The sequence below is a fragment of the Chryseolinea lacunae genome, assembly GCF_016735595.1.
In the GTDB taxonomy this organism is placed as follows: Bacteria; Bacteroidota; Bacteroidia; order Cytophagales; family Cyclobacteriaceae; genus Chryseolinea; species Chryseolinea lacunae.
This window is the reverse complement of sequence record NZ_JAERRB010000004.1, coordinates 114,500-172,170: the sequence shown is the minus strand read 5'-3', so window position 1 is coordinate 172,170 and position 57,671 is coordinate 114,500. Positions and strand designations below refer to the sequence as shown.

Annotated in this window: 49 protein-coding genes (2 of these 49 running past the window's edge); 15 read left to right on the top strand and 34 right to left on the bottom strand. The window is 49.7% G+C overall.

Annotated elements, in window-relative coordinates:
* A protein-coding gene (locus tag JI741_RS13550) for a free L-methionine (R)-S-oxide reductase MsrC (protein WP_202010295.1) crosses the window boundary here: on the top strand, positions 1 to 317 show its 3' portion. 166 nt of this gene lie to the left of the window's left edge; only the last 317 of its 483 coding nucleotides appear in the window; its start codon lies off the left edge, out of view; its stop codon occupies positions 315 to 317.
* A gap of 44 nt (positions 318 to 361) precedes the next feature.
* Positions 362 to 2,149, top strand: coding sequence for a MutS-related protein (locus JI741_RS13545; protein WP_202010293.1), 1,788 nt, complete (start codon positions 362 to 364; stop codon positions 2,147 to 2,149).
* Positions 2,150 to 2,221: 72 nt separating this feature from the next.
* Here JI741_RS13545 and JI741_RS13540 read toward each other — a convergent pair whose 3' ends face one another.
* From JI741_RS13540 to glmM, 4 genes are all read right to left on the bottom strand, one after another.
* Positions 2,222 to 3,091, bottom strand: coding sequence for a hypothetical protein (locus JI741_RS13540; protein WP_202010291.1), 870 nt, complete (start codon positions 3,089 to 3,091; stop codon positions 2,222 to 2,224).
* Positions 3,092 to 3,237: 146 nt separating this feature from the next.
* Positions 3,238 to 3,669 (bottom strand): hypothetical protein, encoded by a 432-nt coding sequence (locus tag JI741_RS13535; RefSeq protein WP_202010288.1) that lies wholly within the window; start codon positions 3,667 to 3,669, stop codon positions 3,238 to 3,240.
* Positions 3,670 to 3,872: 203 nt separating this feature from the next.
* Positions 3,873 to 5,012 carry a cysteine desulfurase family protein gene (locus JI741_RS13530; RefSeq protein WP_202010286.1) on the bottom strand — a complete coding sequence of 380 codons (1,140 nt, stop codon included), beginning with the start codon at positions 5,010 to 5,012 and terminating at the stop codon, positions 3,873 to 3,875.
* Positions 5,013 to 5,043: 31 nt separating this feature from the next.
* Positions 5,044 to 6,447 carry a phosphoglucosamine mutase gene (glmM, locus tag JI741_RS13525; protein WP_202010284.1) on the bottom strand — a complete coding sequence of 468 codons (1,404 nt, stop codon included), beginning with the start codon at positions 6,445 to 6,447 and terminating at the stop codon, positions 5,044 to 5,046.
* A 427-nt stretch (positions 6,448 to 6,874) separates the two neighbouring features.
* Here glmM and mazG point away from each other — a divergent pair, with 427 nt between their 5' ends.
* Positions 6,875 to 7,687 (top strand): nucleoside triphosphate pyrophosphohydrolase, encoded by an 813-nt coding sequence (mazG, locus tag JI741_RS13520; RefSeq protein ID WP_202010281.1) that lies wholly within the window; start codon positions 6,875 to 6,877, stop codon positions 7,685 to 7,687.
* A gap of 18 nt (positions 7,688 to 7,705) precedes the next feature.
* On the opposite strand, the gene JI741_RS13515 is transcribed toward mazG, so the two are convergent.
* The 3 genes from JI741_RS13515 to JI741_RS13505 all read right to left on the bottom strand — a co-directional run bounded on the left by JI741_RS13515 (position 7,706) and on the right by JI741_RS13505 (position 10,451).
* Positions 7,706 to 8,284, bottom strand: coding sequence for a hypothetical protein (locus JI741_RS13515; RefSeq protein WP_202010279.1), 579 nt, complete (start codon positions 8,282 to 8,284; stop codon positions 7,706 to 7,708).
* Positions 8,285 to 8,353: 69 nt separating this feature from the next.
* Positions 8,354 to 9,601: a cation:proton antiporter gene (locus tag JI741_RS13510; RefSeq protein WP_202010277.1), complete on the bottom strand. Its 1,248-nt coding sequence runs from the start codon at positions 9,599 to 9,601 to the stop codon at positions 8,354 to 8,356.
* Positions 9,594 to 10,451 carry a universal stress protein gene (locus JI741_RS13505; RefSeq protein ID WP_236676056.1) on the bottom strand — a complete coding sequence of 286 codons (858 nt, stop codon included), beginning with the start codon at positions 10,449 to 10,451 and terminating at the stop codon, positions 9,594 to 9,596. Before JI741_RS13505 ends, JI741_RS13510 begins: the two co-directional genes overlap by 8 nt.
* Before the next feature lie 268 nt (positions 10,452 to 10,719).
* Between JI741_RS13505 and JI741_RS13500 the strand changes: the two genes are divergently transcribed.
* The 9 genes from JI741_RS13500 (at position 10,720) to JI741_RS13460 (ending at position 26,071) form a co-directional block, all read left to right on the top strand.
* Complete coding sequence (locus tag JI741_RS13500) at positions 10,720 to 11,997, top strand: sensor histidine kinase (protein WP_202010275.1); 1,278 nt, start codon at positions 10,720 to 10,722, stop codon at positions 11,995 to 11,997.
* A 149-nt stretch (positions 11,998 to 12,146) separates the two neighbouring features.
* On the top strand, positions 12,147 to 13,691 hold the full coding sequence (locus JI741_RS13495) for a glycine--tRNA ligase (protein ID WP_202010273.1): 1,545 nt from the start codon (positions 12,147 to 12,149) through the stop codon (positions 13,689 to 13,691).
* A 4-nt stretch (positions 13,692 to 13,695) separates the two neighbouring features.
* Positions 13,696 to 14,502, top strand: coding sequence for a zinc-dependent peptidase (locus JI741_RS13490; protein WP_202010271.1), 807 nt, complete (start codon positions 13,696 to 13,698; stop codon positions 14,500 to 14,502).
* A 96-nt stretch (positions 14,503 to 14,598) separates the two neighbouring features.
* A complete protein-coding gene (locus tag JI741_RS13485; RefSeq protein WP_202010269.1) occupies positions 14,599 to 15,189 on the top strand; it encodes an LURP-one-related family protein in 591 nt (196 codons plus the stop codon).
* A 233-nt stretch (positions 15,190 to 15,422) separates the two neighbouring features.
* On the top strand, positions 15,423 to 16,748 hold the full coding sequence (locus tag JI741_RS13480; protein ID WP_202010268.1) for a deoxyguanosinetriphosphate triphosphohydrolase: 1,326 nt from the start codon (positions 15,423 to 15,425) through the stop codon (positions 16,746 to 16,748).
* 132 nt (positions 16,749 to 16,880) lie between these two features.
* Positions 16,881 to 19,316 (top strand): efflux RND transporter permease subunit, encoded by a 2,436-nt coding sequence (locus JI741_RS13475; protein WP_202010266.1) that lies wholly within the window; start codon positions 16,881 to 16,883, stop codon positions 19,314 to 19,316.
* 990 nt (positions 19,317 to 20,306) lie between these two features.
* Complete coding sequence (gene ileS / locus JI741_RS13470) at positions 20,307 to 23,732, top strand: isoleucine--tRNA ligase (RefSeq protein ID WP_202010264.1); 3,426 nt, start codon at positions 20,307 to 20,309, stop codon at positions 23,730 to 23,732.
* Between the two features lie 53 nt (positions 23,733 to 23,785).
* Positions 23,786 to 24,478, top strand: a complete 693-nt coding sequence (locus JI741_RS13465; protein WP_202010262.1) for a lipoprotein signal peptidase — start codon at positions 23,786 to 23,788, stop codon at positions 24,476 to 24,478.
* A gap of 150 nt (positions 24,479 to 24,628) precedes the next feature.
* On the top strand, positions 24,629 to 26,071 hold the full coding sequence (locus tag JI741_RS13460) for an amino acid permease (protein WP_202010261.1): 1,443 nt from the start codon (positions 24,629 to 24,631) through the stop codon (positions 26,069 to 26,071).
* Positions 26,072 to 26,141: 70 nt separating this feature from the next.
* Here the strand turns inward: JI741_RS13460 and JI741_RS13455 are convergent, their stop codons facing one another.
* Both JI741_RS13455 and JI741_RS33055 read right to left on the bottom strand, forming a co-directional pair.
* The gene (locus JI741_RS13455) at positions 26,142 to 26,828 is read right to left on the bottom strand and encodes a response regulator transcription factor (RefSeq protein ID WP_202010259.1); all 687 of its coding nucleotides are present in this window, start codon (positions 26,826 to 26,828) and stop codon (positions 26,142 to 26,144) included.
* A gap of 10 nt (positions 26,829 to 26,838) precedes the next feature.
* Positions 26,839 to 28,104 (bottom strand): sensor histidine kinase, encoded by a 1,266-nt coding sequence (locus tag JI741_RS33055; protein WP_202010257.1) that lies wholly within the window; start codon positions 28,102 to 28,104, stop codon positions 26,839 to 26,841.
* Positions 28,105 to 28,331: 227 nt separating this feature from the next.
* Between JI741_RS33055 and JI741_RS13445 the strand changes: the two genes are divergently transcribed.
* The gene (locus JI741_RS13445) at positions 28,332 to 28,748 is read left to right on the top strand and encodes a DUF1573 domain-containing protein (RefSeq protein WP_202010255.1); all 417 of its coding nucleotides are present in this window, start codon (positions 28,332 to 28,334) and stop codon (positions 28,746 to 28,748) included.
* Between the two features lie 261 nt (positions 28,749 to 29,009).
* Positions 29,010 to 31,577 (top strand): phosphoenolpyruvate carboxylase, encoded by a 2,568-nt coding sequence (locus JI741_RS13440; RefSeq protein ID WP_202010253.1) that lies wholly within the window; start codon positions 29,010 to 29,012, stop codon positions 31,575 to 31,577.
* Between the two features lie 25 nt (positions 31,578 to 31,602).
* On the opposite strand, the gene JI741_RS13435 is transcribed toward JI741_RS13440, so the two are convergent.
* The 17 genes from JI741_RS13435 to JI741_RS13355 form a co-directional block, all read right to left on the bottom strand.
* A complete protein-coding gene (locus tag JI741_RS13435) occupies positions 31,603 to 32,067 on the bottom strand; it encodes a Rieske (2Fe-2S) protein (protein ID WP_202010251.1) in 465 nt (154 codons plus the stop codon).
* Positions 32,042 to 32,908: a 3-hydroxyacyl-CoA dehydrogenase NAD-binding domain-containing protein gene (locus JI741_RS13430; RefSeq protein ID WP_202010249.1), complete on the bottom strand. Its 867-nt coding sequence runs from the start codon at positions 32,906 to 32,908 to the stop codon at positions 32,042 to 32,044. The genes JI741_RS13435 and JI741_RS13430 overlap by 26 nt, the downstream gene beginning before the upstream one ends.
* An 18-nt stretch (positions 32,909 to 32,926) precedes the next feature.
* Entirely contained in the window at positions 32,927 to 33,961 is a 1,035-nt protein-coding gene (pheS, locus tag JI741_RS13425) for a phenylalanine--tRNA ligase subunit alpha (protein WP_202010247.1), read from the bottom strand.
* A 77-nt stretch (positions 33,962 to 34,038) separates the two neighbouring features.
* The gene (locus JI741_RS13420) at positions 34,039 to 35,088 is read right to left on the bottom strand and encodes a glycosyltransferase family 4 protein (RefSeq protein ID WP_202010245.1); all 1,050 of its coding nucleotides are present in this window, start codon (positions 35,086 to 35,088) and stop codon (positions 34,039 to 34,041) included.
* 94 nt (positions 35,089 to 35,182) lie between these two features.
* Positions 35,183 to 35,989: a glycosyltransferase family 2 protein gene (locus JI741_RS13415; protein ID WP_202010243.1), complete on the bottom strand. Its 807-nt coding sequence runs from the start codon at positions 35,987 to 35,989 to the stop codon at positions 35,183 to 35,185.
* Complete coding sequence (locus JI741_RS13410; protein WP_202010241.1) at positions 35,986 to 37,248, bottom strand: O-antigen ligase family protein; 1,263 nt, start codon at positions 37,246 to 37,248, stop codon at positions 35,986 to 35,988. The genes JI741_RS13415 and JI741_RS13410 overlap by 4 nt, the downstream gene beginning before the upstream one ends.
* 2 nt (positions 37,249 to 37,250) lie before the next feature.
* Positions 37,251 to 37,940, bottom strand: coding sequence for a glycosyltransferase (locus JI741_RS13405; RefSeq protein WP_202010239.1), 690 nt, complete (start codon positions 37,938 to 37,940; stop codon positions 37,251 to 37,253).
* A gap of 84 nt (positions 37,941 to 38,024) precedes the next feature.
* Entirely contained in the window at positions 38,025 to 39,221 is a 1,197-nt protein-coding gene (locus tag JI741_RS13400) for a hypothetical protein (protein ID WP_202010237.1), read from the bottom strand.
* Between the two features lie 38 nt (positions 39,222 to 39,259).
* Entirely contained in the window at positions 39,260 to 40,114 is an 855-nt protein-coding gene (locus tag JI741_RS13395; RefSeq protein WP_202010234.1) for a glycosyltransferase family 2 protein, read from the bottom strand.
* Positions 40,115 to 40,138: 24 nt separating this feature from the next.
* Positions 40,139 to 40,828 (bottom strand): glycosyltransferase family 2 protein, encoded by a 690-nt coding sequence (locus JI741_RS13390; RefSeq protein WP_202010232.1) that lies wholly within the window; start codon positions 40,826 to 40,828, stop codon positions 40,139 to 40,141.
* Positions 40,829 to 40,853: 25 nt separating this feature from the next.
* Positions 40,854 to 41,555 carry a methyltransferase domain-containing protein gene (locus JI741_RS13385; protein WP_202010230.1) on the bottom strand — a complete coding sequence of 234 codons (702 nt, stop codon included), beginning with the start codon at positions 41,553 to 41,555 and terminating at the stop codon, positions 40,854 to 40,856.
* Positions 41,552 to 42,325 carry a polysaccharide deacetylase family protein gene (locus tag JI741_RS13380; protein ID WP_202010229.1) on the bottom strand — a complete coding sequence of 258 codons (774 nt, stop codon included), beginning with the start codon at positions 42,323 to 42,325 and terminating at the stop codon, positions 41,552 to 41,554. Before JI741_RS13380 ends, JI741_RS13385 begins: the two co-directional genes overlap by 4 nt.
* 63 nt (positions 42,326 to 42,388) lie before the next feature.
* Positions 42,389 to 43,537 carry a glycosyltransferase gene (locus tag JI741_RS13375; protein ID WP_236676088.1) on the bottom strand — a complete coding sequence of 383 codons (1,149 nt, stop codon included), beginning with the start codon at positions 43,535 to 43,537 and terminating at the stop codon, positions 42,389 to 42,391.
* A gap of 38 nt (positions 43,538 to 43,575) precedes the next feature.
* The gene (locus JI741_RS13370) at positions 43,576 to 44,199 is read right to left on the bottom strand and encodes a class I SAM-dependent methyltransferase (RefSeq protein WP_202010225.1); all 624 of its coding nucleotides are present in this window, start codon (positions 44,197 to 44,199) and stop codon (positions 43,576 to 43,578) included.
* A gap of 42 nt (positions 44,200 to 44,241) precedes the next feature.
* On the bottom strand, positions 44,242 to 45,519 hold the full coding sequence (locus JI741_RS13365) for a flippase (protein ID WP_202010223.1): 1,278 nt from the start codon (positions 45,517 to 45,519) through the stop codon (positions 44,242 to 44,244).
* A gap of 101 nt (positions 45,520 to 45,620) precedes the next feature.
* A complete protein-coding gene (locus tag JI741_RS13360) occupies positions 45,621 to 46,397 on the bottom strand; it encodes a nucleotide-diphospho-sugar transferase (protein WP_202010221.1) in 777 nt (258 codons plus the stop codon).
* A 340-nt stretch (positions 46,398 to 46,737) separates the two neighbouring features.
* Positions 46,738 to 48,747, bottom strand: a complete 2,010-nt coding sequence (locus JI741_RS13355; RefSeq protein WP_202010219.1) for a hypothetical protein — start codon at positions 48,745 to 48,747, stop codon at positions 46,738 to 46,740.
* A gap of 378 nt (positions 48,748 to 49,125) precedes the next feature.
* Here JI741_RS13355 and JI741_RS13350 point away from each other — a divergent pair, with 378 nt between their 5' ends.
* Positions 49,126 to 49,905: a glycosyltransferase family 2 protein gene (locus JI741_RS13350; protein WP_202010217.1), complete on the top strand. Its 780-nt coding sequence runs from the start codon at positions 49,126 to 49,128 to the stop codon at positions 49,903 to 49,905.
* Position 49,906: 1 nt separating this feature from the next.
* Here the strand turns inward: JI741_RS13350 and JI741_RS13345 are convergent, their stop codons facing one another.
* The 8 genes in view from JI741_RS13345 to JI741_RS13310 are tightly spaced (at most 57 nt apart) and all read right to left on the bottom strand, a layout consistent with a single transcriptional unit that may run on beyond the window.
* Entirely contained in the window at positions 49,907 to 51,904 is a 1,998-nt protein-coding gene (locus tag JI741_RS13345; RefSeq protein WP_202010215.1) for a hypothetical protein, read from the bottom strand.
* Positions 51,905 to 51,913: 9 nt separating this feature from the next.
* Positions 51,914 to 52,975 carry an NAD-dependent epimerase/dehydratase family protein gene (locus JI741_RS13340; protein ID WP_202010213.1) on the bottom strand — a complete coding sequence of 354 codons (1,062 nt, stop codon included), beginning with the start codon at positions 52,973 to 52,975 and terminating at the stop codon, positions 51,914 to 51,916.
* A 32-nt stretch (positions 52,976 to 53,007) separates the two neighbouring features.
* A complete protein-coding gene (locus JI741_RS13335; protein ID WP_202010211.1) occupies positions 53,008 to 54,075 on the bottom strand; it encodes an NAD-dependent epimerase/dehydratase family protein in 1,068 nt (355 codons plus the stop codon).
* Between the two features lie 22 nt (positions 54,076 to 54,097).
* Positions 54,098 to 54,520, bottom strand: coding sequence for a GtrA family protein (locus tag JI741_RS13330; protein ID WP_255534552.1), 423 nt, complete (start codon positions 54,518 to 54,520; stop codon positions 54,098 to 54,100).
* 48 nt (positions 54,521 to 54,568) lie between these two features.
* Positions 54,569 to 55,435, bottom strand: a complete 867-nt coding sequence (gene rfbD / locus JI741_RS13325; RefSeq protein ID WP_202010207.1) for a dTDP-4-dehydrorhamnose reductase — start codon at positions 55,433 to 55,435, stop codon at positions 54,569 to 54,571.
* Between the two features lie 57 nt (positions 55,436 to 55,492).
* Positions 55,493 to 56,404 carry a Gfo/Idh/MocA family protein gene (locus tag JI741_RS13320; protein WP_202010205.1) on the bottom strand — a complete coding sequence of 304 codons (912 nt, stop codon included), beginning with the start codon at positions 56,402 to 56,404 and terminating at the stop codon, positions 55,493 to 55,495.
* Positions 56,401 to 56,985 (bottom strand): acyltransferase, encoded by a 585-nt coding sequence (locus JI741_RS13315; RefSeq protein WP_202010203.1) that lies wholly within the window; start codon positions 56,983 to 56,985, stop codon positions 56,401 to 56,403. The genes JI741_RS13320 and JI741_RS13315 overlap by 4 nt, the downstream gene beginning before the upstream one ends.
* A protein-coding gene (locus JI741_RS13310) for a DegT/DnrJ/EryC1/StrS family aminotransferase (protein ID WP_369411778.1) crosses the window boundary here: on the bottom strand, positions 56,982 to 57,671 show its 3' portion. 441 nt of this gene lie beyond the right edge of the window; only the last 690 of its 1,131 coding nucleotides appear in the window; the start codon falls outside the window, past its right edge — the gene reads right to left on this strand; it ends in the stop codon at positions 56,982 to 56,984. Before JI741_RS13310 ends, JI741_RS13315 begins: the two co-directional genes overlap by 4 nt.

Here is a 57,671-nt window from a genome sequence, read left to right as displayed (position 1 = left end):
TTTATATCGTGAAAAACGATCAACTGGTGCTCGGCCCTTTTCAGGGACCCATCGCCTGCACACGCATCAACTTTGGCAAGGGCGTGTGTGGCACGTCGTGGAAGGAACAGAAAACCATTCTTGTTCCCGACGTGGAAGCATTCCCCGGCCACATTGCGTGCAGCTCGGCATCCAAATCAGAAATTGTGTTGCCCGCATTCAAAGGCGGCAACGTGGCGCTGGTGCTGGATGTGGACAGCGACGTGCTGAACGACTTCGACGAAACCGATCAACGCGAGCTTGAAAAAGTGATGCGCCTCATCGAAACACTGCTTTAAGTTTTATTGCTTCTTTTTTCTGCCACCTACGCTAGCCTCTCTACATGACCCTGGACGAATGTTCTGCCATCTATCAAAACCGAATTGTTGAATTCAGTGCGTCGCTGACGCAGAAAAAGAAAACCATAAACATTATCTCGAACCTCCGGCTTGTTGTGGCGGTGTTGTTTCTGGGCGCGGTTTATCTCACGTTCTCAACCACACCGTTCATCTATGCCGCGGCGTTGTTGCTTGTTGCCTTTGTGATTCTGGTGCAACGCCACGCCAAACTCTTTGCAGAAAAAGTACACCTCGAAAATTTAGTAACCATCAACCAACTTGAAGTCCGTGCATTGAAGGGCGACATTGCCGGGTTTGATGCGGGATTAAAGTTTGTGGATGGCAGTCACGCCTATTCGCACGACCTCGACATTTTTGGTGACGGCTCTTTGTTTCAGGCTATCAACCGCAGCAACACACTGGATGGAAAAAACACGATGGCCCAGCGCCTAACGTCGCCGTTGCCGTCGGCCGAAGCCATTACCGAACATCAGGAAGCCACGAAAGAGCTGGCTGCGAACATCAACTTCCGCCAGCATTTTCAAGCCGCCGGAAAAGAGATTGACGAACAGCCCCTCGACCGCCAGGAGTTGCTCGAGTGGTTGCAACAACCGTCTATCCTCTTCGACAAATCTTACTTCCGCCTACTGCTCATTGCCTTGCCCGCGCTCACGCTCGCGGCCATTGCCGGAGCATTCTTTATAACATCGCTAAAATCTGTGGCGGTGTTGCTGGCCCTCACGCAGTGGGCTTTTCTCGGAACGTATGTGAAGCGCGTCAACGCGTTTCATGAATACATCAGCAGGAAGAAAAACATTCTCGAAAAATACGCGCACCTGCTGCATTATCTTCAACAGGAAACATTTCAAACGCCGGTGCTGAAAAAACTTTCCGCACAGGCTGCCGATGCCGGTGTGAATGTGAAAGCGTTGGCGTCGTTGGTAAGTTCATTGAATGCGCGCTCCAATGCCATGACCACACTGGTGATGAACAGCTTGCTCATGTATGACCTGCAGTGTGTTTACCGTCTCGAAAAATGGAAACACGTGCACGCCGCCCACCTCAAGGTCTGGCTCGATGCCATCAGCGAAACAGAAGTGCTGTGCAGCGTGGGCACGTTTGCCTTCAACCATCCGGGCTTCGCGTATCCTATCATCGACAAACCGCTTTCCATTGTCGCTGTGGGCATGGGCCACCCGTTGATTCTCGAAAACGAATGTGTGCCCAACGACATCACCCTCGGCACAGAACCTTCCATACTTATTGTTACCGGCGCCAACATGGCGGGCAAGAGCACGTTTCTTCGCACCATCGGTGTCAACCTTGTGCTGGCACTTAGCGGTGCGCCTGTGTGTGCCCGTTCGTTTCGCTGTCCCATCATCACCCTTCGCTCGGGCATGCGCACAGCCGACTCGCTGAAAGATCATCAGTCCTATTTCTATGCGGAGTTGAATCGCCTCAAAACCATCATGGACGAGCTGCGAAGCGACCGACCGCTCTTTATTCTCCTGGACGAAATTCTGAAAGGCACTAACTCGACCGACAAGCAAGCCGGCTCCATTGCGCTGGTGAAACAATTTGTGCCGCATCCGTGTCTTGCCATCATCGCCACACACGACCTCGCGTTGGGCGATCTGGAAACGGAATATCCACGACAGGTGAAAAACTTCTGCTTCGAAGCCACCATCGAAAACGATCAGCTTTCGTTCGACTACAAACTGAAACCCGGACTGGCCCAAAAAATGAATGCCACCTTCCTCATGAGGAAGATGGGCATCATTCCGAAAGACTAGCGATTGGTTTTCCCCTCAAACAAAACTCTCCTGTTCAACAACCAACGCCGGCTCACTCCGTGTCGTGTGTCGTCACAACGCGCTCAGCACGTTCGACGACAGTTTATATTTTGTATAGGTTGGCGCTTTCGTGCGACTGAAGGTGTCACCCGATTTCTGAATGGGTCCATAGAACAAGGCTGTTCCCACTTCGCTGGCCGTGAAGGAGCCCGCGCTGTTGTTGGAGCCTGTGGTGTTGTGACTGAAGCCCAGCGTGAACGGCACGGCAACATCGCCGCTTCTGTATACGGCCACTACATAATATTCCGTGTCTTTAAGTCCCGGGTCGATCACAAAACTTTCGAAGCCCGATTCGTTTGCACTGTAGGTGTCTTCATTCACATCCATCGACGTCACTTCGTTGCCGTTCACCACCACGTTATAGACGAGATACAAATCAAGATCGGCCGTGTCAATGTCAACGCCTTCGCCAAGATCCCAGGTCAGATCAACCTGCATGCCCGATGCGGGAATTTCGTCGTTGTCGGTGATGGTGTAGGTATAGCTGTTTCGATCGGCCGACGCGTCAACGGTATAGCCGGTGATGGTGGCGATCGAAAAGGTGATCTTCTTGTCGGCCGATTCAATGATCGAATCGTCTATCAGTTTGAATTCGATGCTGGCAGTAGAAGCCCCGGCTTTGATGGTGATGGGCGAAGGGGTGAGCAATGTATAGTCGCCACCGAGCGCGGCCGTTCCCTTTACATTAAACGTGAGCACCACATCGCTTGCCGCCGCTTTTCCTAAACTTAGGGTGGCCGTTTGCGTGCCTCCACTTTCATCGCCCGTCGACGACGACGCGTCGAAGCCCGCGGGTTTTGTTGCATCATTTTCATCGCACGACACCAGCACGAGCGCAGCCATCAGCAAGCTTGCCAACATCATCACATTTCCATTTCTCATAGCGCAATAGTTTTGAATTCCTGCGCTAAGAACGCTAGTGGCATGCTTCTGTGTAAGCGCCGGTGCGCGAAAGTAGACCAGCGCGGCGATTCATAGGACAACGCCCGGGAAGCTGTAGATCAAGTTAAGGGCGTTTCGCGGGGCGTTCACTGTTCTTCGAGGGCACGCAGGTCGGGCTCAACCCAGAATGCCCGGGCACGTGTCGACAAAATGAGGTCGCGTGTGTAGAAGGTGAAAGGATGATCTTTGGCGGCATACGGACTCTTCAGAAATCCATTGATAAGCACCAGCACATCCGTTTGAGATTGGCGCTGCACATAACCATGAATGGCCTTGATCCAGAACAACGTCATGGTTTCGTGATAACCGCGCACCGGTGTGTTTTCACCACCCGACGCTTTGTTGTAGGCGATGATGCCGCTGCGCAAAAAGCAGGTAGCCTCTTCCAGCGTGTGATAGCGCAGAAACCACAGGGCCACAGTAAGGTGCGCCTCGTGCGTCCATTCAGACGCAGGCAACGACAAGTCGCGGAAGCGATCTACAATCGATGTGATTTCGGAGGTGTCTTTATAATGCATAGTTTCTCCTGTACGTCAGATTACCAATAAAGGTTTGACTTTGATTGCGGGGAGGGAGAATGATGCACTGCTCATAAGGTTCATCATGTCAAGCAACTCGCAAAAAACGTGTTACTCAAAGATGCCAACTTCACAACTAAAAACAACGGGGCGATTCATTGTCTACGCAAGCATTTATTCGAATGCGTTGCGTAGACCCATGATCAAGCTTCTACTTTATAGAGTGCCGCGAGTTTCTCCACGGCATAGTCAATTTCTTCAACCGTATTATACTTGCTGAACGAGAAGCGTACCGCTCCACGTTTCGACCCGGGATAGAGCGCGCCCAACACGTGCGAGCCCGTCACGGCCCCACTCGAACATGCGCTGCCGCCCGACACCGATATGCCTTGCAGGTCAAGGTTAAACAACACCATGCCGTTCTCGTCCGATTCAGGAAGGCAAACGTTCAGCACGGTATACAAGCTTTTGTCGAGGTCGGCCGAGTCGCCGTGAAAGTCAACGCCCGGAATGTTCTCTTTCAAACGCTCAATCATGCGGGCCTTCAACACTTTGATGTGGTGCATGTGTTCGTCCATGTCGCGATAGGCAATCTCCAGCGCTTTGGCCAGGCCGATAATGCCATACACGTTTTCGGTTCCACCGCGCATGCTGCGCTCCTGGCCGCCACCATACACAAAGGGCTGCAACTTTTTGTCTTTGCGGATAAACATGAAGCCCACGCCTTTCGGACCGTGAAACTTATGCGCCGCCGCGGCCATGCCGTGCACTTTAATGTTTCCCAGGTGGTGTGCATAGTGCCCCACCGTCTGCACCGTGTCTGAGTGAAAGTAGGCGTGATATTTTTCACACAGCTCGCCCACGCGTTGCATGTCCATCAGGTTGCCAATCTCGTTGTTGGCATGCATGAGCGACACCAGGCTGTTCGGATTTTTTTCGAGCAACGCTTCCAGGTGCGCCAGGTCCACATGGCCCTTCGCGTCGAGGTTCACCATCGACAGTGCAATGGCGCCGCGCTTCTCCAGGTTGTGAAGCGTTTGCTCCACGGCATGGTGTTCCAGCGGCGACGAAATCACGTGCTTGATCCCGTAGGTCAGCAGGCTGCTGTTAATGATGGTGTTGTCGGCTTCTGTTCCGCCCGAGGTGAAAATGATTTCGCCGGGTGTGCAATGCAGCAACTCCGCTATTTTCTTGCGGGCCGATTCAATGGCCGCCCTAACCTTGCGCCCGTGCGCGTGTGTCGACGACGGGTTGCCGTAGTCTTCCAGCATGAACGGCTTCATGGCTTCAAACACTTCAGGATCCAGGGGCGTGGTGGCCGCGTTGTCCAGATAAACTTGCATGTCTATTATTCTTCGGTTAATGAGTCAACTGTCAGGCTACCGATTTCTCGGCAATAATTTCTTTGATATCGGCAATCATCTTCTTGGCCAGGTTGTCGGCCTTTACTTCCATGTCAGACTCGGCATAGATGCGAATGATCGGCTCGGTGTTCGATTTGCGCAAGTGCACCCACTCTTTGTCAAATTCAATCTTCACGCCGTCAATGGTGTTGATGGGTTGCTTCTTGTATTTTTTCGTCATCTCCCCCAGCACCTTGTCAACGTTTATGTTGGCGGTGAGCTCGATCTTGTTTTTAGAGATCACATAGTTTGGATACGTAGACCGTAGACGTTGCAGGCTGGTTTCCGATTTTGCCAGGTGGGTCAGCAACAAGGCAATGCCCACCAGTGCGTCGCGGCCATAGTGCAGCTCGGGAAAAATCACCCCGCCGTTGCCTTCACCGCCAATGATGGCGCCGGTTTCTTTCATCATCGTCACCACGTTCACTTCGCCCACGGCAGCGGCAGAATATTGTCCACCCGCTTTCTCCGTGATGTCGCGCAGCGCGCCGGTAGACGACAGGTTCGACACCGTGTTCAGTTTCTTTTTCTTGCTGGCCTTCAGCACATAGTCGGCCACGGCCACCAGTGTATATTCTTCACCAAAAGGAGTTCCGTCTTCCGAGATCAACGCGAGGCGATCCACATCAGGATCCACCACAATGCCCAGGTCATACTTTCCTTTTTTAATTTCGCGACAGATGTCTGTCAGGTGTTCAGGCAAGGGTTCAGGGTTGTGGGGGAAATGACCTGTTGGTTCACAATATATTTCTTTCACCGACACACCCAGCGCTTTCAGCAACGGGGGCACAGAAATGCCTCCCGACGAGTTCACGGCATCCACCACCACGCTAAAGCCGCGGTTCCTGATGGCCTCCACATCCACCAGCGGCAACGCCAGAATCAGGTCGATGTGTTTTTGTATATAAGTATCGTTCTTGGTGTACTTGCCGAGCTTGGCTACGGGTGCAAATTCAAACGCTTCGTCTTCTGCAATCTTGAGCATCGCTTCGCCGTCTTTGCCCGAAATAAATTCGCCTTTGTCGTTCAGCAATTTCAAGGCATTCCATTGCACGGGGTTGTGGCTTGCCGTGAGAATGATGCCGCCCGCGGCTTTCTCCAGAGGCACAGCAATTTCTACGGTGGGCGTAGTCGAGAGACCGAGGTCAATTACATCAATGCCCATGCCTTGCAAGGTCGACACCACCAGCGCGCTCACCATCTCGCCCGAAGGCCGTGCATCGCGCCCGATCACGATGGTTGTCGTGCCGGTTTTTTTCTTCATCAAGGTCCCAAAGGCCGCCGTGAATTTCACAACATCCACAGGGGTGAGGTTTTCTCCGGTTTTGCCACCAATCGTTCCGCGTATTCCTGAAATAGATTTGATTAAAGCCACAAAAAGGGGGTTTATTAAAAAAGTGCGTGCAAAATTAATAAGAATAATGGAAGGAGCGAGGAAACTCGACACACGCTGAACGGTTGAAAAAATAAAAAAGTTTTGGCGGCCCCCCGTCCGCCAGCTGGCGGACGGAACCGGGCTATCCGTTCCAAGTCCTCGCCCCCACGCACATGCCTTCGCAGCTGTGGGCTTTCCTCTGCTATCCCTGGCCGAAGGGGTGGTCCTTCAACAACGTTTGTTTTCAACGCGTTGCCGCGCACGAAACATCCCTAAAAAATTTAGTACGTTGTCCGTCAAAAAAACTGTCACCCGATTTTGCCATTTTAGGCCCGTGATTCACGATGTTTGCCCCAACAACGCTATCGTTCGCAGGTTCCTGTCACGGGCTTTGGGCCAACGATAACCTACAGAAAATTTCAACACCATGAAAAAACCGCTCTCCGCTCCCGACACCAACCGCCCAGCCAAACTCCAGGCGTTCGACCGCCTCCTCACTGTCATGGACGAGCTACGCGAAAACTGCCCGTGGGACAAAAAGCAGACGCTCGAAAGCCTGCGGCACCTTACCATCGAAGAAACCTACGAGCTGTCGGATGCCATCCTCGAAAACGACCTCACCGAAATAAAGAAAGAGCTGGGCGACATCATGCTCCACCTCGTGTTCTATGCCCGCATCGCCTCCGAACAAAAAGCCTTCGACGTGGCCGACGTGCTCAACAGCATCTGCGAGAAACTCATAGAACGCCACCCCCACGTCTATGGCGACGTGGTGGCCAACGACGAAGAGGCCGTGAAAACCAACTGGGAGAAAATTAAACTACGCACCGGCAACAAGTCTGTGTTGCAAGGCGTGCCCGGCGGCCTGCCCCCGCTCGTAAAGGCCATCCGCATCCAGGACAAAGCCCGCGGCGTGGGCTTCGACTGGGAACGCAAAGAACAGGTGTGGGAAAAGGTGGAAGAAGAAATGCAGGAATTCAAAAACGAATTCAACGCCACGTCCAACGAAGCCATCGACAAAGAAAAAGCCATGGCCGAATTTGGCGACCTGTTGTTCTCCCTGGTCAACTATGCCCGCTTCATCAACATCGACCCCGAAGAAGCCCTGGAACGCACCAACAAAAAATTCATCAAACGCTTTCAATACCTGGAAACAGAGTCTGCAAAAGACGGCAAGAAAATGGGCGAGATGACGTTGGCTGAGATGGATGAATATTGGAACCGGGCTAAAAGTCTTTAGGAAAACAGGGCGCTGCGTTTAGCGATAGCACCACCAGTTTCCAATCACGTTTCTGGTTTTTTTTATGCGGTGAAATCCAAATGCACCAGGCTTGCCTTGTTCTGTGTTGTCTAGTGTTAGATAGTAGCCACCAACACTTTTCAGAAATCCGCCAAGTTCCACGTAACAATAGCCATTGCTAAAATACAAAGGACTTGCTTTGGCATAGTTTCGTTCCAGGATCGTTCTTTCTTCAGACGTGATCTCAAACTCCTTCCGGATCAGAATCCACGCACCATTCACACGGTCCTCCTCCGGAATAGCCGCCCGATGTCTCCTAAACACCGCTATAGTATCGCGGTGACCAACCGACAGCGCCATAACCGACACTAGATCGCCGCCATAAAAAAACAGGAAGAGAAGCCCCGCGATGTGTATAACCGATGTTTTAATTTTTGATCTTGAAATAAAGGGAGCAATACATAAATACAGAAAAACGATGCCCTCGAAAATGAGAATCACATCAAACACGAAAACAAAATTGAGAACCAGGCATCGCACAATGTAAGCAAGAACAAAAAACGACAGGTTGATCGCCACCCACATATAGTTTCTCATAGCACTACCCATCGTTAATAAAACAGTTTTTGAAATTCGCGCACAACCTTCACTCAATGTCTACGTGGTTCACCGCTTCCACGTTCGCGACAAGCTCCACTTCATCAATGGTCCGCTGGTCATGCTGGTGATGAGCGCCATGATCACGAGCGACACAAACACTTTTTCGTTTATCAAACCATTCTCCAAAGCAATCAACCCGAGAATAATTTCCATCGCGCCCCGCGCATTCATGCCAAAGCCCGCCGCAAGCGACTCTTTCCACGAGAAGCCCCCAAGCCGTGTGCCCAGACCGCTTCCCACAATTTTTCCAAAGAAGGCAATGGCCAGAATCACCAGCGTGAGCGTGAGGTCGAAGTTCACAAAGAAGTTCACGCGCAACCCGATGGACACAAAAAACAGCGGCGCAAAAATGTTGTTGATAAACTGGTGAACAATTTCTTTGGCGCGTTCCGAAAAATGTTCGGAGTCGCCCAGCGCCACACCCATCACGAACGCGCCGAAGATGGCGTGAATGCCGATGTATTCTGTGAACGCCGCCGCCAAAAAACACAACGCCAGCGACAGCGACAACACACCGCCCGGCCAGGCCATCTTCTTGTTCACCCACGGCAAGAACCGGTTCAACATGCCCCGGCCAATGGTGAGCATGAACGCCGCAAAGCCAATGGTGAGAATGATCGTGTTGATCAGCGGCATCGAACCACCCGACTTGCCAATCAAACCGAGAATAACCGAAAAGATGAGCCAGCCAATCAAATCGTCTACCATGGCGGAGGCCACCACAAGCAGACCCATTTTGGATTTAAACAGATTGAGGTCCATGAGGATGCGCACAATCACCGGCAATGCCGTGATGCCCATGGCCGTGCCCATAAACAACGCAAAGGTTAGACGCCCGCCGTGCACATCGGCAATGCCAAAAAACTCGGGGAAGAAATAGGGAAATCCGAAGCCGATCGAAAACGGAATAATAAGTCCAAACAAACTGGTGGTGAGTGCCTGCCGGCCTTGCTGCCACACAATGTGCAGGTCCACTTCCAACCCGGCAATGAACAGCAACATCACCACGGCCACCTGCACAAAGCCGGTGAGCACAATGCCCGCTGCGGCATCTTTGGGATAGAGCGCTTCAAACCATTCGGGCTGCAACATGCCCAGCACGGTGGGGCCCAACAAAATGCCCGCGATAATTTCGCCGATCACGGCAGGCTGGTTGAGCTTGCGAAAAACTTCGGCAAACAGTCGCCCCATCACCAGCATGATGCTGAGCTGCACCAGCAGGTGCACCACGTCGGCATGTCCAAGCTTACCCACGGCCGTCCTCCTTTCGTGGATTCACGATCAGCACATTGCAGGGCAGGTCCTCAAAAATATATTCCTGGTCGTGGGTAAACACGCGGTCGAACAACGAGAACCGGCGTTGCGAAGCGCCCAACACCAGCAAGTCGGCGTGTTTGCGCTGTGCAAACTTCGAAAGCTCGAATCCCGATTTGCCCGACACCAGCTTGATGTTCACTTTCAGGCCCTCGTGCGGAATGCGCTGCAATATTTTTTCAACGTTCTCTATCTCTTCTTTCACCATGCCCTGGCGCAAGGCATCGTATTCGTCTTCCGAACATTGTTCGGTGGCCATGGTGAGTCCATACATTTTTATTTCGCGAACCACGTGCAACCATTGGGCTTTGTCTTTCAGCCCCACCTTGCACGCCATGCCCAACGCCTGTTCCACCAGCGGACCGTCTTCGGCATTGACCACAATATTTTTGAAACACTGTGGTGTGGGCGACGGCGCCGTGAACAGCAACACCGAGCAATCGGCCTTGCGAAGAATGTGCCGGGCAATGGTGCCGAGATAATATTGAACAAGATTTTCTTTTTTGAGGGCGCCGGCCACCAGCAAATCGATGCGTTCTTTTTTGCAGGTTGACAAAATCCGGTCGCCGGGCTTTCCTTTTTCCCAAAAAACTTTCACGCCCCCGGCACCCGACAGGCCGGCGATTTCGAGAAGTTCATGAAGTCTTGCTTCTTCGTCGGGGCCATGGTCGCCCACGTGGATGAGCACCAGTTCGGCATCCCACATCTTTTTCAGGCGCGCGGCCTCTGCCAGCAACGCCTCCAGGCGGGGCGAAAAGGCAATGGCTAATCCTATTTTTCGGATAATCATGTGAGGTTGTGCGCGGAAAGTTATTCATTTTATTTCAACCGCACGCGGCCGCCACCCTGGGTCCGGCTTCCTGAACGGCATACTCTTTAAAGAGTGTGCGTTCTGCCACACGGCAACAACGTGACATTTTAAACAAAATCGTGCATGGCGCCGCACGCAAAAAGTTTTTCATTTCTTACAAAATCATGCATGCATACCCTGCCGGTGGTAATGCAAAAATGTCGGTTCGTAGAATATATAACCTTTGCACCATTAAAATACTGTTGGTATGGAGTTGAAAAAAAGAGTCAGAGACCTGATTATCGGCGAAGACAAATATATCGAGTCGTATGGCGAGTTCAAGCAGGCCATGCTCTCGGGGCAGTTTGCATTAATCGGCATGTGCATGTGTTTGCTCTATCTTGTCTTCGACCTGGCCGCCGGCGCCTACGAAACCACGCCTATCTTTCTGACCACCATTTTTTTCCTGGCCATCTCCATTGTCATCCACCGCCAGGGCGATCATTGTCTGGCCAACTATTTTCTGCTGCCCACCATTAACATCACGGTCTATATTTTCGCCGCCAGCGAATCGCCTAACACCGGCGCATTCATTTTTTTCATTGTCAACGCCATTGCTGCCTTCGCGGTCTTCAACTATAAACAGCGGCTGCTGTCCATTCTCTTTGCCGTGTTCACCTACTTCCTGTTTGTGATGGCCTACTTTGTGGACTTCAGCATTTTGCCTCACCGCAACTACGACGCCGACACGCTGTTGTTTTTTGTGGTGGTGAACTTCACGCTGGCTTTGCCCGGTGGCATGATGGCCGTGTATCTGCTCATCAGCCTCAACCACCACAATGCCATGCAACTGGTGGAAAACAACACGCTGCTCACCAAAACCAACACCGAACTCGACCGTTTTGTGTATAGCACCTCGCACGATCTTCGGGCCCCGCTTACCTCGGTGATGGGGTTGATCAACATCACCGAGCGCACCGAAAATGTGAACGACATGAGGCGCTATCTCGGCATGATGAAAGACCGCATTCATTCGCTAGACCGGTTCATTAAAGACATCACAGACTATTCGCGCAACAACCGTCTCGAAATCCGCAAAGAAAAAGTGAAGCTGGTAGACCTCGCCCAGGAAGTTTGGGAGAGCCTCAAGTTTTCGCCCGAAGCGGAGAACATCAACTTCCTTATCGAAATTCCGGAAGACGTGTTTATCGAATCGGACAAGTCACGTCTGCAGGTCATCATCAGCAACCTCATTTCAAACGCTGTGCGCTATCACGACGCCCGCAAGCCGCAGCAGTTCATACGCCTCAAATATCAAGTGAACGGCCATGTGTTCTACATCAAAGTGGAAGACAACGGCCAGGGCATCTCTCCGGAATATCACACCAAGATCTTCGACATGTTCTATCGCGCCAACGAGCAATCGAAAGGCTCGGGGCTGGGCTTGTATATCGTGAAGGAAGCGCTGGTGAAACTGTCGGGATCCATCAAACTGGAATCGGCGCCGGGCCTGGGCACAACCTTCACCGTGAGGTTGCCCCGGTAGGAACGCTAGCAATCGACCGGACTTCGCGTCCATCTTCGGCAAAACCGTTAAGTACAACTGTTAGGGTGTGTTAAGCCTATTATAACGATTGTTAAAAAGTAGCGTAAGGGCGGTTGTTGACTGGCGACTAATATTATCTTTGCCGTTCTATGGCAGCTCAAGAAGACAACCTTTTCAAGAACGTAATCTCCCACGCGAAGGAGTACGGTTTTATTTTTCCCTCCAGTGAAATCTACGATGGTCTCAGTGCCGTCTATGACTATGGTCAGAACGGGGCCGAACTAAAAAACAACATCAAGGAATATTGGTGGAAGTTCATGACGCTGCTGCACGAAAACATTGTGGGCATCGACGCCGCCATTTTCATGCACCCCACCACCTGGAAAGCTTCGGGCCACGTGGACGCGTTTAGCGACCCCATGCTCGACAACAAGGATTCCAAAAAACGCTACCGCGCCGATGTTCTCATCGAAGACGCGATCGCCAAAATGGAAGACAAGATTGCGAAGGAAGTAGAGAAAGCCGCCAAACGCTTTGGCGACTCCTTTGACAAAGAAAAATTTCTGGCCACCAATGCCCGCACCGTTGAATACCAACAGAAGATAGACAACACCAACGAACGCCTCAAAACAGCCATGACCAACGCCGACATGGCGGCCATGAAGCAGTTGATTGTTGACCTCGACATTGCAGACCCCGTGTCGGGCACAAAAAACTGGACGGATGTTCGCCAGTTCAACCTCATGTTCTCGACCGAAATGGGTTCGGTGGCCGACGATGCCAACAAAGTGTATCTGCGCCCCGAAACGGCCCAGGGCATTTTTGTGAACTTCCTGAACGTTCAGAAAAGCGGTCGCATGAAAATACCGTTTGGCATCGCCCAAATCGGAAAAGCATTCCGCAACGAAATTGTAGCGCGTCAGTTCATCTTCCGTATGCGCGAGTTTGAACAGATGGAGATGCAATTCTTTGTGAAACCGGGCGAAGAAATGAAGTGGTATGAATACTGGAAAGAAAAAAGAATGCGCTGGCACCAAACGTTGGGCCTGGGCGCCGAAAACTATCGCTTCCACGACCACCTCAACCTGGCACACTATGCCAACGCCGCGTGCGACATTCAGTTCAATTTCCCCATGGGCTTCAAGGAACTGGAAGGCATTCACTCGCGCACCGATTTCGATTTGAAGAGTCACGAAAAATTCTCCGGAAAGAAACTACAGTATTTCGATGCCGAAGACAATCAGAACTACATACCCTACGTGGTCGAAACGTCGGTGGGCCTCGACCGCATGTTTCTTTCCATCCTCGCCAAATCGTATCAGGAAGAAAAACTGGAAGATGGCAGCGAGCGCGTGGTGTTGAGAATACCCGCACCGTTGGCCCCGCACAAAGTGGCCATCCTGCCGCTGATGAAGAAAGATGGTCTTTCCGAAAAAGCGATGGAGATCATGGACGACCTGAAATTCGACCTCAACTGTTTCTACGAAGAAAAAGACGCCATCGGCCGTCGCTATCGCCGCCAGGATGCCATCGGCACGCCCTATTGCATCACGATCGATCACCAGACGCTGGAAGACAACACCGTGACCATTCGCGACCGCGACACCATGAAGCAGGAGCGCGTGAAGATTGAAGACGTGAAGGGCAAGCTCATCAGCGCCTGTTCTATCAACAATCTTTTGCGGAAGATTTGATTTCATGCTTGTTTTCTATACGGCGTTTGGCATCGCCATTTTCATATCGCTACTCGACAGGGTGACCGCTGGCTCGAGTGCCGCCAAAACGGTGGCCCCCATCCGAAGCCAGGTGGTGCCCGTGCCAAAGAAGGTGAAAGACATTCTTCAAAAGTATTTCACCTTCTATCAGCAGCTGCCTGCAAACAAGCAGGCGTTTTTTGCGCGAAAGGTTTGCGCGTTCATATATGCCAAGCGTTTCATTCCACGAAGTGTAGACGCGGTCACGATCGAATGCAAAGTCCTCATCGCCGCATCGGCCGTGCAGCTCACCATGGGGTTGCCCAACATCTACCTGCAGCACTTCACCAGGATACTGGTCTATCCAAACGACTACTATTCGGGCATCACCCGACGCTATCATAAGGGCGAAGTGAATCCGCGGTTTGGCATCATCGTGTTGTCGTGGCAAAGCTTTATCGATGGCTACATTAACCCCACCGACTCCCTTAACCTTGGGCTGCACGAGATGGCACATGCCCTGCGGCTGGAGAACATTATCCGCAATGACGAATACAACTTCTTCGATGCCACGCAGCTCGCCACGTTCGACGCCTACGCGAAAGACATTTGCCGCAACATGAACAACGGCACACAGCCCTTCTTTCGCGCCTACGCCTGCACCGACGAGCATGAGTTCTTTGCCGTGGCCGTAGAGAATTTCTTTGAACGCCCCAGACAGTTTCAGGAAACATGGCCCGACCTGTATGCCGTGTTGTCAAAACTTCTGAACCAGGACCCTCTAACACTTTTCGCGGTTACCCCCGCGTAGAAAAAAAGATATACCCGTGCCCACGATGCACCGTGAACTAAACGCAACATCAAGTCCCATTCCCATACTAATAATTAAACCTTACCAAACCAGTTTATGAATCCTGTATTGAACAGAGAAGTGTTCTTTGTGAAAGAACACACCGGCATCTTCAAAGCGGCCAACAACTTCGACATCTACGATCCCACGTCTAACCAGATCATTCTGGAGTGTCGCGAAGAGAACCTGGGCTTCTTCACCAAGATGTTCCGCTTCACCGACTACAAGCGCATGACGCCTTTCGACATTGAGATCAAAACGCCCGCGGGCCAGAAGGTAGTTTCTGTGCGCAGAGGTGTTTCGCTTATCCTTTCCACCGTTGAAGTGCTCGACGAAAACAACGTTGTGGTTGGCAAATTCAAGCAGAAGTTTTTCAGCATCGGCGGCAAGTTCGATGTGCTCGACGCCAACGACAAAGTGTTGTGTACCCTGAAAGGCAAATGGACAAGCTGGGATTTCAAGTTTGTGAGCAGCGACAACGTGGAGTTCGCTCACGTGTCGAAAAAATGGGCGGGCTTTGGCAAGGAGTTCTTCACCACAGCCGACAACTACGTGCTGCAAATCAACAACAACGTGCCCGAAAATCATGCGCTTCGCCAATTGATTCTGGCGGCCGTGATGTGTATTGATTTTGTGTTGAAGGAGTAGAATTATGGAAAAGCGTATGCTATTTTCTGGAAACCGGGGCCGATGCTCCGGTTTTCTTTTTTGTGAGGAAACGGAGATTATCTTTGACTCCTGTAAACCTCAATTACTTCCAAAGTAAGAGGGCCTTTAAGTTGGTAAACGTGATCGCCTTACGAATACAACATTATTCTATATTTGCTCTTTGAAAACCGAGCTTTAAAATTTATCAGGGTCAAAGTCCCTAACGTCACGCAATGATCTGGCATCAACTCCTCTCCTCACAGCGCACAGGCCAAAAACCTGTGGCCAACACCGAACCGTCACGAAGCGCTTTTGAGCAGGACTATGACCGCATCATTTTCTCGCATCCCTTCCGGCGGTTGCAAGACAAAACGCAGGTGCACCCGTTGCCCGAACACGATTTTGTGCACACACGTCTCACCCACAGCCTCGAAGTTTCCAGTGTAGGTCGGTCGTTGGGAAAAAGGGTTGGCGAAATCATTTTGCAGCGCCACCCGGACCTGGCAAAGCACTACACGTTGTTCGACTTCGGCGCCATTGTGGCGGCGGCCTCGCTGGCTCACGACCTGGGCAATCCGCCCTTTGGGCACGCGGGCGAAGATGCCCTCTCTGATTTTTTCATTCATCATCCGCAAGGGCAATTCTTCAAAGACAAGGTGAGCGAAACCGAGTGGCACGACCTCACCCGCTTCGAAGGCAACGCGCAAGGTTTTCGCATCCTCAACAAAAATCAATACGGCCTCAAGCTCACGTTTGCCACGCTGGGTGCCTTCACAAAATATCCGTGCCCGGCACTCTTCCCCACACGCAACAAAGCCCTGCGGAGCCAGAAAAAATTTGGCTACTTCGAGAGCGAGAAGAACATTTTCAAGGAGGTGGCTGCAGCACTCGAACTCATTGAGGCCGCCGACGGCGCCACGGTGCGCCACCCGCTTGCCTTCCTCGTGGAAGCGGCCGACGACATCTGCTACAGCATCATTGACCTGGAAGACGGCTGCAGCCTCGGGCTGGTGAGCTATGCCGAAGCAAAGGCCTTGTTTGAGGGCATCATCACCAAAAACAAAAGCAAGCTAGGCAAGCTCGAACACCTGCACAGTCTGCCCGAAAAGATCGGCTACCTGCGGGCGCTGGCCATTGGCGACCTGATGGACGAATGTTCGTCGCTCTTCCTCGACAACGAGGCGGCTATACTGGCCGGCACGTTCGACCAGGCGCTGGCCGACCATTGTCCTTCCAAAGACGGCCTGAAGGCGATCATCAACCTGTCAGTAGAAAAAATCTACCGCGCACGCACGGTGGTGGAGATCGAAGCTGCGGGGCATGAAGTGTTGCCAGGCCTGCTCCACGAGTTCACCACTGCGGGCTGGTTCCTGCTGAACGGCACCAAATCGCGCAAATACCACAACCTGCAGCTGTTGTTGCCCGAAGAAATCCGCGTGGCCGTGGCCCAACGCCCGAACGATGTGTATGGTATGTTGCGGCTCGTTATTGATTTTGTGTCGGGCATGACAGACCGTCACGCGCTGTCGCTCTACCGTAAAATCAAGGGAATGTCCTGAAAACCACTCTCCGACCCAGGCTGAAGTCCCTGTAACATTCCCTACCACAAAACCCAAAAATCCTTAGCTTTGAACGTTAAAAAATGCGCTGTCCCCCCGGGGTGCATGGGAACTTAACCAGACGTTCAGATCATGTGGAATAAAGTTGCTGAAGCCATCATCAAATACAGGCTCTCGCTGAGTATCATCATCGGCATCATCACCATTTTTATGGGCTACTATGCCTCGCGGGTGGAAATGAGCTACGAGTTTGCCCGCACCGTGCCGCTCGACGATCCTGACCTGATTTACCTCAACAAGTTCCGGCAGCAATTTGGCGAAGATGCCAACCTCATCGCCGTGGGCGTGAAAGACAGCGCCATCTACAAACTCGACAACTTCAAGGCCTACCGCGACCTCACCAAAGACATCAAAAAGATCACCGGCGTCACCGAAGTGCTTTCGTTGCCCGTGTTGAAAATGATTTCGAAAGACACTGTGAAACAGCGGTTCTTTCTTACGGATGTTTTCAGCGACACCATTTCAAGCCAGCAGCACCTCGACAGTTTGCTGGGCATTGCCATGGATCAAAAAATTTATGCCGGGCGCCTCGTGAATGTTTCCAACGGCGCCACCATGATGCTCGTGTCGGTGAAGAAAGAAGTGATGAACTCATCCAGCCGCGAAGCCATGACGCAGTCGTTGCAGGATGCGGGCAACGCCTTCGAAGCCAAGACGCACATTCAGTTGCGCTATGCAGGCCTCCCGTTCATCCGCACGGTGGTGGCCAAAGCCCTGAAGCGTGAGATGAATCTTTTCCTTATCGCTTCGGCCATTGTGACCGGGATCATCATGTTTGTGTTCTTCCGTTCGTTCCGCGCTGTGTTGTTCTCCATGATCATCATCGGCATTCTGGTGGTGTGGACGCTCGGCACCCTGGCGCTGTTTGGATTCAAGATCACGCTGCTTAGCGGATTGATCCCGCCGGTGATTGTGACCATTGGTGTGACCAACGCCATCTACCTGCTCAATAAATATCACCTCGAGTTTGCCCGATCAAAAAATAAAATAGAAGCCATCACCGTGGTGGTCCGCAAAATGGGATTGGCCATGTTTCTGACCAACCTCACAGTGGCCATCGGTTTTCTCACGCTGTTGTCTACCGACATCGTTATTCTCCGCGAGTTTGGCATCGTGGCCGGCATCAACATCATGGCTTTGTTCTTTGTGAGCCTGGTGATGATTCCCACCATTTTGTATTGGTTGCCGGTGCCTTCCGAAAAACATTTGCGCCACCTGAACTTCAAAGTGATGGGAGGTTTTTTGAAACTGGTCGACGGCATGGTGCACCGCCATCGCGCCACCATCTACATCGTATCGTTTGCTGTTACGGTGGTGGCCGTTTATGGCATCACCCAACTCAAGTCGGTGTCGTTCATGGTCGATGATGTGCCGGAGCAAAGCCAGGTGAAACAGGACCTGAAATTTTTTGAACAGAACTTCAGCGGCATCATGCCCCTGGAATTCATGATCGAATTCAAAACCAAAAAACGCCGCCCCATCCTCACCGACATCCGCAACCTCCAGAAAGTAGACGCTTTCGAAGACTTCCTCGATTCTATCAACGTGATGTCGAGCCCCATATCGCTGTTGAGTTTTGTAAAAGCATCGAAGCAGGCGTTCTATAACAACAACCCGGCGAAATACACCCTTCCGAGCAAAGGCGAAGCACCCTTCATTTTAAAATACCTGAAAGGGCAATCGGACAACAGCGGTTTGTTTAAAGCCTTTGTCGATTCCACGTTCAGCAAAATGCGCATCTCGTGCCAGATCGCCGACATCGGCTCAACACGATTGGATTCGCTGGTGCATAATGTGATTGAGCCACGCATGAAAACCACGTTTGCTTCCACCGGCAAAGACACCATCACGGCGGCGGTTACGGGCACCACCAAAATATTTATCAAGGGGAATAAATTTCTCGTGGCCAATTTACAGGAGAGCCTGTTACTGGCCTTTGTGCTGATCACGCTTTCGATGGCCTTCCTGTTTGCCAATGTGCGCATGATCATCATCTCGCTCATCCCGAACCTGCTGGCATTGCTCATCACGGCCGGGCTCATGGGCTTTGGTCACATCCCACTCAAAGCCAGCACGGCATTGATCTTCAGCATCACGTTTGGTATTTCGGTCGACAACTCCATACGCTTCCTGGCCAAGTATCGCCAGGAGATTTTGTCGAACAATTTTTTCATTGCCAAGGCCGTGAGCGATAGCATTATGGAAACTGGAAAAAGCATTATGTACACTTCCATCGTGCTCTTTGCCGGGTTCATCATCTTTGCCTTCTCTTCGTTTGGCGGCACCATCGCACTGGGTGTGCTCACGTCGGTGACGCTGGTCATCTCCATGTTCACCAACCTGATTCTGCTGCCCGCACTGATCATGACATTCGACCGCCCCAAGAAAAAGAAAGGCGAGCACATGCTCATCGACGACTTCGACGCCAGTTTCTATGGCGAGCACGAAGACGAAGAGATCGACCTCAGCAAAATCAAGATTCACAACCGGCATTCGGCGGCGGAGTAGGTTTAAAAAGCGTCAAGACCAACGTTGTTGGGCACGATCAATGGTATCGACGGAAAATATTTTGAAAATATTTTCGAGTTGAATTTGTCTACGCTTTTGAGAATTTGAACATCGCTTTTCCTTAAAAAGTACGCGCGGATGCTCAGGTCATACTTTTTCAATTCTGTCTCGTGAAATGTGGACTTTCAAAAAAGTGATGTTTACGGTAATCTTGGCTACAACATCGCATCAATCATAGAGACCGCAGCCACACGTTGACCTTAAGTTTTTTTTCAAAAACGACATGGTACGCCTAACGTTTAATGTTGGAAAAGGAAGAACCTTGATAGTTTATGTAATTTATTTTGTATGAAAATCCATTGTGCCACCAGTGCCGCGAATGCCTCTTTTAATATCTCCGTAAAGAATGGCAAGAAAACGAAACTTACATTCCCCGGCCATCAAAAGCCCGTAGCGGCGCCGTTGTCAGCGCCTGAAACTTCTGTGAGCATTGATGATGAGGTGACCTTAAAACCAAAATACACGAGAACGTTTACTATAAAAGTCAAATCTTTAAGAATTGATAAATCGTTGCCCAAGATCTTCATCGACTAAAACCAATGTCCTCGTATACATGGTATGAAACCATTTCGTCTTCCCATGAAATTCGACAGGGGGACTTTATTCCGAATTGCCCGATTCTTATACCGCCAGCAAATCTAAATCTATCAATTATAGCTTTCTGAAAACCCACGCCTCCACCCTACTTTCCAGGGCGCGACTGTTGCCGCCACACAGGGAGCACCTTTCTCAGGCGTTTGCCCGTTTTTTTATGAGAGTGGGGCTTCCGACCAATATCATCAATCTTCAATAGGTGCTGACGCCGAAATACTTTTTAAAGGCAAAAATGCCCGTTCCCGGCGGCTTTTTCCCTGTGGACTCTTTAGCAAAAACAAATATCTTTGCGGCTTGTAAAAAGCTGAAACTGTCAATTTTACCTCATTTATCAGAATGGCCGGCCCTTATCAGGAATATAAAGCGTTGAATTTTGCCCAGGTGGCAGCAGAAGTCCTTGATTTCTGGAAAAAAGAAAAGATTTTCGAAAAATCGGTCAGCAACCGCGAAGGCGCTCCCTCCTTCACGTTCTATGAAGGCCCGCCGTCGGCCAACGGCACCCCCGGCATCCACCACGTGATGGGCCGCACCGTGAAAGACATTTTCTGTCGCTACAAAACCCTTCAGGGCTTCCAGGTGAAACGCAAAGGCGGCTGGGACACCCACGGCCTACCCGTGGAGCTCCAGGTTGAAAAACAACTGGGCATCACCAAAGACGACATCGGCCGCAAAATCTCCATCGAAGACTATAACAAGAAGTGCCGCGAAACGGTGATGATGTATAAGGATCAGTGGAACGACCTCACCCTGAAAATGGGCTACTGGGTCGACCTCGAAAAGCCTTACATCACCTACGAAAAAGAATACATCGAATCGCTGTGGTGGATCCTGAAGCAGTTCTACAACAAGGGTCTGCTCTACAAGGGCTACACCATTCAGCCCTACTCGCCTTCTGACGGCACCGGCCTTAGCTCGCACGAGTTGAACCAGCCCGGCTGCTACAAAGAAGTGAAAGACACCTCGATCGTGGCGCAGTTCAAGCTGAATGCTACACCGGCTTCCGAATTTTTGCGGAAGGCCTCCGATCGTGAAGTGGTGATCCTGGCCTGGACCACAACACCCTGGACCTTGCCTTCGAACACCGCGCTTGTGGTGGGCGAAAAGATCCGCTATGTGCAGATCGATACATTCAACCCCTACACGTTTAAACCCGTGAGCGTGGTGCTGGCGAAAGACCTGGTTGGAAAATATTTCCCCGAGAAAAACAAAGACCTCGCGCTCGACGCCTACAACCCCGGCGACAAAGCCATTCCGTTCAACATTGTTCAGGAATTCGCCGGCGCGCAGCTGGTAGGCCTCACGTATGCGCAATTGATGCCGTTTGTTCAGCCCCTCTATGATGCCGACAAAGCATTCAGAATTGTGGCTGGCGATTTTGTGACCACCGAAGACGGTACGGGCATTGTGCACTCGTCGCCTACGTTTGGTGCCGACGACTTCAGGGTTTCGAAACAAAATGGTATCCCTCCGCTTACCGTGAAAGATGAAAGCGACACGGAGGTGCCTACGGTCGACAAGAAAGGAAAATTCATTTCCATCATCGGCGAGCGCTTGAAGGAAGGCGTGGCGAAATACCAAATCAAAACCCACAAGCCTCTGGGTGCCGACGATTTTTATGTTAAGAACTATACGGACGAAGATGAAACGAACCCCGACTACAAGAACACGGACGTTATCATCTCCATCATCCTGAAAGAAGAAAACAAGGCGTTCAAAGTAGAGAAATACGAACACACCTACCCGCACTCGTGGCGCACAGACAAACCGGTGTTGTATTATCCGTTGGATGCCTGGTTTATCAAAACCACCGCGTTGAAAGATCGCATGGTGGAGTTGAACAAGACCATCAACTGGAAACCCGAATCTACCGGCTCGGGCCGCTTTGGAAACTGGCTGGAGAATCTGGTGGACTGGAACCTGTCGCGCTCGCGCTATTGGGGAACGCCACTGCCCATCTGGCGCACCAAAGACAACAAAGAAGAAATTTGCATCGGCTCGCTGGAAGAGTTGAACCAGGAAGTTGCCAAGTCGGTGAGCGCCGGTTTGATGAAAGCATCGTTGCCTGCCGACTTCGACCTACACCGCCCCTATGTGGACGATGTGGTGCTGGTGAGCGCCTCGGGGCAACCCATGTATCGCGAGCCAGACCTCATCGATGTGTGGTTCGATTCGGGTGCCATGCCCTATGCACAGTGGCACTATCCCTTCGAGAACAAAGACATCTTTGACAAAAACTATCCGGCCGACTTCATTGCCGAAGGTGTTGACCAAACACGGGGCTGGTTCTTCACGCTGCATGCCATTGCTGTGATGTTGTGCGACAGCGTGGCCTTCAAGAATGTGATCTCCAACGGCCTGGTGCTCGACAAGAATGGCAACAAGATGTCGAAGCGCAAAGGCAACGTGGTGAACCCCTACGATGCTCTGGCGCAATATGGTCCGGACCTTGTGCGCTGGTATATGATTGAAAACGCACCGCCATGGGACAACCTCAAGTTCGACTTCGACGGCATCGTGGAAGTACAGCGCCGGTTTTTTGGAACACTGCAAAACACGTATTCCTTCTTCGCACTCTATGCCAACATCGATGGTTTTGTGAAGGAAGAGTTGAACAACGTGCCCTACGATCAACTGAATCACCTCGACCGCTGGATCATTTCGAAGTTGCAATCGCTCATCATTGAAGTGACGAGTGCTTACGACGAGTATGAACCTACGCGTGCGGCCCGTGCCATCCAGGATTTTGTGAACGACCATCTTTCCAACTGGTATGTGCGCCTGAACCGCAAGCGCTTCTGGAAAGGCGAGCTGTCTACCGACAAGAAAGCTGCCTATGAAACCTTGTACCAATGCCTCATGACCACCGCCCAGCTGATGGCGCCCATTGCGCCGTTCTACTCGGAGTGGCTCTATAGAAATCTGACCGAAAACATTCGCGAGCGCGCCATTGCCGGCCACACGCCGTTGCGTCATGCGTCGGTTCACCTCACCGACCTCACCAAGGCGTTGCCAACACAAATTGATGCGGCGCTTGAAAAATCGATGGACTATGCGCAACGCATCTGTTCGCTGGTGCACTCCATCCGCAAGAACAGCAAGATCAAAGTGCGCACACCGCTTGAGAAAATTCTGTTGCCGGTGCTGGACGAATCGTTCTCGAACCGCATCAAGTCGGTAGAAGAAATTATCCTCGCCGAAGTGAACGTGAAATACATTCAGTATATCGACGACACGTCGGGCATTCTGGTGAAGAAAGTGAAACCCAACTTCGCGAAGCTGGGCAAACAATACGGTCCGAAGATGAAAGATGTGGCGGCGGTGATCAACACCTTCACCAAAGAAGACATCCAGTTGCTGGAGCGCCATGGCGTGCATTCGAAAGACGGCTTCGACCTGGTGCTGGAAGACGTGCTCATTTCTTCGGAAGACATTCCCGGATGGGCGGTGGCTACAGAGAACGGCCTAACGGTAGCGCTGGACATCACCATTACTGAAGCCCTGAAAAAAGAGGGCATTGCCCGCGACTTCGTGAACCGCATCCAGAACCTGCGCAAGGAAAATGGCATGGAGGTGCTCGACAAAATCACCATCGAGGTGCAGCCGTCGGACGACGTAGTGAATGCCGCGCTCAAGGAATTCAGCACCTACATTCAAACCGAAACCCAGGCCCTGGCCCTCGACATCAATCCTGCGCTGCAAGACGGCGTTGAAGTTGACATGGACGACGTTATGCTGAACGTGAAAATAAAAGTTAAAAAATAATGAATGGCCTCCCGGTGGCTTTGGGCTTCCGGGAGTGACATTAAACTTTGCACATGAAAATTTACAAATTCTTCCTGCTCGCCCTCGTTGTCATCGTCATCGACCAAGTGTCGAAGTTGCTGGTGCATAATTTCATGTACCTGCACCAGGAAGTAACCATTCTGGGAAATGAGCAATATGGCTTCAAGCTGCATTATCTTCTCAACCCCGGCATGGCGTTCGGCATCCGCTGGCACAACGAATTTGGCAAGCTGGCCCTCACGGTGTTTCGCATCGCGGCCATGGGTGGCATTGCCTACTATCTGGTGAAGATGGCGCGCAAAGGTTCGAGCGAAGGATTTCTCTGGTGCATGGCGTTGATTCTGGGCGGTGCCGTGGGCAACGTCATCGACAGCACCTTCTATGGTGTGTTTCTTCACAACCACCCCGTCAATTCACCCACGCCCTGGTTTCACGGGCAGGTGATCGACATGCTGTTCTTCCCGTTGTTTGATTTCACATGGCCCACGTGGGTACCGTATGTGGGGGGAGATTATTTTCTGTTCTTCAGTCCCGTGTTCAACATTGCCGACTCATCCATTTTCGTCGGTGTGGTGATCATCCTTCTGTTTCAGCGTCGTTATTTTGGCGAGCGCATCCATGGCACAGAAGAAACGGTTGCGGAGGAGCAACTTACCGCTACCCCACCCGTGGCCGACGCCACAGAAAAGACCATCGAAAATTCATCCGACACTCCCCAGGCCTAAACTCCCTCGGCGAAGTGGGTAATGCAGATTGTTTGTCTGCCTGCCATCCAAAAGAATTTTATTCCGCGTAAGCTAATAGCCGTTAGCCAAGTTCATTATTCTTCTTACTTTTAGGCGAATAAAAATTTACCTAAACCTTAAAGAATACAAATGAGCTTGTTTATCAAAAAGCCTCTGGCGCAACTCATGCAGACGGGCGATTCGGACAAAGGCCTGAAGCGCACCTTGGGCGCCGGCAACCTGATTGCACTGGGCATTGGAGCCATTATTGGCGCCGGATTGTTTGTGCGCACGGCTGCTGCTGCCGGTGAGGCCGCCGGACCTGCCGTGGTCATCTCTTTTATTGTAGCCGCCGTAGGCTGCGCATTTGCCGGTCTGTGTTATGCCGAATTTGCTTCCATGATTCCCGTGGCCGGAAGCGCCTATACCTATGCTTACGTAACCATGGGCGAATTCATTGCCTGGATCATTGGCTGGGCCTTGGTGCTGGAATATGCCCTGGCTGCTGCCACCGTGTCCATCGCCTGGAGCGAATACCTCAATAACCTTTTGGGCGGCGCCATACCGTATGCGTGGTCGCACTCGCCCATGGAAACATCTATAGACGGCGTGAGCGGCATCATCAACCTGCCTGCGTTGTTCATCCTGTTGATCCTGACGCTCATCCTTATTAAAGGCACGAAAGAATCGGCTATGGTCAATGCCATCATCGTGTTTGTGAAAGTTTCCATTGTGCTCATCTTCATTGCCCTGGGCTGGCAGTTCATCAACCCCGCCAACTACGATCCGTTCTTCATTCCCGAAACCGCCGCCGGTCACGAAGCTTTCAACCGTCACGGTTGGGGTGGTGTGTTGGGTGGTTCGGCCATCGTGTTCTTCGCCTTCATCGGTTTCGACGCCGTGTCGACCGCCGCACAGGAAGCAAAAAATCCGAAGCGCGACATGCCCATCGGTATCCTGGGTTCGCTCATCGTGTGTACGATTCTATATATTCTTTTCTCGCGCGTGCTCACCGGCATTGCCAACTGGGAAGAGTTCAAGACCGTAGGAAAAGAAGCTTCGGTTGCCTATGCCATTCAACACTACATGCCCGGCTACGGCTGGCTTGCCACGCTGATCACGGTAGCTATTCTTGCCGGGTTCTCGTCGGTTATCCTCGTGATGCTCATGGGCCAGTCGCGCGTGTTCTACTCCATGTCAAACGATGGTCTCATTCCCAAAGTGTTTGCCGAAGTGCACCCTAAATTCAGAACGCCTTATAAGTCGAACATGATCCTGTTTGTGTTTGTGGGCTTGTTTGCCGGATTCATTCCCGGCAGCATGGCAGGCGACCTGACCAGCATTGGAACGCTCTTCGCCTTTGTGATGGTGTGTGCAGGCATCTGGGTGATGCGCATCAAGAACCCCGAAGCGGTTCGGCCGTTCACCACGCCACTGGTGCCGCTGGTGCCCATCCTTGGCATTGTTATCTGCTCGGCCATGATCCTGTCATTGCCGGCCGACACCTTGCTGGCCGCAGGCGGATGGATGATCATTGGTTTGTTCATCTACTTCTTCTATAGCAAATCGAACAGCGTGCTTCGAAACAAGTGATCGCTGATCTATAAAAAAAACAGCCCACGTTCTTCGGAGAGCGTGGGCTGTTTTTTTTATGATGATTTTTTTAGAACTCCAGTTTGAAGCCTACGCCGTGGTAGTTCACAATTTGCACAGCCGGATCTTCCTTCAGATACTTTCGCAGTTTAGAGATAAACACATCGAGGCTTCTTCCCATAAAATAATCGTCGTCGCCCCACACCTGCTTCAGAATTTCTTCGCGCTTCAACACACGCTCGCGATTTTGATAGAGCAGCTTCAGCACTTCGGCTTCCTTTTGAGTCAGTGTTTTTTCGGTGCTGTTGTTTTTTAGCGTGAGGTTCGAAAAGTCGAATTCAAAATTTCCCAGCACAAAACGTTTCTCGTCGTTGCCGGGCTGTACAATGCCACGCTTCATGAACACCTCTACGCGACACAACAATTCTTCGAGGCTGAACGGTTTTGTGATGTAGTCGTCGGCTCCGGCCTGAAAACCTTCGAGCTTGTCGTCGGTCATAGACTTGGCAGTGAGAAAAAGAATGGGAATGCTTTTGTTTTTTTCGCGCACGCTCCGGGCCAGGGCAAAGCCGTCTTTTTTGGGAAGCATCACGTCGAAAATGCAAAGGTTGAAGGGCGTGTTTCCAAACGTGCGCTCGCCCTCTTCGCCATCCTGACACAGCGTGACGTCATAGCCTTTGATGTTCAGGTTGTCTTTGATCACAAAGCCCAGGCTGGGATCGTCTTCCACCAACAATATTTTCTTTGCTATGCTCATGCGCTGCAGGTTATGCCAACGGAAGATAGATTCTGAACGACGAGCCTCTGCCCAATTCGCTCCTCACCGAAATGCCTCCTTTGTGGGCCTCCACTACGGTCTTCACGTAGCTCAATCCCAATCCGAATCCTTTCACGTCGTGCACATTGCCGGTGGGCACACGATAAAACTTTTGAAATACTCTTTTTTGATTTTCGGGACCAATGCCAATGCCGTTGTCCTGCACTTCCACCACCAGGCCGTGTTCGTGGTTGGTGGTGCGGATGCTGATCTGCGGAATGGTCTTGCAATATTTGATGGCATTGTCGATCAAATTATTGAACACGTTGGTGAGGTGAAGCTTGTCTGCTTCCATCTCGTGTTCAGTAGCCTGAAACTCGAAGGCCACACGACCTGCCTTTTCCTGCAAGGGCAACGCCGCATGCCGAATGGACTCCTGAATGACGTTGTGCACATCGATCTTTTCTTTGCGCAAACCAATATCTTCCTTGTCAAGCCGCGCCATCTGCAACACACGTTCCACTTGTTGTTTCAGGCGAAGGTTTTCTTTTTCGATGATGGTGGCATAGTTCAGCAAGCGCTCGGGCTGCGACGCAATCTGTGGATCTTTCAACACTTCCGTCGACACCGCGATGGTGGCAATGGGCGTTTTGAATTCGTGCGTCATGTTGTTGATGAAATCTTTCTGGATTTCGGAGAGCCGTTTTTGTTTCAGGATCACAAACAGCGTGTAGGCAAAAAACACGATGACCAGCAACAACACCACCGACGAAAATGACCAGATGCCCATTTGATTGGTGATGTGGCCCGCGCGGTTGGGAAACTGCACACCGAAGTAATAGCCGGCGTTGGCCCACTGCGGAAGTTTTTTGTTTGTGATTTTTTCTTTGGCGGTTTGCAGTGGCACATAGTCGCCATAGACCATGCGCTCGCTCGAGCAGTCGTAGACACCATATTCAAAATCGGCCACGATGTTGCGTCGTTCAAATTCGTTGCGCAGCAAAAACTCCAGCAAGCTTGGCTTGATTTCGCCGTTCACGATCACCACAAAATAGTTGGTCGACAATTGCTTCACCGGGTTGTTGGTGGGCGATGGTGTTTTGTTGATTTCGAAAATCTGTTGCGCCACATTATACAGCGCAGTGTTCACGGATCGCTCAAATTCTGCCTCCTTCAAATCGAATGCCCGCCGCACCCAATAGATCTGGGTGATGGTGATGCCCACAATGCAGAGGGCAGCCAGAATCACAACAAGACGGATGGTTGAACTTTTCACATGCTAAAGTTACAAAGAATGGTCGCAGGGGCCGAAAGATTAACAAGTCGTTAACAAAATTTAGATAGTCGTTAACAAAGGGAGTCTACGGCTTTGTCCAGCTTTGTGTTGTTGATCGGCGTGTAAAAAAAGCCATCCGAACGTTTTGCGCAACCGGCCGGAAGCTGCTTTCAACAGCCATCCCGATTCAACTTCAAAATCATGTATCACCTATAAAACTTTAAACCATGAAAAAGTACATTGCCTGTCTCGTTTTGTTCGCTTGCTGCTCGCCCCTGTTTGCCCAGCAAGCCCTGGTATCTGCCACGTCTGTAGCGTCGGCACGCACCATCAAAGCCGCCACCTTCAAGTGGGCTGTCAAAACCTTTGACTTTGGAAAGATCGCCGCCAACAAACCCGTCACACACGAGTTCACCTTCACCAACACGGGCGAAGAGCCGCTGGTGATCACGTCTGTACAAGCATCGTGTGGCTGCACCGTGACCGAATACAGCAAAGATCCTATCCCGCATGGTGCACAGGGCTTTGTTCGTGCCACCTACAATGCCGCCCGCGTGGGAGTCTTCAATAAAACCGTGACCGTGAATGCCAACACTGCCGAAAGTGCCGTGCAACTGGTCATTACCGGCGAAGTAGTAGAATAGTTTTTTTTCTGAAGGCCTCACCAGCCAAATGTGAAGGAAGTCCGCGAACCGGGCTTCCTTTTTTAATGGGTGCCTGACATGCCCTCTTAAGCTGGTCGTGACCATCATTTCACAATCCTCATAAACCAAATGCCTCCTTGTGGAAAGCTTTGGGCTTTCTTATCCCGTAAACGTTTTCGAAAAGAAAATCTGCAATTCCCCGAACGCCCCCGTCAGCCTATAGAGGATTTGATAACTTTGTTTAGCGTTCAATCCAAACCCATGGCAAGTCAATTCAACGAGGTTGTTTCCACACGTTATCACATGTATAACAGCCTTTTTCTCAATCTCCCCTATTCCGGCATCTATCGCACCGGAACGCTGCTGCCCCTGCTTCAGCAATCCTGCGAAAGCGAATACGAAAAGGGGAAGGACCCGAAGGCCATCATCTCGAAGTTTTTCAGCAACTACACGCCCCAGGCCACACGCGAGGAGCAGTTCGATTTGCTGTTTGGCTTCATCCAGTACATTGAACGCCAGGTGGTGTTGTTCGACTCCATCGAAGACTCTGCCTTTTCGGAAATAAACGATCTGAAAGGAAAGGGCAGCGTGTCGGAGATGCTGATCCGCGCCACCGCCGAAGACGCCGTGGAAGATCTGCGCAAGCGCCTGGAAGATTTTTCGGTGCGCATCGTGCTCACCGCCCACCCCACGCAATTCTACCCCGGCAATGTGCTGGCCATCCTGAACGACCTGGAGCAGGCCATCCGCGAAAACCGGTTGGAGCATATCAACCTGCTGCTTCGCCAACTGGGAAAGACCGCCTTCATCAACAAAGAAAAACCCACACCCTTCGACGAAGCCGTGAGCTTGTCGTGGTTCCTCGAAAATGTTTTCTACAATGTGATCCCCGACATCATCACCAAGCTGATGAGCGGCCTCAACATGAAGCTGGAAGACTGGACCAACTACGACCTCATCAAGATCGGTTTCTGGCCCGGTGGCGACCGCGACGGCAACCCATTTGTGACACACGAGATTACGTTGAAAGTGGCTCAACACCTGCAGCAAACCCTGCTGCGTTGCTACTATCGCGACCTCCGTTTCCTGAAACGCCGCCTCACCTTCAAAGGCGTGGAGCACATCATTACCCGCGCCGAAAACAAAGTGTATCCGCTGGCATTCGGCGGCGGCTTTGGCGGCGAAATTTATCACCATCCCGACGAGCTCCTCAACGATTTGTTTGAAGCCCGCGAAGTGTTGATCCGCGATCACAAAGGACTTTTCCTGAACCTGCTGGATGCCGTGATCCTGAAGGTGAGAATATTCGGATTTTATTTTGCCAGCATGGACATCCGCCAGGACAGCCGCAAGCATGCCTATGCGTGGGAAGCCATCTTCGAAAAACTGAAATCGAAAAACAAAAAGATCAAAAACTTCGACAAGCTGACGGAGCACGAAAAAATTGAAACGCTGCTCGGCCTTTCCTTCAAACCCACCACCATGAAGTTTGAAGATGCCTTTGTGAGCGAGCTCATCGAAAGCATCGACATCATCGGACAGATACAGGAAGAGAACGGCGTGGAAGGTTGTCACCGCTATGTGATCAGCAACTGCCAGTCGGCGCTGGATGTGATCCGCGTCTACCAACTGGCCAACCTGATCCTGGGCAAAGACGAACAACTGTCGCTCGACATCGTGCCCCTGTTTGAAACCATCGAAGACCTGGCCAACGCGCCGGGCATCATGACGGAGCTCTATAGCGTGAAAGCCTATCGCGACCACCTGAAGCGCCGCGGCAACAAACAAACCATCATGCTCGGCTTCTCCGACGGCACCAAAGACGGCGGCTACCTGCGCGCCAACTGGTCTATCTATCAAGCCAAAGAAAACCTGACACGCATCACGCGCGACAACGGCTTCACGGCCGTGTTCTTCGACGGTCGCGGTGGTCCTCCCGCACGCGGCGGTGGAAACACCCACGACTTCTATGCGTCGCTGGGCAACACCATCGAAGACAAGGAAGTGCAGATCACCATACAAGGCCAAACCATCAGCTCCAACTTTGGCAAGCCGGTGTCGTGTGGCTACAACATCGAGCAGCTGTTGTCGGCGGGCATCGAGAACTCGGTGTTCAAAAAGAAGCCGCAGTTTGCCGAAGACGAAATCAACCTCATCAACGCGCTGGCCGACGAAGGACACAAGGCTTATCTCGACCTGAAGAAACATCCCAAGTTTGTTCCCTACCTCGAGAAGATAACCCCCCTTTCGTTCATTGGCGACACCAACATCGGGTCGCGCCCGGTGAAACGAAATTCGGGAAGTCTGAAGTTTGAAGACCTTCGCGCCATTCCGTTTGTGGGATCGTGGGCGCAGATGAAACAAAACATTCCGGGATTTTATGGCGTGGGCAGTGCCCTGAAAGAACTGAAGAAACAAGGCAAGCTGCGCGAACTGAAAATGCTATTCAAAGACTCGCTGTTCTTCCGCACGCTGCTTAGCAACAGCATGATGTCGCTCACCAAAACCTATTATCCGGCCACGGCCTACCTGGCGAAAGACAAAGAGTTTAGCGAGTTCTGGAAGAAGATGCACGCCGAATACAAACTGTCAACACAAATGATTTTGGAGGTGTCGGGGCTGACAGAGCTGATGGAGAACAACCCTACGAACCGCGACTCGGTGAAGTTGCGCGAGCGCATTGTGTTGCCCCTCATCACCATTCAGCAATTCGCGCTGCAACAGCTGCGAACCCTGAGTGCCGACGACAAGGCTTTCGAAAAACAATACCGCGCCCTGGTGGTGCGCTGCATGTTTGGCATCATCAACGCTGCGCGCAACTCGGCCTAGAGTCGCGCAGCGAACATCTCTTTTTCTATTGGATGGCGTTGTCTGTGATGATCAGCTCGCTCAGTGAGAGCGACGTTTGATATCTGCGCAGCGGTCGCCATGCCGAACCTCCCTGAGGATTGCCCGTGGCAAAATCGAACTGCGACCCGCAGCAGGGGTCCGTCATGAAAAGCGTTGAGGCATCCACGTTCACCGTGGCGCACGCTTCGTTGGGATGGAAAGAACAATTGCGCTCGTAGGCAAAATAGCTATTGGCGCCGTTGCAGTATAGAATGATGCCCCGCACACCGCCGTCAATGTAGCGATAACCGCCCTTCGATCGCAGCACCGTATTTTCAGGCAAATTGAGATTAACGACAATGTCGGCAAAAGGCACATAGGGAATGGCGTCGTCGCTGGTGTCTTGCGAACAGCCAAGCACGCAAACAAAAAGAAGTCCGTGGAACCAACGCCAGGACCACACGCTATTGGGGAGAGTCTGAATATTCATAAAAACCTTTACCGCTTTTTTTGCCGTGGTGTCCGGCGTCTACTTTTTGTTGCTGAAGGCGGCTGGGTCTGAACTTGGGTTCCTGGTGAAAGGCGTTATACATGCTGGTGGTCACGGCGAAGTTTGTATCCACGCCAATGAGGTCCATCAGTTGAAAAGGTCCCATTTTGAAGCCGCTCACTTTCAGCAATTGATCCACTGTCTTAAAGTCCGACACGCCGTCTTCTACAATCTTTAACGCTTCCACATAGAACAATCGTGCCACGCGGTTCACAATAAATCCCGGCGAGTCCAGGGCCATTACCGGAATCTTGCCGATGCTTTCGGCGAATGCCGTGAGCACCCGGGCCGTGTGGTCGTTTGTGGCTGCGCCGCGAATCACTTCCACCAGCTTCATGACCGGCGCGGGGTTAAAAAAATGCAAACCGGCAAACCGGCTCTTATGTTTCAGAACCGACGCGATCTGCGTGATGGGAAACGACGACGTGTTGCTCACAATGATGCAGTCGATCGCGTTGAGCTTCTCCAGTTCAGACACAATCATTTGTTTCACTTCAAGCTTCTCTACCACGGCCTCGATGGCCACGTCTACCTGCAGCTGGCGGAAGTCGCCCACGGCCGTGATGCGCGCCAGGGCTTCGTCTTTTTGTGTTGCTGAAAGTTTTCCTTTTTCAACAGCCGTTTCAAGATTCTTGCGCACGGCGGCCAGCGCGGTTTTGGTGATGTCGGGTTGTGTGTCGTAGAGCATCACCGGATAGCCCGCCAGAGCACACAGCTGGGCAATGCCCTGGCCCATTGTTCCGGCGCCGATCACAGCAACATTTTTTATCGACTCAACCATTCCTTGTGAAGTTGACGTTTATACTACATTCTGAAACTGTCGCAGGAAGCGCACATCGTTTTCCGAAAACAACCGGAGGTCGTTGATCTGGTAGCGCAGCATGGTGACGCGCTCGATGCCCATACCAAACGCAAAACCTGTATATTCTTCCGGATCGATATTGCACTTTCTCAACACGTTGGGATGCACCATGCCCGAGCCGGCAATCTCTACCCAACCCGTATGTTTACACACGTTGCAGCCCACACCTTTGCAGATGAGACACGACACATCTATTTCTGCACTTGGCTCGGTGAAAGGGAAGTATGACGGACGGAATCTGATTTTAGAATCCTTGCCATACATTTCTTTTGCGAAGTGATAGATCGTTTGCTTCAGGTCAGCAAAGCCCACGTTTTTGTCAACATATAAACCTTCCACCTGATGAAAGAAGCAGTGCGCACGCGCCGAGATGGCCTCGTTGCGATAGACCCTGCCCGGCATGATGGCACGGATGGGCGGCTTCTGATTTTCCATCATGCGAATTTGCACGTTGGAGGTGTGGGTTCGCAGCAACATGTCCTGGTCGCTGCCGGCGCCTTTCTTCTCCACGAAGAACGTGTCCTGCATTTCGCGGGCCGGGTGGTTCTCGGGGAAATTCAACGCCGAGAAATTATGAAAGTCGTCTTCAATTTCAGGACCATCTGCCACGCTGAAACCGAGACGTTCAAATATTTCGATGATGCGATAGCGCGTGAGCGACAACGGGTGAAGGTTGCCGGTTTGGTTTGGGATGGGCGGCAGCGAAAGGTCTATCTCCGCGCTCGACACCGGGCTGGCCTCCAGCAACTCGGTGAGCTCCTGCAGGCGCGCTTCGGCCGTTTGCTTGAGCTGGTTCAGCACCTTGCCCACGGTTTTCTTTTGCTCTACGGGCACCTGCTTCAGTTCTTCGAACAGCTCACCAACAGCACCTTTCTTGCTCACATACTTGAGCCGGAACGCCTCCAGCGCAGCCTTGTCGCCGGCCGCATAGCCATTCACTTCGTTGAGCAGGGATTGAATTCTTTCTTCCATGAAATACGTATATCAGAACATCAAAAATACACCATTGGGGCGGCATTTGCATGCCCTTTGCCGCGCGGCTCGTCCCCCTAATCCGACAGCTTGTTGATGATGAGCCGGTCGAGCGTAATGCTCAACAAAAACGACACCCCCACCAGCCCCGAAAGGATATAGAGGTCGGAAAGATGGTTGAAGACGATGGCCAGCCCGATATAGAAAACCTGCACACTCCCCAAAATGAGCGTGGTCTGGCTGTGGGTCATGCCCAGCCGCATGATGGCGTGATGAATATGACTCTTGTCGGGCTTGAACGGCGACTGCCCCTTCGACAACCGCAGAATGACGATGCGCAGCGTGTCGACCAGCGGGATGATGATAAAACACGCCGCCGACCCCACCGACCCGTTGAACTTGTAGGGCGCCATGGCCGGCAAGGCATAGTTCACGTCAATGAAATGAATGACCAGAATGGCCAGCATCATGCCGATGACCAGCGCCCCGGTGTCGCCCATAAAAACTTCGGACGGCTCCCAGTTAAAAATCAGGAACGCGAAGATGGAACCCAGCATGGCAAACGACAGGATGGAGAAGATGGCATCTTCAACCAAAAAGAACCACACGCCAAACGACAAAAGCGCCACAATGGCGATTGTGCCCGCCAACCCATCCAGTCCGTCGATGAGGTTGAAAGAGTTGGTGATGACGATGATGGTGAAATAGGTGACGGCATAGCTCACCAGCGTAGGCAGTTCGAACACGCCGAAAAGACCATAGAAAGTGTGTATGCGAAGGTCGAACAGGAAAATGACAAGCGACGCCGCCATGATCTGGCCCATAAGCTTGATGAGCGGTCGCAAAGGCACAAGGTCGTCGCGCACCCCAATGAAGAAGATCACGAACAAGGCCACCAGAATGAACTTGATATTGCCCCAGCCCTGAATGTCGATCCAGATAAGGGAAGAGATGAAGAAGCCGATAAAGATGGCGATACCCCCCATTGACGGGGTCACTTTCTTGTGAATTTTGCGACGGCCGGGAATGTCCACGAGATTTTTTCTCAGGGAGTATTTAATAATCACCGGAACGATGAGAAAGGAGATGACAAACGACGTGATCGCAGCAGCGAGTTCTACGGCCATAAAAACGCAAAAGTTGGTAAAAATAGTGAATTTGGGAGGAATTGAAAGGCTATGCCCGTAGATTATGATGGCTAATTACACGCCACGTCCGCCCCTACAGGCTACGGTTCACCTTTCGACGCTCAGCGTCAAAAAACCACCCCCATTTGTTGAAATATTTGATGGCCGATTTGATGTGCGTGAGCAGCAGTTTGTTGAGACGATACGACTCCCGCGCATGGCCATGATAGATATAGACATCGGGATAATAAACAGTCTTGTAGTGCTGATGCACCCTGCGCGAAAGGTCGATGTCCTCCATGTACATGAAGTAACGTTCGTCGAACAATCCCGCTTTTTTCAACGCATCGACGCGCAGCAACATGAAGCAACCCGACAACGATGGCGCCTCAAAACTTTTTGTATAGTCCCTGTCAAGCATCTGGTAGCGTATCATACGCTTCTTAAACAGGTTGGGGAAAATGGTATAAACAAATCTCCGGATGATCAGGTCCATGGGCGATGGAAGCGTTTTGCACAGATACTGCATTTCGCCATGAAAGTCGAGTACCTTGGGCATCACCAGACCCACGCCGGGATTATTCTCCATGAACGTGTGCAGCGCCTCAAGTGTGCCCGCAGGAAAAGTGACATCGGGATTGAGAATGAGATGATAGCGCGATGTATCCAGTATGCTGTTGATCGCTTTGTTGTGCGCGGCGCCAAAGCCCATGTTGGCGTTGTTAAAAACATACTCACAACGTGGGTCTGTAGCGAGAGCTTTGATGGCCGGTGTCCTGGAGTTGTCGCTGATGATCAACTGAACACTCAGTGTTGTGTTCAAAAAACTATCGATCACATTTTTTAGGATGGCCGGATCGTTGTGATACGTTACGAGCGAGCTGGTGATGTCTGGCTTCATGCGGCGGTCGTCCGTTTTACGTCCGTAGCCGACATTCCGTAGACAAAGAGTAAGGGATAAAAGAAGGCATAGAAAAAGATTCCAAATCTTCTTGCAAAGATCACCTCAACAGAAAAGTAAATAAGGATGAAGCACTGAAGGCAAAACAACATGTGATTATTCGTTCTGAAGGCTCTAACGAGCGGCAAAATAATCATTAATAACACAACCACCAGCCCCAAAGCCCCAATATCCAGCAGGGTGAATAAATATTCGCTATGCGCATTGTAGTTGTCCTCTATTCCGCGGGTGTAGTGATACTTGACATATTTATCGTGGAGCTTATATTGGCCACTCCCCGTGCCATAGCCCAGGGGAAACACATCTGCAGCCGCTTCGGCGGCGCATTTCCAGATGGCCAACCGTTGTGAGATGCTGTTCCAGTTGCCGGCGTAGGCATCGTCAAATTCGTAGGTGGTTGCCTGCACAAAACGGCTTCTCAAAAAATGTGACTTCTGAATAACCGCGATCAACAAAATCAGCAACACCGCGGCGGCTCCAACGGCCATATATTTATTGCGAATGCGGTAGAGCAAATACAAAAGCCCCACAACGACCAAGGCGATTATGCCGATCTTAGAAGAGATCAAAACATTGAAGACAACGAGGTAACCAACAATCAGCATATTGGCAATTTTACCAGCAAACGGACGGAGCACCAAAATGACGATTGAGAAATTCACATATAAACTCAAATAAATCGGATCGATGCCCACGGGCTCCACCAGATAGAGATAGGAATAATAATAATATTGCCGCTCCTTGTGCTCCACCACCGAAAAACTATCGTGCCCGATGATATTTTGAGCAGCGTTGACATAGCAAATGAGTGACGCAAGAAGACAAAGAAAAACCCATGTGTTTAACACAAAGACCAGGTCCTCTTGCTTCAACCGATGACGCAGTCCGTAAAGCCCCACGGGAAAAGCCGCGAACAGCAAAATTTTCTCCACTTGTTTCCAGGCCCTCACAAAATCGACGGACCAGAGCAGGCCAATCAAGTAGAATCCCAAAAGCAAGGCCGGCAAGAAAATCATCCAGTCGTTTCTATCTATCCTGAATCCAGCCCTCCACCATTCAAACAACCCATAGACTGCAAACACCATACTGAGGACGTTGTTAATTTCCTGAAACGGCAGCGTCACTAAAATGGCACAGCACAATAGTCGTGGGATTCTCTCTTGGATAGATAACTTATTCAGGATTGGATAACTCTTCATGGTCAACGCAAAATTCGAATAACCAAATGACGAAACGTTCTTATCCGTAAGAAAATTTTAGTAAACAGAGAATTTTTGCTTTTCCCTCCCGTCTCCGACACATTCCCACCATGACGGCGATATAGAACAAGGGGCTCATACACAAAACCGATTTTGAATCTCCATTCTGCCAGCATGGCTATCCAAAAGTCATGCATGGGAATAGTTCTCGGAAAAGGCAAAGCCAGTTCAACAATCTTTCTGTCAAATGCCATGCAGCACCCAATGTATGAGCTGGTCCGCAGAAAGTTTTTTAAGAATCCTGGGCGTGCGTTCACCTGTCTAAAATAGGATGCGCTTATGACCTTCAAGCTTTCATCCACTATACTACAATCACTTACCACTAAATCATGATCCTTCAGCATGAGCATCATTTTATTCACCCTTCCGTCCAGCCACACATCGTCTTGATCCGAAAGAAAGATGTAATCTCCCTTGGCGTGTTGTATCGCGTTCTGAAAATTAAAAATAGGGCTTCGAAACTTCTGCTCTGAAAGAATAATAATTCTTGGATCGTTAATCGCCGCCGCTCTTGACACGGTGCTGTCGATCGATGAATCGTCTGAAATTATCACCTCGTCGTCGTGCGAAAGCTGAGACAAAATGGACCGAAGTTGCGTCTCAATATATTTCTCACCATTATAGGTGGCCATGCAAACAGAAATCATGACAGAAGAAAAAAATAATTGTTTGAATACACTTGATTCTGAAGCATAAGCAATTTCATTTTTTTACCATCAGGTTTGTGGTGCAATTTCGCTTTCAGGCACAGCAGAAGCATCATACTTCCTCAAAACGCTAAACAAAAGAGGATACACAAGCTGAAAGCTCAGGCCCGTGAAAGCATACATGTTATCGAAGGTATTGAACAGCACTACCGTATTTAAAAGCGCGAGCCCCGTAACATAGTATCGGCTTCTCTTTTTTAGCACATAGAGATAGGACAAGGTAGTAGCCAAAAAGAAAACAAAAATCAAACATAGACCGAGCCATCGCTCATAAACGTAGGCGCGTGTATAGAATGTCCCAACCGTTAACCAAGGAACTATCAACGGCGGCGACTGGCTCTTTACGTTCATTGATTTGCTGATGCGTTTGGATATAAAATCCGGAAGTAACTCAAACGTAACAAACGGCACCCAGCCTTCTTCTGATTTCGCGCTGTAGATGGAGTTTTGAAGATTGGCCATCGGTGATGAAATGTATAAGTAGGGCCAAATGTAAGGTTTGGGCACGAACGACTTCTTAAACTCAGGGGTGGCCCTGCTCTCCCGGAGCATAAATTCTGTCGAGATTGTTTTTCCCTTTGTCTGTCGAAGGTTTCCCATGATACCAAACAAGAAAAAAACAATCAGGATAAGTATCACGATACTCACCACCACGCTGGTCTTGATCGTTTTCAGACTCAGGATATATACAAACAGGCACGATGCGAGCATCATAATGAACATGCCTCGGTTCACAATCAGCAAGGATGGCAGCATATTCAAGGCCCATATAACGAATCGCCGAAGGGAAAAACCAGAGATCAATTGATGAAACACGTGCACGGCAAAGAAGCCATTTATCGTTGCCAGGAAAACGTGAAATACTGGAACTCCAAAATCTCTATAATCATAGTTTGTGTTGCCGTTCAAAATCTCTAAAAACGGAACTCCCTTGTTGTAGACAAATTCCAGGCAATAGCCCATCCATATCAACAAAGTACACACCCCAATCCTGCCCGACCACACGATAGGTTTGTAGTCAATTCTTTTGCTCTGGTCCAACACCAATGCCGCTGCAAAGGCCACCACAAAAGTAAAGGCCATAAACAAAAACAAATTGATGCTTAACCTGGGATAAAGATCCGACCACCCCAAAGCATAGACACTCAGCACAACCGTGAAGCTGAAAATGTAAATGCAAAATGGATTGGCGATGATCTTATTCATAGTCTTACTCCTCTAGTTCAACAAAACACATTCATTTATCAGACTTCAACAAACGGACCCAGCTTGCCTGATCTAAAATCACGGACAGCCTTGACGATCATTCTGACACGCTTCATTTTCTGATCCTCAAACAGAATTTTAACTACCTCGTTCACCACAAAACTAACAAAGTGTCTCCTGAATTTAAGATACTTCCGGGAATACTTGGCATATACGTAAAGTCCGTTCCGAAAAGCATAGTAGAGGCGAATCGGCGAGTGTGATGAAAACGCAAAGCGCCTGATCCACAAGTTCACCTGGACGACATTGCCGGGCCGATGGCGAATGTTAAGTTCGTTGTCCTGGATAACCTGGTAGCCAAAATCCTGAAGACGAAGGCAAAATTCATGATCCACGTGATCGATAAACAATTCTTCCATAAAACCACCAACTTCTTTGTGCGCATTCAGATTCACCAGGTTGCCCGACGTCATGGTAAACTCCATAGGCTGATATCTACTTGTCACTCGCGAATTCGCTGTTGGATAGCGAGGAGCAACGATGCCAATTTTCCCTAGTTTATTGACGAACCCCTCTGCCAGCACGGAGACAAAGCCAGGCACAAGTCGTGTATCTTGATCCATGGTGAGTATGCATTCAAAGCCCTCCTGTCGCGCCAGTTCACATCCCCTGTTCAAAGCGTGCGCAATTCCCTTATTGCCTTTGTTATTTATGTATGCGACTGCTACTTCTAGAGCACACCTCCGTGTCAATTCCTCATTATAAACAACCGAGTTGTCGATGACATAAAGTTTTGAAATTTGCTGCCTGTATGTCTCTATGGTATCCCACACATCACCACCCGGGTTATACAAAACAACGACGCCTGCTATGGATGAATATGAGGGATGCATGAGTGTTTCTTTAAAGGGAAAGGCTTAGCGTGCAAATTTCGCTTTCATGAACTGCAGTGTGTAATAAAGCACTGAAAACACGTAGTAAATCGGGCCAAAATTTTTATTCACAATGGCCAGCGATTCACGAACTTTGAATTTGGCACTCACTCCCCCTGGCAAAGCATAGGCAATAAAACTGCTGTCAAACAAGAAATCTACACCCGCCTTCAACATCCGTTGATTCAAATCAAAATCGGCATAGGTTCTAAAACGCAAGTCGAAAGGTGAAGAGGGGAATAGCTTCTTTTTTATCAATAGCGCCTGGTGGTGTAGGGTGTTTCCCAATCGCAACCGAAAATCGGCCGTAGCCCTGAAGTAGCTCTTATCATCCATCATGACACGTCCATAGATGGCATCAGCTTTTTCAAACGATTCCCGCTGCGGCAAACTCAGCAGCGTATCGCCGGCCCCGAGAAACAGGATAAAGCTATCATCGTTTGCCTTATTCCATCCCTTGTTGAATGCATCATAAATTCCTTTGTCGGGCTCGCTCACCCAGAAGTGTAGATGAGCGGCGTACCTCTGAATGATGGCCTGCGTACCGTCCGTGCTGCCACCGTCGATTATAATATACGCGCACGACCCACCGTGCTCAATCACACTGGCAATGGTGCTCTCAATATATTTCGCTCCGTTATAGACGGCCGTGATGATGGTGATTTTTGGTTCCATGACGATATCTTTTAACGTCTTTGCGTCATTTTAGCTTGTGTGCCAATATGCCAATGATCAGTTCATAGCTCGGGTCGCGGAATGCCAATTCGCTTTTTGTTATTTCTGACGACGACAGTCCCTCAAGACTTGCAATTGCCGCCAACACATTTCCGTAGGTAACAACCTGCACGTTCTCCGAACCAAAAACATCGCCAAACATTCGCTTCGCCGACTCGCCTGTGAAGCGCCAGTAGTCGCCCCAACGCGATGCGTCAAACGTGGAGATCTGTTGTATGCCGGAAACTGTGGCAACCAGATATCCTCCTGGTTTCAGTAAAAAATGTGACCCCTCAATGGCGGCCTTGAAATCATAAATAAAATTATAGGTCTGGGTGCATACAAAGCAATCAAATTTTTCGGCCGGCAGTGTTTCCTTTCGGGTAAGATCGCCAATAAAGGAATTCGTACCCCGATCTTCGTTATAGTGAATGACGTGGCTTTCCGACAGCCGCTCAGCGTGCCGGGCCAGGTACATTCGATCCGCTACTTCCAAAGCGGTGCCGCTAATTTTGTCCGCACACTCCCGCACAAATTCGTCGATGTAATATCGATGAACCGACTGATCTCCCCGGTCATAGCCAAACATATCGGAGATTGGTTGCGTGTGTCGCAGGTCTTTCCAATTGGTTGTATTGAATTTTCGATTGATCCCCTTCAACACGTTGAGCGCAATTTTTGAAATCATAGTGATACAGTTTTTATGGCTCTACTCATTTTTTGTTTCAGGTATAAAAGCAATTGTCTTTTCAGCACGAATCGCATCCAGTTTTTCCTGGTCACGTCCTTCTCAACATCGATGGAGACTCTAAAAAAATGATTTCCGTCCGGTTGCCTGAATCCTTTGGTATCAAAAAGAAATTGATATCCCAGGCTGTCCTTCATAAACTGATCGAAGGCAGCGTAGTGGTCGGGGGCGAGATAGGGGTATGCAAAACATAGCGGACGAGAAAACAAGGCTTCGTGCTGTTTTGGAATGGTTAATTGTTCTTTCACAATGTCGTTCATTATGTCGGCGTTGCGCACTTGATAGTGACTTCGCGTGTGAAAGCCTATGTGCACACCCTGGTCTTTCAATTCCAGAATTTCAGCCTTTGTCAGGAAAGTCCTTTCGGTTTCACGCTTGGGACGAATGGTGGAAATGTAGAAATCCGGATTATCTAACGGGTCTGTCAGAACGAATAGCACATAGGGCAATTTGTTTGCTTGCATGTATGGCTGAAGCACACTATGTACCACGCGAAACCCATCATCAAATGTAAGAAGTATCTTCTTCCTGCCGTCTTCCTTCAAAAAGTCATGCAGGCCAACAAAGGCGTATCCGTGTCGTCGAACCCAGCGAATAAAATCGTCGAATTCATCAACCGTAGGATATCGATAGTAGTCCGCCACAATGTGATTGGGTTCGCCGACGAGGTGTCCATAGACGATAAATTTCTCTGGCAATCCCCGTTTCATAAGTCGAAACGGAATAGCCGACGCCGCGAAGTCAAATATGGTTTGCCGAAGGGTTTTCGTAAGCTATGAGGTTAAGCACTGCTCGTACAGCGCGTTGATTTTTATAAAATTTCTTTCGGTGAAATTGTTCCTGGCGGTTTCATAGTTGTCGGCCTTGCTCTCGGCCGACATCAAACGACTGTTTCGAACAGAACTCATGGCTTGCGTGAGTGCCTCTTCTGAATTTTCAGGAATCACATACACATTTTGCGCATTGATGATCTTGTTTTCGAAAAGGGGATTAAAATAAAGCACGGGCTTATTCAGCAACCATGCCTCAAACACCGGTCGTGGAAAGTGAGGTGATGCAGCCCAAAACAAAAGAACGTCTGCTTTCGCAATGTAGGCTTCCGGATTGCTCACCCTTCCAAAAAAGTTGACGCGATGTTTCACACTCGGAGCGTTGAGGAGATCGACCATTTCATCGCGGTAGTCGTCTCCGTCTACTGCCGCCAGCTCTTCGCCTTGAAGACGCGGATCAGCACACCCCAGCACAAGCAGTTCCACATCGGCGGCGGTTTTCTGTAGCGACTTCACGATCGTCATTCCGCCCTTGAGACTGAATAGTCCTCCTAAAATAATGATCCTGAATCGCAGTTCAGATTCTGAGCCCGAATCCGCTACAATTTTAGAGGCTCCTTGTTGAAATTTTTCCTTGTGAACATAGTTGTAGATCACAACGCTTTTCGCAGCGCGCGTGCCCAGCAATGCAAACTCATGCTCACTTATAAAGATAATAAACCGCACTGTGGCATTGGCCGTGGCGCGGATCAACGCCCGCCGGATGCCGAAATAGCCGGAGACAACATTCTCCCGGACATGATATATAGTGGGCACACCAAAACTTTTGAACAGCAGCGTGTAAAGTACAAGATTTGAACTATTTAAATGAACAATATCAGGACGCAACGATCGCACGATCCGCAGCAATCCCAAAAAGCTCACGACCGTCATGACCAGCATCTTAAAAAAAAGGAAAGCATGCAAGGGAGTGGCGCGGTAAAAAAAAACTGTATTGTGATTAAACACCGTCAGCCGAGTGACACGCGTTTTAGCACCAATAGCGTCATAAACTTTTGCGACGGTGTCGTTGGGGCACACTACCGTGCAATCATATCCCTGATTGAGCGCGTCCACCACCACTTCGCGGAGGCTCACCACCGATCCGCCCATGGCCAGGGCATGTTGCAAATACAAAATAGAGGGTTGCCTCATTCCTTCTTTAAGATAAAGAATCGGTGCCATGAAATTTCATAGACACAAAACTCATTCTCTATGCTAAAGCCCGCGTTCCGGATGTCGTTCCGGATGCGTGACACCGGGTAGTTTTTGTTGGATATATTCCAATAGTGTTCGCCATCGAACTTCCACTCCAACGGCTTCCATCGCGGCAGGGTCCACAGAAATTTAATCTCGCCGATGAGGGGCGCCTGAAGATTGAAACGATAGGCGCGGTGAAGATCGGGCAACGAAAGGATCAGATGACCCTTCACCAGGCGTCGAATCTCCTTGAGGGCAGGCAAGAAGTTTTCGTAGGGCAGGTGCTCCAGCACCTGACAGCAAAGCGCCACATCAAAGGAGTTGTCAGGCAGGGGGATCGACAACACAGAGGCGACAATGTCTGGCCCCAGGTTTGGATCAATGTCTATCGTGGTCACTTCGGTTCCGCTTTTCTGGAGCACGAATTTCACCACACCACTGCCCGTGCCTATCTCCATGATTTTGCCGGGCTTGAGCCTCAGCGCGGCGTCTATCTGATGCCAAAAACTATTGAAACGCGCCTTGTCGTTATAGTTAAGATCGTAATAGGTAGTGTGTTTGACTTGTACATTCATAACTACAGGAACTAATCCTTTAGAAATTTAATATTAAAACCATCAATTCACCTTATCCAGGTTGCTGAATCCGCGGATTAATCGCCGGGGAGTTTTCCACAGGTTAAGCGAGTTTGTGAGCTGCACAAAGACGGGGCGGGTCTTTCGCTTGAGCAGCAGACTGAAATACGAAGCATAGGCGTAGGCGATCAGTGTAGCAATGGCGGCACCATTCAATCCCAGATAGTCAATCAACACAAAGTTCAACAGCACGTTGATGATTGCCGCAACGATGTAGCTGTACATCCGGAAGGTTTGAAGGTTTTCGGTTACAATCCACTTGCTGCTGGCCACTCCCAAAAATACAAATACACCCGACCAGATGTATATCGACGTAAGGTCGCCTGCCGCAGCAAACGATTCACCGAAAATTATTCTCACAAAAATACCCGACAGAAAAGTCATCGGCACAGCGATGCAAACAGAAATAACAATCATGAGATCATACAACCATTGGAGCCGGTTGAGGTACAAATACTCACTTGTTTGCTTCGCGCTCACAATGGCAGGAAACAACGAAGCACAAATGGCCACCGGAATAAAATTCCACATTTCGCTTAGTCGAACAGCCACGCCATAATATCCGTTCGCTTCATCGTTCAGTATCCATTTGATCATCACCTGATCGATCTTCATGTAGACCGACACAGCCATGGATGCAAAGATGAGTGGCCATACATTTTTCAGCAGGTCTTTTGCCAGCGTGAAATCGAACTTCCATGCCAGTGGACTAAACCCGTTGCGAAAGTAAAAAAAGATCGCGCCCACGGCCACGATAAAAAAGTCGAGGGTGTAGGTCCAGGCAAACCATTCGAGCGAGGCTTCGGTTAGCACCAACGTGATGCGGTATATGGAGATGATGGCCAGCGCCGAGATCTGGCTCCAGACCAGATATTTTGACCACACCTTTGATTGAAAGAAATACTCAATGATCCGGAAGGATTCAAACAGGGTTCCTCCTGCCACAATATAGATTAATGTTCGTGTCTTCGCGTCGGCCGTGGTTACTTGCGCCAGAACGATGAGCAGCACAAAGATCAGCAGGGCGGCAACGATCTTCAGCGTGAAGGCTGTGCCCAGAATCCGGTCACGCTTTTCCTCATGGCGAATCAGTTCCCTAACCAAAATCGATTCCATTCCCAAGTCGCCAATAACCGAAAAAAGTGTGACGAGGCTGATAACGTAGTTTAGCAGTCCATATTGTGAAGGTCCCAGATAACGGGCCACATAACCGCCAATGAAAAGACCGGCTACCAACCGCAGCATTTTTTCAGCAAACATCCACCCCGTATTGAAAAAATATTTTCGCACGCCGGGATGTGCCGAAACGACTTTAAGTTTTTCTAGGAGTTGCCGATGGTTTGCTTTCAAGAGGCGGGACTTTATTGCGGCAGGTATGCCCGAACGCGGGAAATTAATTTTCGCCAACGCGAATCCTGTGAGCGTTTGTAAAACAGTGCATCAAATTCTCTGTCGACAACTACGATCGGATTTTCCTTTGCGGGTGTTTTCAACTCATAACGCGCGATGGTTCCCAGTGTAGACTCTTTTTTTGTGTGGGTGGCATCCTGTGTGAAACCAATATTCGACACCAGGTTGACGGCTGGATTTAGAGAAAGGCCGGAATTCACCAGCTTGCAAAACGTCCATTGATAATCCCACGTGTCGATCTTGTTGTCATAGACAAGGTCGCAAATTTGCAATCGCGTGTTAACCTGCCTTTTGTCAACAAGAATGTCTGCTATTCTTTGTTTTGTATCTGGATGGTTCCACAATTTCATCTCAACATCATACCGTTTCCAGGCCCGCTTCCAGGTTGCCCAACCCCAGATGGCGCCGTAGTAGGAAAAGAAATAATCGCTCGCGCCTTCATTCCATTTCTCCAAAAGATTCGTGCCACTAACCTGCATAATTCTTTCATCGTCGCGATAGCGCGACAACATGTCAGCGCAAAAAGTGAAAAAGCTCGCCGACGGAAGACAATCATCTTCGAGGATAATTCCTTCATCTACCTGCTCGAAAAACCAATCGATGGCGCTGCTCACTGCTTTTCGACAGCCAAGGTTCTTTTCTCTGAACAATGTCTGCACGGTGCAATCCCAATCAATATCCTTTATGATAGCCCGTGTCAATTCACACCGCTCTGCATCGGTGGGCACATGGGCGCGGGGGCCATCGCCGGTAACGAACAAGCGCGCGGGTTTCAACTTCCTGATCTCGTTGAACACCAAACGGGTCTGACCGGGGCGGTTAAACAGTACCAATAATATAGGCGTGGTGAATGACGTCATCGAAAAGTTAGTTTATGGAAACGCCTGGCCTTTTGACCGCGTTATTTTTGGACAAATTCCATGCATCAATATTCAAGATTTTAGCTTGCAAAAGTAGCGCTTATTTCGGCATTTATCCAGTAGATGCTTTGAATTGCCCGCCGCCGTCCTGCGATCCAAATCGCCTTCGTTTTTAGCTTGCTGACCGGCATCATCCCAGACATCAAGGTTATTCCGACCTAATCTTTCTACCCGTATCAATGATGGTGTTGATTCCGTCATAAGAAACACGCAACACTATAGTATAGTCGCCACTTGCCAATACACCTTTTGGTAAATGCAACACAAATCCACTGGAATCATATGCTCCGCCATATGAATTTGAGACATCACGTCTGAATTCATTCCTCGGAACAAATGATCGATTTCCGGCCGCCCCCTTGAGAATAATATCCTTGGTCACAAGTGTCGACGCGGCGTTGGGCACAAAAACCCAACCCCGAATGTATACACCGTCTGGGCTAACCTCAGCGACATCGAGATAGAAGCTTTGATCTGTGGGAATAGCTTTGAACGCACAACCTTGCTCCGTTACGACAGCGACGATATCAGTATTTTCAAACGCCGTGGAACCCGGGTGTTCGATCAGGAAGCCCACCCGATATTCTCCTTCATCCAGGCCGCCACAATCTTTTATCAAACTAAAGCCCGAATCGGCAACATCCTGATCGAACGCAATGGCTACATCGTTTCGGAGATGTGCTACCGTTTTGAAAACATAGGTCTTCGTCTCGCTTTTAAAGACAACTAATGTTTTCATCGAAGCGGTGTTCCGACCCTCTACAAACGCCCATCCGTTGTCGATGAATAACATGTCTTTTCGGGGTTTGAATGTAAAATTATATTTAATATTATCTGTCGGCATAGGCACCACACGATCAATTTGCTCAGACTGCATATCGCTATAGAAAAATGACGGCATTGCAAATACGCCCAGTGTCTTGCTTGTCGCCAGAATATCGCCGGCATCGGCATGGCTAAGCAGCGACAAATAGCTTAAAGAGTGTTCTTCGTTATAGTATACCGCGCCATGCTTTAACTTGTCAAAACGAGTTTGAATGTCGGGCATGCTTTTCCTGAAGGCAACAACATAAAGCACTATCGACGTCAATATCACAGCAACAACGATAACGTACTTTTTTGCATTTTGTAGAATATCAGGAATCAACATCAGGTATAAGACCAGCACTATCAGTTCGGAATACAGTCGATAACGCACGGCCATGGCCTGCTCCACACCAAAGCCAGCACGCGACAACGAAACAACACAAGAACTCAGAACGAGAAATGTTAACATAAAAAACAATAGCGGCTGTTTGTCGAAATATCTCTCGGCAGTCAGATAGACAAAGACAACTGTCAGAAGAAACCCAAGGAACACAGAGAGCGAAAGATTGCCCGTGATGCATCCAAGCAACACAAAGAAATGAGAAATCAATTGATCCGGTTGACGGACAACTGTTTGCATTGGATCAGGATGACCATCAACAGCAACATATCCTTTGCTGTACAAAAGAATAGCAATACCTGCCAGTACGCCCCACATTAATAAAAACTTGACGGGGTATCTTCTAATGATCAACCCTAGAAGTCCTGTTGCGAATGTTATCATGCCATTTCCGCTCGTGAAGGTTGCCAGCAGTGCCAGCGCACAGGCAAAAGCAAAATCGCGTGCGGTCATTTTTTCTGAGCGAAACAGAAAGTACAGAGCTGCCAGGCTAAATAAGACCACACTAATGTTCTGAACCGAAGCCATTGCCCAAAGAAAATTTTCATGGGACCCAACGCTAAACAAAAGGAAGGGGACCGGCAAAAAAAACCACCATTCCCCAGCCACGATTTCCTTGAAGCATTTCACAAACAGCAAGAACACCACCAACAGCGACAAGTTTCCTGCGACAATGAAAAACCTAAAATCGATTTTTCCCCAAACCGCCAAGTTCAACAATGTGACAATCCGATTAAAAAAGATCCGATGTTCATTGTGCTGCGAAAACAAGCTCATCCATTTCGTTGCAAAATTCTGATCGGTCCTAAAATTATTGGCAAATCTTAAAACGCTTCCATAGTCGTCCCAGTCGGGTATGTTGAGCCCATATTTGTAGATCACAACAAAATGTATCGCCACAACGGCAATCGACACAAGGAACACAATTTTAGCAGCGGTAATCTTCTTCATCGGGCAATCATTTCAATTGTATTTAGTAGTCACAAGGTTCGATTTCTCCAAATAGACACAACTTCGTGAGATTTGGTTGGTTGTCAAGTCAGCATTCGTGGTCGAAATTTTATCGAAGGTGCACTACGAATCGTTCATCCTCCTTTTGACGCTTCAGTCTTCTCACAAACCAGAACTAGTTCAAATTTAGTCTTCAAAAATAGTGCATATTTCGAATTATCCAGCGAACGGTGAAGGTGGCCGACGTTCGTGTTCTGGCAATGTCTTTTTAAAATTTGACCTCAATTTTCGATGCAATTTGAATTTCGACAAATATTTACCTTTATTTTTACACCGAATGATTGCTCTGACCCAGCCCTAAACTTCCACATCTCAAGAATGAAATTAAGCGTTGTTATTCCAGCCTATAACGAGGAGGGTTCCATCACCGAAACGCTCGTCAGTCTTCACGATTGTCTTCGCGCCAGGCAAATTGATCACGAGATTTTGGTGACCAACGACAACTCGAAAGACAACACATTGGTCATTCTGGAAAACCTGAAAAACTCCATCTCCACACTCACTATCTATACTAACCCTGGGCCTAATGGTTTTGGTCACGCGGTTCGCTACGGACTGGAACGCTTCACTGGCGACTGCGTGGCCGTGATGATGGCCGACCTTTCGGACGACCCACATGATTTGGTCCGGTTTTACGACAAGATGCAAGAAGGTAACTATGATTGCGTTTTCGGAAGCCGTTTTGTAAAAGGTGGATCCACACACGGATATCCGCTACTAAAACGAACCATCAACCGCCTGGCAAACTTGGTCATCAGCGTAACCATGGGGATGAGCTACAACGATACCACAAACGCGTTTAAGCTTTACAAAAAAGAAACGATACAAGGAATTCAGCCACTACTTGCCCCGCATTTTAACCTTACCATCGAGCTCCCACTAAAAGCCATTGTGCGTGGATACACCTTTGCGGTGGTCCCCAACCGGTGGACAAATCGAAAGGCAGGTGAGTCAAAACTCAAAATAAAGGAAATGGGCAGTCGCTATTTCTTCATCCTTCTATACTGTTTGATCGAGAAATTCTTCTCACGAAAAGATTTTCATAAAGACACACAACTCAAACAGGCACAAAAGCTGACGACCAAGAGCATCGAATAGTCTATTTCTTTATCTCCAAATTAGATTTTGTGTCTATCAATTTGATCACCCCCTCATATGAAATCTCCAACCACAGCGCATACCGTCCGGGCGAGAAGTTGTCTCTTGGGGTTCTCAAATCAAAACCACTTAAATCATAGTTGCCATTGTAGGCAGCCGATACATCAGGGCGTACCAAGATTTCTGGCTCAAACGCTTTTTCAATGGACCCTGACCGCAAGATTATTTTCCTTCCAATCTTTGCCGCATCGGCATTCACAACAAAAACCCAACCCTTAACGTGAATTGAGTCGCTTGCATTTTCAAAAGCGTCGACGGAAAATTTACACTTTAGATGTGGATCCTGTTGAACAGTTAATTTTCCCGAGGCCACGGTCAATACTGCGCCTGTGAAATCGAACGCATTTTTCTGCGGTGTTTTAACATAAAAACCCAACGCATATTTTCCATCACTCAAACCTTTGAGTTGAGTAAACCAACTAACATCCCTGCGATCAGATGTTTCACGCTGCTTAAGATATCTTACCGTTCTGAAAATAAGCGTCTCCTGTTCGTTCTTTATAACCACATAGACCGAAATATCGGAGGCCTTCTGGCCCTCAATGAATGTGCTTGCACTATCGACAAATAGCTGACCGTTTGTGCTGTCAATTTCAAATGCGCTCTGCACAAGTCCCTCCTCCTCCGGCAATGTTTCTTCAACCGTAGTTCTTTCCAAATCAGATAAATTGATAGAAGGCAATTTGTAAATACCCAGAGCAAGGCTCTTCGTCAGCACATAATGAGCATGGATCTGATCAGGATAAGACAGGTGGAATATTTGATTTCCCGCATTGAAATGCGCCACTCCTTGCGCTAAATTATCATGACGCGCTCTCATTTCCGGAATGTTCTGAGAAAATGACCTAATGTAGAGAAACGCCACTGTTGCAAAAAACAACCCCACAACTATTCTGCGATACCCATCCAGTCTTGCTTCCACGATCACAAGAAAATAGAAGAACAACACAATCAGCTCAGAATAGAGACGATAGCGCATGGACATGGCCTGACCGACGCCAAACCCTCCACGGGTGAGCGACACCAGGCATGAGCTTAGAATGAAGAAACACAAGATGAAAAAGAGAACGGCACGACGTTGATGTACTCCGTTTAAAATAAGAAAAATGAAAAGCACTGAAAAAACAAAACCAAGAAAAACTGAAATAGCCAGATCATCGGCAATGCATCCCAGCAAAACAAAGAAATGTGAAATCAACTGATCCGGTCTCTCCGTAATCGTGGCAATCGGATCAGGATGACCACCAACACTGTGATAGCCATAGAAATAAGACACAACTCCAACAACTGAAATGGCGCCCCACAACAGGATCCACTTCAAAGGTTTCTTCATGGATACCATGCCTATGGCCGCAACAATAAAAGTCAGCATTCCATTGCCACTGGTATAGGTTGCCAGCAATGCCAGTATAGCTGCAATTACGAAATCACCAACAACAATCTCGCGTGTCCGTAGCAAAAAGTAGAGAGAAGCCACGGCAAAAAGAACAACACCCACGTTTTGCATCGACGCCATGGCCCACACAAAATTCTCAAACGATTCGAGGCTAAAAGTCAGCAACGGAACCGGAAAAAAAAGCCACCAATTCGTCGACACAAACTCCTTAAAGATCCGCGCAAACAGCAGGAACATCAAGATCATGAATAAATTTCCAATCAGCGCCAACCCTGTGAAATTGATCGTCCCTATCGTGACTAGATTCACCACGATAAAAAAACGATCGAGAAAAATGCGATGTTCGTTATGTTGAGCAAACATGCTTTGCGTCTTTGCAACGATCGATTTTTCTTGAACAAACCCGTTCGCAAATTTCAGAACAGCGTCATAGTCATCCAGGTCAGGCGCGTTGACACTGTATTTGATAACAAGAAAAAGATGCAGCGCAACAACAAAAACAGACAGCAGGAGAATAAAAACTTGGGAGAACTTTTTTGTCATGGCTTTTCGCTAGTGTTGCCGCAACATACTTTCATGCATCTCCGTGAGAAGATCCGTGAGATTGTATTTCCATTTCCAATCCGGATAGTGATTTTTAAATTTCGAGAGGTCACTTATCCACCAAATGTGATCACCTACTCGATTTGTCTCCGAATAGCTATGACTTAATTTCTTGCCTCCAATCTGTTCGCAGAGTGTTATGGCCTCCATCATAGAACAATTGGAGTGACGACCGCCGCCGGCGTTGTATACTTCCCCAGCCGTCGGGTTTTGATAGAAGTGCCAGAACATGTTCACCAAATCCCAGCTATGAATATTATCACGCACTTGCTTGCCTTTGTAACCAAACACGGTGTAATGATTTCCGGTGATCACACACTTCATCAAATACGACAAGAATCCGTGAAGTTGTGCGCCTGAATGATTAGGACCTGTGAGGCAGCCCCCGCGAAACACACCCGTCTTCATTCCAAAATAACGACCATACTCTTGCACTAAAATATCGGCCGCCACTTTAGACGCCCCAAACAACGAGTGCTTGGTGTGATCGATACTCATTTGCTCGTCTATGCCTCGCGCAAAGTACGGATGGGCAGTGTCTATTTCCCACCGTTGTTCCAACTCTACCAATGGCAAACGATTTGGTGTATCTCCATATACCTTATTCGTGCTCGTGAAAATAAACACTGCTTCCGGGCAATGCGCACGGGTCATCTCTAACAAGTTCAATGTACCGTTAGCATTCACTGAAAAATCAGTGAATGGCTCTTTTGCTGCCCAGTCATGACTGGGTTGTGCCGCTGTGTGCAGCACCAGCTTGATATCCTTTCCATATTCCTGAAACACTTTTTCCAGATCGGGCACATTTCGAATATCGACCGCGTAGTTCTTAAAATTACTGATCCGTTCCTCCAAGCGTTTCTTATTCCATTCCACAGAACCATCCTTTCCAAAAAAATACTCACGGAGGTTATTATCAATCCCGATAACTTTATCAAATTTCTCTGCAAAAAAAGCCACGGCCTCACTCCCAATAAGTCCCGAAGAACCTGTGATTAACGAAATATTCATAGGTACGCTATATTATGGATTTCTTTATTACTCTAAGCCAAAATACTCTTCAAACTCCCCTCATTCGCCTTCAACCATTCAAACACATCCGACACTATCTTCTCCCGGCTGATCTCCGGCTTCCACCCCGAAGCGGCGGTGATGCGGGAGTTGTCGGTCACATAGATGCGAATGTCTGCCTGGCGGTTTTCTTTTATTTGTCCGATCTCAATTTTGTTGCCGGTCACTTCTTCGCAGACGGCCGTCAGTTCCTTCAGCGAGAAGCTCACTTCGTTTCCTCCACCCACGTTGAACACCTTGTTGCTGTAGGTGTCCATGGCGTGCATCTGGATGTCGAGCAGGCGGAACAGGTCGTCGATGTGAAGGATGTCGCGCACTTGTTTGCCTTCGCCGCCGTAGCCGTTGTAGGTCAGGCCTTTTTTCCAAAAGTGGCGGGCCACCCAAAGCACGATCACGCCTTGATCTACTTTGCCCATCTGCCATGGGCCGGTGAGCACGCCGCAGCGGTTAATAACGGTCTTCAGTCCATAAAATTGATTGTACTCGGCAATCAATAATTCGGACGCCAGCTTCGACGCGCCATAGAGCGAGCGATAGCCCTCCAGCGAAAAATCTTCCGACAGCCCCTTGGGACCGATGCCCGGCAATTTTTGCTGCGCCGCGATGCCAAAGCGGGTTTCGCGTTCCTCAAAAGCAATCGCGTCTATTTTTTCAATGGGATAGACACGGCTTGTGGACAAAAAGATAAAATCAGATTTATGTTTTGTTGCAAAATTTAAACAATTGATGGTGCCGACCAGGTTGGTGTTCAGCAAATAGTCGGGTGTTCCGTTGATGCCGGCCAGCACAGAAGGTTCGGCCGAGGCTTCTACGATGAGGTCGATTTTTTCGGAGATACTCTCAAAGTCTTCTTTGCTGCGGATGTCGCCGTGTATGAACTTGATGCCTTCGGCGGTGAGGCGTGCAATGTTGAGTTCCGAACCACGGCGTTTCAGGTTGTCGAACGCCAGGATGGTGTAGGCGGGGTACTTGCGTTTCAGGTTCAGGGCAATGGAAGATCCTGCGAAGCCTGCGCCCCCGGTGATGAGGATTGTTTTCATTCAGTATTAAAAACTTAAATGGTTATCGTCTTGAGAACCGGCTCTTCAGGGTGTCCAGGCGATTGAAGACAACATGTTTCCGGGTAAAGAAATTCCAGATCACAACAAAGCCGGTAGCAATCACTTTCGAAATTCTATAGTCGATGTGCCATTGGCCCACGCACACCCACATCACAAACTGGCTGATCAGCAAACCACAGGTCACAAAAAACATGAAGAGCATAAACTCCACCCGCTTGCGTTCGCCGGTGCGCTCGAAAACCCATTTGCGACTGAGGTAATAGTTGATGATGCAGGTGATGAGGAACGCAAACACATTGGCCACCAGATAGGACAAGGCAAACCGCTCCACGAACATGATGAGCAAAAACATTTCGAGGGCAGCGGAAGTAATCCCAACGATAAGGTATCTGACGAAACTGCCTTGAAACAATTTTTTAACCATCCTTAATTTTCTTGCTGAGCCGCCCGCGTCCAGGACCGGCTCATGTTCTTAGTTTGTTAATTTTTCGATACAAATCCTCAAACTCTCCGACCAATGCGGAATCTGAACCGCAAAAGTAGCCTTAATTTTAGATTTATCCAGCAGACTGAACTTGGGCCGAACAGCCGCCGTCTTGTATTGTGCCGTCGAAATCGGTTGAACCTTGCAGTTTAGTTTACTTTCCTGCACCAGGAAATAGGCAAAATCATACCACGAGGTCACTCCTTCGTTGGTGAAATGATAGATGCCGGGCTCGTCGGCCCTGCCCTCGTGAACGGCCGCCACAATCTGCAAAATGGCCGAAGCCAGGTCGTAGGCATAGGTTGGCGTGCCAATCTGGTCGCTCACCACGCCCAACGTTTCACGCTGGCTGGCCAGGTTCCGGATGCTTTTCACGAAATTTTTGCCAAAGGTTGAATATACCCATGCCGTGCGGATGATGTAGGCGTTGCTCAATAACGACAACACATGGTTCTCGCCATCCAGCTTCGACTTGCCATAGACCGACACTGGGTTGGGCTTAGCCAACTCGTTGATGGGTTGGTTTGCCTCGCCGTCAAAAACATAGTCAGTGGAGATGTGGATCATCCTGATTTTTTTCTCCACACAAATTTCCGCCAGCGTCTTCACCGCCCCGGCGTTTATGGCATAGGCCAACGCTGTGTCTTCTTCGGCTTTGTCTACCGCGGTGTAGGCGGCGCAGTGGATCAGAAAGTTGAATTGCTTGTCGGCAAAGTAGGCTCGTATGGAATCCTCTTTGGTAAGGTCTACTTCCTCCACATCGATGAAGGTGAAGTCGTAGTTTTTATAGAGGGCCGAAAGAACTTTCAGTTCGCTGCCCAGTTGTCCGTTGCCGCCGGTTACTAATATTTTCACGTTTGAGGGGGAGGGTTTAATTTCTTATGGTGATGTGTTGAGTAACGTTAAAAATGATCAGGGTTTCTTGGTCAGCTCCTTGTTTCGAATGTCGTATGCCAGTTCGATGGAGGGCCTGGCATCCTGCAGTCCGAAAGCATTGCCGTTCAGAATTTCGGCATAGCTCTTTGTGTGCAAGTCGGTGAAGCCGTCGCTGAATTCAATTTCTTCGCCTTCCATGCTCAGGGTGCGGAAGGTTCGTTTGCCTTGCGCTTTCACATCAGCCGGAATGTCGTCGTAGTCGATGCTGAGAAACCAGTTTACGCGTGCCTTCTCGAGTTCGATGTAGCCGGAGCCCTGGGTTGGGGTGAGGCTATAGACCGCGTTGTGTTTCACTTCGCCAAAGATCCACATCAGCATATCAAAAAAGTGGATGCCTATGTTGGTGGCGATCCCTCCCGACTTCGACGTGTCGCCTTTCCAGCTGCTCTGATACCAGTTGCCGCGCGAAGTCATGTATTTCAAATCCACATCAAATACTTTGTCTTTCGGGCTTTTCTGCACGCGCTCGCGCAGGGCGATGATGCTGGGGTGCAGGCGCAGTTGCAATATTGTGTTGACACGCTTGCCGGTTTCTTTTTCAATTTCCGCCAGGGCTTCGAGGTTCCACGGGTTCAACACCAATGGCTTTTCACAAATGGCGTTTGCCCCATAACGCAGTGCAAAGCGAATGTGCGAATCGTGCAGGTAGTTGGGCGAGCAAATGGAGATGTAGTCAACCTTTTCGCCCTTGCGCTTCAGCTTGTCGAGGTGGCGATCGAAGCGTTCGAACTCGGTGAAAAAATCGGCGTTGGGAAAATAAGAATCCAGCACGCCCACGTTGTCGTGTTTGTCGAGGGCGGCCACCAGGTTGCTGCCCGTTTCTTTCAATGCCTTGAGGTGACGAGGTGCAATGAAACCTGCCGCCCCGATCAATGCAAAATTCTTCATGGTTGTATTTTATAAACTACGCCATCCTGAAGCCGGTAGCGTTCTTTGCTCTCGGGACAGATGGCTACACCTTCTTTAAAATTCAGTTTGTGACCAAACTCACTCATCCATCCGTTTTGCCGCGCGGGGTTGCCCATCACCAGCGCATAGGCCGGAATGTTTTTTGTGACCACAGCGCCGGCGCCGATAAAAGCAAACTCGCCAATGTCGTGACCGCAAACCACCGTGGCGTTGGCACCAATCGTGGCACCACGCTTCACAATAGTTTTGGCATATTGATTTTTGCGATTCACCGCGCTGCGTGGATTGGTCACGTTGGTGAACACCATAGACGGACCGAGAAACACATCGTCTTCGCATGTCACGCCGGTGTAGATCGACACGTTGTTCTGTACTTTCACGTTTTTGCCCAACACCACTTCAGGCGAGATCACCACATTCTGACCGATGTTGCAATTCTCTCCGATTTTTGAATTGGGCATGATGTGCGAGAAGTGCCACACCTTAGTGCCCTTGCCGATCACGCATCCTTCGTCGACCACCGCGGTGGGGTGAACATAAAAATCTTTTTCGGTTGTCATGCGGCGAAGTAGGCTTTGATGGTGGACGTGATGTACGCTAGCTGTTCCGTTGGCAGTTCTGTGTGAATGGGCAGTGATATTACGGTTCTGGACAGTCGCTCGGTTATCGGAAACGCTCCTTCGCCAATGCCCGGTTGCCGGTAGGCGTTTTGCAAATGCAGCGGCACCGGATAATAGATCATGGTGGGAATGCCTTTCTCTTCGAGATAATGCTTGAAATGATCGCGGTCGCCCTTCACCACCTGCACGGTGTATTGATGGAAGACATGGGTTGAGTTTTGTGTGCGGGCTGGAAGCTTCAGCTGCGAAATGCCCGCCAGGTGTTCGTCGTAATACTTCGCCACATCTTTCCGACTGGCCTCGTATTCGGGCAGGTACTTCAGTTTCACATTGAGAATGGCGGCCTGCAGCGTGTCGAGTCGGCTGTTCACGCCCACGATCTCGTGATGGTATTTCACTTTCTGCCCGTGGCTGGCAATCATCTTTATTTTTTCGGCGAGAGCTTTGTCGTTTGTGAAGATGGCACCGCCGTCGCCAAAGCATCCCAGGTTTTTTGTTGGGAAAAACGATGTGGTTCCGATCGTGCCCATGGTGCCGGCTTTGCGTTTTGTGCCGTCGGCAAAAGTGTAGACAGCGCCCAGGGCTTGTGCGGCATCTTCAATAACATGCAGCTTGTGTTTGGCGGC

What these genes read in the sequence shown, in the direction of transcription:
- JI741_RS13515 (WP_202010279.1), bottom strand. Translation starts at nt 8,284, where the DNA reads ATGAGAAACTATATGTGGGTGGCGATCAACCTGTCGTTTTTTGTTCTT.
- JI741_RS13355 (WP_202010219.1), bottom strand. Translation starts at nt 48,747, where the DNA reads ATGAAGAAGATTACCGCTGCTAAAATTGTGTTCCTTGTGTCGATTGCC.
- JI741_RS13540 (WP_202010291.1), bottom strand. Translation starts at nt 3,091, where the DNA reads ATGAGAAATGGAAATGTGATGATGTTGGCAAGCTTGCTGATGGCTGCG.
- JI741_RS13335 (WP_202010211.1), bottom strand. Translation starts at nt 54,075, where the DNA reads ATGAAAACAATCCTCATCACCGGGGGCGCAGGCTTCGCAGGATCTTCC.
- JI741_RS13395 (WP_202010234.1), bottom strand. Translation starts at nt 40,114, where the DNA reads ATGCATCCCTCATATTCATCCATAGCAGGCGTCGTTGTTTTGTATAAC.
- JI741_RS13435 (WP_202010251.1), bottom strand. Translation starts at nt 32,067, where the DNA reads ATGAATATTCAGACTCTCCCCAATAGCGTGTGGTCCTGGCGTTGGTTC.
- ileS (WP_202010264.1), top strand. Translation starts at nt 20,307, where the DNA reads ATGGCCGGCCCTTATCAGGAATATAAAGCGTTGAATTTTGCCCAGGTG.
- JI741_RS13490 (WP_202010271.1), top strand. Translation starts at nt 13,696, where the DNA reads ATGCTTGTTTTCTATACGGCGTTTGGCATCGCCATTTTCATATCGCTA.
- JI741_RS13530 (WP_202010286.1), bottom strand. Translation starts at nt 5,012, where the DNA reads ATGCAAGTTTATCTGGACAACGCGGCCACCACGCCCCTGGATCCTGAA.
- JI741_RS13380 (WP_202010229.1), bottom strand. Translation starts at nt 42,325, where the DNA reads ATGAAACGGGGATTGCCAGAGAAATTTATCGTCTATGGACACCTCGTC.
- JI741_RS13390 (WP_202010232.1), bottom strand. Translation starts at nt 40,828, where the DNA reads ATGGAACCAAAAATCACCATCATCACGGCCGTCTATAACGGAGCGAAA.
- JI741_RS13405 (WP_202010239.1), bottom strand. Translation starts at nt 37,940, where the DNA reads ATGGCCACCTATAATGGTGAGAAATATATTGAGACGCAACTTCGGTCC.
- JI741_RS13445 (WP_202010255.1), top strand. Translation starts at nt 28,332, where the DNA reads ATGAAAAAGTACATTGCCTGTCTCGTTTTGTTCGCTTGCTGCTCGCCC.
- JI741_RS13455 (WP_202010259.1), bottom strand. Translation starts at nt 26,828, where the DNA reads ATGAGCATAGCAAAGAAAATATTGTTGGTGGAAGACGATCCCAGCCTG.
- JI741_RS13415 (WP_202010243.1), bottom strand. Translation starts at nt 35,989, where the DNA reads ATGAAGCCAGACATCACCAGCTCGCTCGTAACGTATCACAACGATCCG.
- JI741_RS13330 (WP_255534552.1), bottom strand. Translation starts at nt 54,520, where the DNA reads ATGGTTAAAAAATTGTTTCAAGGCAGTTTCGTCAGATACCTTATCGTT.
- JI741_RS13340 (WP_202010213.1), bottom strand. Translation starts at nt 52,975, where the DNA reads ATGAATATTTCGTTAATCACAGGTTCTTCGGGACTTATTGGGAGTGAG.
- pheS (WP_202010247.1), bottom strand. Translation starts at nt 33,961, where the DNA reads ATGGAAGAAAGAATTCAATCCCTGCTCAACGAAGTGAATGGCTATGCG.
- JI741_RS13545 (WP_202010293.1), top strand. Translation starts at nt 362, where the DNA reads ATGACCCTGGACGAATGTTCTGCCATCTATCAAAACCGAATTGTTGAA.
- JI741_RS13485 (WP_202010269.1), top strand. Translation starts at nt 14,599, where the DNA reads ATGAATCCTGTATTGAACAGAGAAGTGTTCTTTGTGAAAGAACACACC.
- JI741_RS13375 (WP_236676088.1), bottom strand. Translation starts at nt 43,537, where the DNA reads ATGGGCGGATCGGTGGTGAGCCTCCGCGAAGTGGTGGTGGACGCGCTC.
- JI741_RS13320 (WP_202010205.1), bottom strand. Translation starts at nt 56,404, where the DNA reads ATGAAGAATTTTGCATTGATCGGGGCGGCAGGTTTCATTGCACCTCGT.
- JI741_RS13460 (WP_202010261.1), top strand. Translation starts at nt 24,629, where the DNA reads ATGAGCTTGTTTATCAAAAAGCCTCTGGCGCAACTCATGCAGACGGGC.
- JI741_RS13465 (WP_202010262.1), top strand. Translation starts at nt 23,786, where the DNA reads ATGAAAATTTACAAATTCTTCCTGCTCGCCCTCGTTGTCATCGTCATC.
- mazG (WP_202010281.1), top strand. Translation starts at nt 6,875, where the DNA reads ATGAAAAAACCGCTCTCCGCTCCCGACACCAACCGCCCAGCCAAACTC.
- JI741_RS13385 (WP_202010230.1), bottom strand. Translation starts at nt 41,555, where the DNA reads ATGATTTCAAAAATTGCGCTCAACGTGTTGAAGGGGATCAATCGAAAA.
- JI741_RS13345 (WP_202010215.1), bottom strand. Translation starts at nt 51,904, where the DNA reads ATGACAAAAAAGTTCTCCCAAGTTTTTATTCTCCTGCTGTCTGTTTTT.
- JI741_RS13410 (WP_202010241.1), bottom strand. Translation starts at nt 37,248, where the DNA reads ATGAAGAGTTATCCAATCCTGAATAAGTTATCTATCCAAGAGAGAATC.
- JI741_RS13370 (WP_202010225.1), bottom strand. Translation starts at nt 44,199, where the DNA reads ATGAATGTACAAGTCAAACACACTACCTATTACGATCTTAACTATAAC.
- JI741_RS13500 (WP_202010275.1), top strand. Translation starts at nt 10,720, where the DNA reads ATGGAGTTGAAAAAAAGAGTCAGAGACCTGATTATCGGCGAAGACAAA.
- JI741_RS13535 (WP_202010288.1), bottom strand. Translation starts at nt 3,669, where the DNA reads ATGCATTATAAAGACACCTCCGAAATCACATCGATTGTAGATCGCTTC.
- JI741_RS13475 (WP_202010266.1), top strand. Translation starts at nt 16,881, where the DNA reads ATGTGGAATAAAGTTGCTGAAGCCATCATCAAATACAGGCTCTCGCTG.
- JI741_RS13365 (WP_202010223.1), bottom strand. Translation starts at nt 45,519, where the DNA reads ATGTTTGCTGAAAAAATGCTGCGGTTGGTAGCCGGTCTTTTCATTGGC.
- JI741_RS13400 (WP_202010237.1), bottom strand. Translation starts at nt 39,221, where the DNA reads ATGAATAAGATCATCGCCAATCCATTTTGCATTTACATTTTCAGCTTC.
- JI741_RS13480 (WP_202010268.1), top strand. Translation starts at nt 15,423, where the DNA reads ATGATCTGGCATCAACTCCTCTCCTCACAGCGCACAGGCCAAAAACCT.
- JI741_RS13315 (WP_202010203.1), bottom strand. Translation starts at nt 56,985, where the DNA reads ATGACAACCGAAAAAGATTTTTATGTTCACCCCACCGCGGTGGTCGAC.
- JI741_RS13420 (WP_202010245.1), bottom strand. Translation starts at nt 35,088, where the DNA reads ATGGCCGTAGAACTCGCTGCTGCGATCACGTCGTTTGTCATCTCCTTT.
- JI741_RS13505 (WP_236676056.1), bottom strand. Translation starts at nt 10,451, where the DNA reads ATGATTATCCGAAAAATAGGATTAGCCATTGCCTTTTCGCCCCGCCTG.
- JI741_RS13350 (WP_202010217.1), top strand. Translation starts at nt 49,126, where the DNA reads ATGAAATTAAGCGTTGTTATTCCAGCCTATAACGAGGAGGGTTCCATC.
- JI741_RS13430 (WP_202010249.1), bottom strand. Translation starts at nt 32,908, where the DNA reads ATGGTTGAGTCGATAAAAAATGTTGCTGTGATCGGCGCCGGAACAATG.
- JI741_RS13440 (WP_202010253.1), top strand. Translation starts at nt 29,010, where the DNA reads ATGGCAAGTCAATTCAACGAGGTTGTTTCCACACGTTATCACATGTAT.
- JI741_RS13495 (WP_202010273.1), top strand. Translation starts at nt 12,147, where the DNA reads ATGGCAGCTCAAGAAGACAACCTTTTCAAGAACGTAATCTCCCACGCG.